Source organism: Paenarthrobacter sp. PPS72 (assembly GCF_048537125.1).
Taxonomy (GTDB): Bacteria; Actinomycetota; Actinomycetes; order Actinomycetales; family Micrococcaceae; genus Arthrobacter; species Arthrobacter nitroguajacolicus_E.
In genome coordinates, this window is sequence record NZ_JBLYIE010000050.1 from 75,027 (window position 1) to 123,181 (window position 48,155).

At 61.4% G+C, this 48,155-nt stretch carries 49 protein-coding genes and 1 riboswitch; of the genes, 22 read left to right on the forward strand and 27 right to left on the reverse strand.

Annotation, left to right across the window (positions count from 1 at the left end; genetic code table 11):
- From ACLRGI_RS18675 to ACLRGI_RS18695, 5 genes are all read right to left on the reverse strand, one after another.
- Positions 1–641 (reverse strand): serine dehydratase beta chain (locus ACLRGI_RS18675; protein ID WP_419203034.1); only part of this gene is annotated, 641 nt, incomplete at its 3' end.
- 411 nt (positions 642–1,052) lie between these two features.
- A complete protein-coding gene (gcvH, locus tag ACLRGI_RS18680) occupies positions 1,053–1,439 on the reverse strand; it encodes a glycine cleavage system protein GcvH (RefSeq protein WP_419203035.1) in 387 nt (128 codons plus the stop codon).
- A gap of 35 nt (positions 1,440–1,474) precedes the next feature.
- A complete protein-coding gene (gene gcvT / locus ACLRGI_RS18685; RefSeq protein WP_419203036.1) occupies positions 1,475–2,608 on the reverse strand; it encodes a glycine cleavage system aminomethyltransferase GcvT in 1,134 nt (377 codons plus the stop codon).
- 14 nt (positions 2,609–2,622) lie between these two features.
- Complete coding sequence (gcvP, locus tag ACLRGI_RS18690; protein WP_419203037.1) at positions 2,623–5,469, reverse strand: aminomethyl-transferring glycine dehydrogenase; 2,847 nt, start codon at positions 5,467–5,469, stop codon at positions 2,623–2,625.
- A 180-nt stretch (positions 5,470–5,649) separates the two neighbouring features.
- A riboswitch (glycine riboswitch) is annotated at positions 5,650–5,747 on the reverse strand.
- A 93-nt stretch (positions 5,748–5,840) separates the two neighbouring features.
- A complete protein-coding gene (locus ACLRGI_RS18695; protein WP_419203038.1) occupies positions 5,841–6,380 on the reverse strand; it encodes a TetR/AcrR family transcriptional regulator in 540 nt (179 codons plus the stop codon).
- A gap of 72 nt (positions 6,381–6,452) precedes the next feature.
- Between ACLRGI_RS18695 and ACLRGI_RS18700 the strand changes: the two genes are divergently transcribed.
- Entirely contained in the window at positions 6,453–8,003 is a 1,551-nt protein-coding gene (locus tag ACLRGI_RS18700; protein WP_419203039.1) for an MFS transporter, read from the forward strand.
- Between the two features lie 64 nt (positions 8,004–8,067).
- On the opposite strand, the gene ACLRGI_RS18705 is transcribed toward ACLRGI_RS18700, so the two are convergent.
- Entirely contained in the window at positions 8,068–8,727 is a 660-nt protein-coding gene (locus tag ACLRGI_RS18705; protein ID WP_419203040.1) for a cyclodeaminase/cyclohydrolase family protein, read from the reverse strand.
- A gap of 89 nt (positions 8,728–8,816) precedes the next feature.
- On the opposite strand from ACLRGI_RS18705, the gene ACLRGI_RS18710 reads away from it, so the two are divergent.
- Positions 8,817–10,040, forward strand: a complete 1,224-nt coding sequence (locus ACLRGI_RS18710) for an amidohydrolase (protein ID WP_419203041.1) — start codon at positions 8,817–8,819, stop codon at positions 10,038–10,040.
- Between the two features lie 110 nt (positions 10,041–10,150).
- On the opposite strand, the gene ACLRGI_RS18715 is transcribed toward ACLRGI_RS18710, so the two are convergent.
- Positions 10,151–10,363: a hypothetical protein gene (locus tag ACLRGI_RS18715; RefSeq protein ID WP_419203042.1), complete on the reverse strand. Its 213-nt coding sequence runs from the start codon at positions 10,361–10,363 to the stop codon at positions 10,151–10,153.
- Positions 10,364–10,446: 83 nt separating this feature from the next.
- Positions 10,447–11,451, reverse strand: coding sequence for an NAD(P)/FAD-dependent oxidoreductase (locus ACLRGI_RS18720; RefSeq protein WP_419203043.1), 1,005 nt, complete (start codon positions 11,449–11,451; stop codon positions 10,447–10,449).
- Positions 11,452–11,552: 101 nt separating this feature from the next.
- On the opposite strand from ACLRGI_RS18720, the gene ACLRGI_RS18725 reads away from it, so the two are divergent.
- On the forward strand, positions 11,553–12,134 hold the full coding sequence (locus ACLRGI_RS18725) for a helix-turn-helix domain-containing protein (RefSeq protein ID WP_419203044.1): 582 nt from the start codon (positions 11,553–11,555) through the stop codon (positions 12,132–12,134).
- A gap of 34 nt (positions 12,135–12,168) precedes the next feature.
- Here ACLRGI_RS18725 and ACLRGI_RS18730 read toward each other — a convergent pair whose 3' ends face one another.
- Entirely contained in the window at positions 12,169–12,468 is a 300-nt protein-coding gene (locus ACLRGI_RS18730; RefSeq protein WP_419203045.1) for a helix-turn-helix domain-containing protein, read from the reverse strand.
- Between the two features lie 67 nt (positions 12,469–12,535).
- Here ACLRGI_RS18730 and map point away from each other — a divergent pair, with 67 nt between their 5' ends.
- From map to ACLRGI_RS18745, 3 genes are all read left to right on the forward strand, one after another.
- Positions 12,536–13,309, forward strand: a complete 774-nt coding sequence (map, locus tag ACLRGI_RS18735; protein WP_419203047.1) for a type I methionyl aminopeptidase — start codon at positions 12,536–12,538, stop codon at positions 13,307–13,309.
- Between the two features lie 262 nt (positions 13,310–13,571).
- A complete protein-coding gene (locus tag ACLRGI_RS18740; RefSeq protein ID WP_419203086.1) occupies positions 13,572–14,582 on the forward strand; it encodes an agmatine deiminase family protein in 1,011 nt (336 codons plus the stop codon).
- A 12-nt stretch (positions 14,583–14,594) separates the two neighbouring features.
- Positions 14,595–16,133, forward strand: coding sequence for an APC family permease (locus tag ACLRGI_RS18745; RefSeq protein WP_419203048.1), 1,539 nt, complete (start codon positions 14,595–14,597; stop codon positions 16,131–16,133).
- Between the two features lie 108 nt (positions 16,134–16,241).
- Here ACLRGI_RS18745 and ACLRGI_RS18750 read toward each other — a convergent pair whose 3' ends face one another.
- The 3 genes from ACLRGI_RS18750 to ACLRGI_RS18760 form a co-directional block, all read right to left on the reverse strand.
- Positions 16,242–16,787 carry an AMIN-like domain-containing (lipo)protein gene (locus tag ACLRGI_RS18750; RefSeq protein ID WP_419203049.1) on the reverse strand — a complete coding sequence of 182 codons (546 nt, stop codon included), beginning with the start codon at positions 16,785–16,787 and terminating at the stop codon, positions 16,242–16,244.
- Positions 16,788–17,003: 216 nt separating this feature from the next.
- Positions 17,004–17,306 (reverse strand): DUF4193 domain-containing protein, encoded by a 303-nt coding sequence (locus tag ACLRGI_RS18755; protein WP_017199882.1) that lies wholly within the window; start codon positions 17,304–17,306, stop codon positions 17,004–17,006.
- 126 nt (positions 17,307–17,432) lie between these two features.
- Entirely contained in the window at positions 17,433–17,660 is a 228-nt protein-coding gene (locus ACLRGI_RS18760; RefSeq protein WP_419203050.1) for a hypothetical protein, read from the reverse strand.
- A 78-nt stretch (positions 17,661–17,738) separates the two neighbouring features.
- On the opposite strand from ACLRGI_RS18760, the gene ACLRGI_RS18765 reads away from it, so the two are divergent.
- Entirely contained in the window at positions 17,739–18,512 is a 774-nt protein-coding gene (locus tag ACLRGI_RS18765) for a CPBP family intramembrane glutamic endopeptidase (protein ID WP_419203051.1), read from the forward strand.
- Here the strand turns inward: ACLRGI_RS18765 and lhgD are convergent.
- From lhgD to ACLRGI_RS18810, 9 genes are all read right to left on the reverse strand, one after another.
- Positions 18,509–19,729 carry an L-2-hydroxyglutarate dehydrogenase gene (gene lhgD, locus ACLRGI_RS18770; protein ID WP_419203052.1) on the reverse strand — a complete coding sequence of 407 codons (1,221 nt, stop codon included), beginning with the start codon at positions 19,727–19,729 and terminating at the stop codon, positions 18,509–18,511. The genes ACLRGI_RS18765 and lhgD overlap by 4 nt on opposite strands.
- 154 nt (positions 19,730–19,883) lie before the next feature.
- Positions 19,884–20,381: a DUF805 domain-containing protein gene (locus ACLRGI_RS18775; protein WP_419203053.1), complete on the reverse strand. Its 498-nt coding sequence runs from the start codon at positions 20,379–20,381 to the stop codon at positions 19,884–19,886.
- A gap of 174 nt (positions 20,382–20,555) precedes the next feature.
- Positions 20,556–20,936 (reverse strand): DUF3237 family protein, encoded by a 381-nt coding sequence (locus ACLRGI_RS18780; RefSeq protein ID WP_419203054.1) that lies wholly within the window; start codon positions 20,934–20,936, stop codon positions 20,556–20,558.
- Positions 20,866–22,416: an o-succinylbenzoate--CoA ligase gene (menE, locus tag ACLRGI_RS18785; protein ID WP_419203055.1), complete on the reverse strand. Its 1,551-nt coding sequence runs from the start codon at positions 22,414–22,416 to the stop codon at positions 20,866–20,868. Before menE ends, ACLRGI_RS18780 begins: the two co-directional genes overlap by 71 nt.
- Before the next feature lie 12 nt (positions 22,417–22,428).
- Entirely contained in the window at positions 22,429–23,754 is a 1,326-nt protein-coding gene (locus ACLRGI_RS18790) for an MFS transporter (protein ID WP_419203056.1), read from the reverse strand.
- A gap of 56 nt (positions 23,755–23,810) precedes the next feature.
- Complete coding sequence (locus ACLRGI_RS18795) at positions 23,811–24,266, reverse strand: MaoC family dehydratase (protein ID WP_419203057.1); 456 nt, start codon at positions 24,264–24,266, stop codon at positions 23,811–23,813.
- 32 nt (positions 24,267–24,298) lie between these two features.
- Entirely contained in the window at positions 24,299–25,540 is a 1,242-nt protein-coding gene (locus ACLRGI_RS18800) for an acyl-CoA dehydrogenase family protein (RefSeq protein ID WP_419203058.1), read from the reverse strand.
- Positions 25,541–25,550: 10 nt separating this feature from the next.
- Positions 25,551–26,441 carry an amidohydrolase family protein gene (locus ACLRGI_RS18805; RefSeq protein ID WP_419203059.1) on the reverse strand — a complete coding sequence of 297 codons (891 nt, stop codon included), beginning with the start codon at positions 26,439–26,441 and terminating at the stop codon, positions 25,551–25,553.
- A gap of 2 nt (positions 26,442–26,443) precedes the next feature.
- Positions 26,444–27,397 (reverse strand): SDR family NAD(P)-dependent oxidoreductase, encoded by a 954-nt coding sequence (locus tag ACLRGI_RS18810; protein WP_419203060.1) that lies wholly within the window; start codon positions 27,395–27,397, stop codon positions 26,444–26,446.
- A gap of 139 nt (positions 27,398–27,536) precedes the next feature.
- Here ACLRGI_RS18810 and ACLRGI_RS18815 point away from each other — a divergent pair, with 139 nt between their 5' ends.
- The 5 genes from ACLRGI_RS18815 to ACLRGI_RS18835 all read left to right on the forward strand — a co-directional run bounded on the left by ACLRGI_RS18815 (position 27,537) and on the right by ACLRGI_RS18835 (position 31,167).
- A complete protein-coding gene (locus ACLRGI_RS18815; RefSeq protein WP_419203061.1) occupies positions 27,537–27,995 on the forward strand; it encodes a MarR family winged helix-turn-helix transcriptional regulator in 459 nt (152 codons plus the stop codon).
- Positions 27,996–28,126: 131 nt separating this feature from the next.
- Positions 28,127–28,345: a hypothetical protein gene (locus tag ACLRGI_RS18820; RefSeq protein ID WP_419203062.1), complete on the forward strand. Its 219-nt coding sequence runs from the start codon at positions 28,127–28,129 to the stop codon at positions 28,343–28,345.
- 79 nt (positions 28,346–28,424) lie between these two features.
- Positions 28,425–28,955, forward strand: coding sequence for a hypothetical protein (locus tag ACLRGI_RS18825; protein ID WP_419203063.1), 531 nt, complete (start codon positions 28,425–28,427; stop codon positions 28,953–28,955).
- An 88-nt stretch (positions 28,956–29,043) separates the two neighbouring features.
- The gene (locus ACLRGI_RS18830; protein WP_419203064.1) at positions 29,044–29,808 is read left to right on the forward strand and encodes a DUF6882 domain-containing protein; all 765 of its coding nucleotides are present in this window, start codon (positions 29,044–29,046) and stop codon (positions 29,806–29,808) included.
- A 114-nt stretch (positions 29,809–29,922) separates the two neighbouring features.
- Entirely contained in the window at positions 29,923–31,167 is a 1,245-nt protein-coding gene (locus tag ACLRGI_RS18835) for a MinD/ParA family ATP-binding protein (RefSeq protein WP_419203065.1), read from the forward strand.
- 14 nt (positions 31,168–31,181) lie between these two features.
- On the opposite strand, the gene ACLRGI_RS18840 is transcribed toward ACLRGI_RS18835, so the two are convergent.
- Genes ACLRGI_RS18840 through ACLRGI_RS18865 form a run of 6 tightly spaced genes read right to left on the reverse strand, consistent with a single transcriptional unit; the run spans position 31,182 to position 39,093 of the window.
- Entirely contained in the window at positions 31,182–32,099 is a 918-nt protein-coding gene (locus tag ACLRGI_RS18840; RefSeq protein WP_419203066.1) for a DUF6177 family protein, read from the reverse strand.
- Complete coding sequence (locus tag ACLRGI_RS18845; protein WP_419203068.1) at positions 32,096–32,476, reverse strand: hypothetical protein; 381 nt, start codon at positions 32,474–32,476, stop codon at positions 32,096–32,098. The genes ACLRGI_RS18840 and ACLRGI_RS18845 overlap by 4 nt, the downstream gene beginning before the upstream one ends.
- Positions 32,466–36,440 carry a type VII secretion protein EccCa gene (gene eccCa / locus ACLRGI_RS18850; protein ID WP_419203069.1) on the reverse strand — a complete coding sequence of 1,325 codons (3,975 nt, stop codon included), beginning with the start codon at positions 36,438–36,440 and terminating at the stop codon, positions 32,466–32,468. The genes ACLRGI_RS18845 and eccCa overlap by 11 nt, the downstream gene beginning before the upstream one ends.
- Positions 36,441–36,444: 4 nt before the next feature.
- Positions 36,445–37,491: a CpaE/TadZ family protein gene (locus ACLRGI_RS18855; protein ID WP_419203070.1), complete on the reverse strand. Its 1,047-nt coding sequence runs from the start codon at positions 37,489–37,491 to the stop codon at positions 36,445–36,447.
- Positions 37,484–38,833: an EsaB/YukD family protein gene (locus ACLRGI_RS18860; protein WP_419203071.1), complete on the reverse strand. Its 1,350-nt coding sequence runs from the start codon at positions 38,831–38,833 to the stop codon at positions 37,484–37,486. Before ACLRGI_RS18860 ends, ACLRGI_RS18855 begins: the two co-directional genes overlap by 8 nt.
- Entirely contained in the window at positions 38,830–39,093 is a 264-nt protein-coding gene (locus ACLRGI_RS18865; RefSeq protein ID WP_400407495.1) for a hypothetical protein, read from the reverse strand. Before ACLRGI_RS18865 ends, ACLRGI_RS18860 begins: the two co-directional genes overlap by 4 nt.
- Before the next feature lie 471 nt (positions 39,094–39,564).
- Here ACLRGI_RS18865 and ACLRGI_RS18870 point away from each other — a divergent pair, with 471 nt between their 5' ends.
- The 10 genes from ACLRGI_RS18870 (at position 39,565) to ACLRGI_RS18915 (ending at position 48,002) form a co-directional block, all read left to right on the forward strand.
- Positions 39,565–39,903, forward strand: coding sequence for a hypothetical protein (locus tag ACLRGI_RS18870; RefSeq protein ID WP_209757302.1), 339 nt, complete (start codon positions 39,565–39,567; stop codon positions 39,901–39,903).
- Between the two features lie 4 nt (positions 39,904–39,907).
- Positions 39,908–40,213: a pore-forming ESAT-6 family protein gene (locus ACLRGI_RS18875; RefSeq protein WP_159735232.1), complete on the forward strand. Its 306-nt coding sequence runs from the start codon at positions 39,908–39,910 to the stop codon at positions 40,211–40,213.
- Between the two features lie 18 nt (positions 40,214–40,231).
- The gene (locus tag ACLRGI_RS18880) at positions 40,232–40,603 is read left to right on the forward strand and encodes a DUF6507 family protein (protein WP_419203072.1); all 372 of its coding nucleotides are present in this window, start codon (positions 40,232–40,234) and stop codon (positions 40,601–40,603) included.
- Between the two features lie 4 nt (positions 40,604–40,607).
- Entirely contained in the window at positions 40,608–43,007 is a 2,400-nt protein-coding gene (locus tag ACLRGI_RS18885) for a DNA/RNA non-specific endonuclease (protein WP_419203073.1), read from the forward strand.
- Positions 43,008–43,011: 4 nt separating this feature from the next.
- On the forward strand, positions 43,012–43,662 hold the full coding sequence (locus tag ACLRGI_RS18890; protein ID WP_419203074.1) for a hypothetical protein: 651 nt from the start codon (positions 43,012–43,014) through the stop codon (positions 43,660–43,662).
- Positions 43,663–43,925: 263 nt separating this feature from the next.
- Positions 43,926–44,675: a hypothetical protein gene (locus tag ACLRGI_RS18895; protein WP_419203076.1), complete on the forward strand. Its 750-nt coding sequence runs from the start codon at positions 43,926–43,928 to the stop codon at positions 44,673–44,675.
- Positions 44,676–45,217: 542 nt separating this feature from the next.
- Positions 45,218–45,451 carry a hypothetical protein gene (locus ACLRGI_RS18900; RefSeq protein ID WP_419203077.1) on the forward strand — a complete coding sequence of 78 codons (234 nt, stop codon included), beginning with the start codon at positions 45,218–45,220 and terminating at the stop codon, positions 45,449–45,451.
- Positions 45,452–45,528: 77 nt separating this feature from the next.
- On the forward strand, positions 45,529–46,242 hold the full coding sequence (locus ACLRGI_RS18905) for a hypothetical protein (protein WP_419203078.1): 714 nt from the start codon (positions 45,529–45,531) through the stop codon (positions 46,240–46,242).
- A 130-nt stretch (positions 46,243–46,372) separates the two neighbouring features.
- Positions 46,373–47,149: a hypothetical protein gene (locus ACLRGI_RS18910; RefSeq protein WP_419203079.1), complete on the forward strand. Its 777-nt coding sequence runs from the start codon at positions 46,373–46,375 to the stop codon at positions 47,147–47,149.
- Positions 47,150–47,357: 208 nt separating this feature from the next.
- A complete protein-coding gene (locus ACLRGI_RS18915) occupies positions 47,358–48,002 on the forward strand; it encodes a hypothetical protein (RefSeq protein WP_419203080.1) in 645 nt (214 codons plus the stop codon).
- Positions 48,003–48,155: the final 153 nt, after the last annotated feature.

A 48,155-nucleotide genomic window follows, 5' to 3' on the forward strand; every position in this document is an offset into this window, starting at 1 on the left:
ATCTCCTCCTCCGACCGGGACGCCCGCTCATTGATGAACATGATGTCGCTGATCCCCAACCCCTTGGACGCACACCGGCCCATCAACTCCGCCGCCGTCCTGAACGGCAACGGCAACTCCTTCTTGGACTCCTCCAACTCCTGCTGAGCCGCGTTCTCCTCACCCTCCCGGACAATGAACCCACCACCAACCGAAAAGAACGTCGCCTCCCGCAACACGTTCCCCCCAGCATCAGAAACAGCAAACTTCATCCCGTTCGTATGCCGCGGCAACACCGTCAACGGATGCAGGACCATATCCTCCACCGCATACGGCAGCTCCACGCCGTCCCCGGACGCACCGGCCAGGTTCAACACACCCGTCTCAGCGATCGTCGCCAACCGCTCCTCCACCTCATCAGGCAGAATCTTCTCGGGGTGATACCCCTCCAAGCCCAGCAGCGTAGCCGTCATGGTTCCATGCCCACGACCCGTCGCAGCCAACGAACCATACAGATCAACCCGCAAGCCCGCCACCGAGCCCAGGACACCAGCGTCCTTGAGCTCCCCAGCGAACACCGCAGCGGCACGCATCGGCCCAACAGTATGAGAACTCGAGGGGCCAATACCCACAGTAAACAGATCGAAAACGCCAACAGCCATGGTCGGGATTCCTTAACAAAGCTTGAAAACGGTCCGGCAGATGGTCCTGCCGGAGGGCCGCCCCCGCTTGTGGCGAAGGTCGACCGAAGCACGACGCCGGATGGCCCCCAAAGGCGGCAACCCGGCGTCGCAATTTTATTCAGTTCTACAATCCCACGCTACGCCACAGTGGGCCGGTGGTGGAGGCCAATGGGTTCTGGCCCGTTGGGCCAACGTCCTCCGCGGGCTCGGTCGCAGAAGCGCCCGCTGGGCGGACGCGAAGCTCCCTTGGACGCCCGCTTCCGGACGCCAGCCCAAAGGGGCCCTGGCGAGGGCCATCCCGGCGCCCAATTCGGGGTCTAGCTGCAGAACATGCCGTGCGCACGGCATATCCAGCAGCGAACCCCCGAATCGGACTCGGTCGGGAGGATGTTAGGAGAGGTCTCCGCCATTCTTGGAGGCGTATTCCTCTGCCGAGAGCAGCGGGCCGTCGGACTCGGCTGCCACCTTGAACAACCAGCCGGCGCCGTAGGGGTCGTTGTTGATCAGGGCCGGGTCCGAGACAACGGCGTCGTTGATCTCGGTGACCTCGCCGGTGACCGGAGAGTACAGGTCCGAAACGGACTTGGTGGACTCAACCTCACCACAGGTCTCGCCTGCAGTCACGGAAGAACCGACCTCGGGCAGGTCAACGTACACGATGTCACCCAGAGCGTCGGTGGCAACCTCGGAGATACCAACGGACACTGAGTTACCGTCTCCGCGGGAAACCCACTCGTGTTCGTCGGAGTACTGAAGTTCGGGCGCTACTTTGGGCATTCTGTTTCCTTTACGTGTGCTGATGAAACCGGGAGTTACTTTTGGCGCTTGTAGAACGGCAGTGCGACCACTTCGAACGGCTCGCTCTTGCCCCGAAGGTCGATGTCCAGCGCTGTTCCAAGCTCTGAATATTCGACGTCGACATACGCCAACGCTACCGGGTAGCCGAGGGTCGGGCTGGGCTGACCGGAGGTGACTTCGCCAACCACGGCGCCGTCCTTGAGGACCGGGTAGTGGCCTCGTCCGGCCCGGCGGCCCAGGCCCTTGAGGCCAACGACCTTGCGTCCACTCGTGGAGCCTGCACCATTAGCCTTGAGGGCAGCGAGCGCGTCTTTGCCGACGAAGTCGCCTTCCTTGGACAGCCCCACCACGGGACCGAGCCCCGCTGCGAAGGGGTTGCCTTCGCGGGAGAGTTCGTTGCCGTAAAGAGGCATACCGGCTTCGAGGCGGAGTGAGTCGCGGGAGGCGAGGCCGGCCGGGGTGAGCTCGCCTTCTTCAGCGACGCCAGCGATGGCCTGCCACAAAGCAGCAGCGGACTCGTTGGCTACGAAGATTTCGAAGCCGTCTTCGCCCGTGTACCCGGTGCGGGCCAGCAGCAGTTCCTGCGTGCCGCCGTCGAACGTGAACGGAACGTCAACCGCCGCGTAGTACTTGAGGTCAGTGACCAGTGCGTGCTGTCCCGTGGGCACAAGACGAAGCAGGATCGCTTCAGCGAGCGGCCCCTGAACAGCAATCAGCGAGGTGTCAGCGGAAGCGTCCTCTACGACGACGTCGAAACCGGCTGCGCGCTCCAGCAACGCCGCGGCCACAACTGCAGCGTTGCCGGCGTTAGGAACCACCAGGAACTTCTCATCCCCACGGCGGTACGTGATGAGGTCATCGATGATGCCGCCGTCTTCCTGGCAGATCAGCGAGTACTTGGCTTTGCCGATCGCCATGGCGGAGATTTTGCCCACCAAGGCGTAGTCCAGGAACGCGGCAGCCTGGGGGCCGGTGACCCAGACTTCGCCCATGTGGGAGAGGTCGAACAGGCCTGCGGACTTGCGGACGGCGTGGTGCTCAGCCAACTCCGAGGAGTACTTGAGCGGCATCTGCCAGCCACCGAAGTCGGTGAAGGACGCGCCGAGTTTCTTGTGCTCTTCGTAAAGAGCTGTGTAGTTCTCAGTCATTTTTCCGGAACCCCTTAGTTCTCGAAGTCTTCGATCGGCGGGCAGGAGCAGACCAGGTTTCGGTCTCCGGCTGCGCCGTCGATGCGACCCACCGGCGGGAAGTACTTGTCCTGCTTGAGGTGGTGGACCGGGAAGGCGGCCTGCTCACGCGGGTAGGCGCGGTCCCAATCAGAACTCACGACGGCGGCAGCCGTGTGGGGTGCCTTGCGCAGAGGCGAGTTCTCCACGGCGAAGTCGCCGTGGGCTACCTGGTCGATTTCCTTGCGGATGGTGATCATGGCTTCGATGAAGCGGTCGATTTCCACGAGGTCTTCGGATTCCGTGGGTTCCACCATCAAAGTGCCCGCAACCGGGAAGGCCAGGGTGGGAGCGTGGAAGCCGAAGTCGATCAGGCGCTTGGCAACATCCTCCGCGGTGACGCCGGTCTTGGCCGTTAGTTCGCGGAGGTCCAGGATGCACTCGTGGGCCACGAGCCCGCCTTCACCGGTGTAGAGGACCGGGAAGTGGTCATTGAGTCGCGAAGCGATGTAGTTCGCCGCCAGCAACGCGGACTTGGTTGCTTCGGTGAGGCCCTGGCCACCCATGAGCTTCACGTACGCCCAGGAAATGGGCAGGACGCCGGCGGAACCGAACCGGGATGCCGAAATCGGGACGTCGTTGCCTTCGGTCCAGGAAGCCGCGTCACCCGGCATGAACGGAGCCAGGTGTGCCTTGGCAGCAACCGGGCCAACACCGGGGCCACCACCACCGTGCGGGATGCAGAAGGTCTTGTGCAGGTTCAGGTGTGACACGTCCCCTCCGAACTTGCCCGGCTGTGCAAGGCCTACGAGGGCGTTGAGGTTGGCGCCGTCGATGTAGACCTGACCGCCGGCCTCGTGGATGGCGTCGCAGACTTCGCGGACGTCGGCGTCGTACACACCGTGTGTGGACGGGTAGGTGATCATGATGGCCGAGAGGGCGTCACGGTGGGCTTCGATCTTGTTCTTGAGGTCAACGTGATCGATGGTGCCATCAGGCGCAGTGGCCACAACTACCACCTTCATCCCGGCCAGCACTGCCGAGGCGGCGTTGGTGCCGTGGGCAGATGCGGGAATGAGGCAGACGTTGCGCTGCTCGTCGCCGCGGGACAGGTGGTAGCCGCGGATGGCCAGCAAGCCGGCGAGCTCTCCCTGGGATCCGGCGTTCGGCTGGATGGAGACCTGGTCGTAGCCGGTGATCTCGGTCAGCTGGGCTTCGAGGTCGGTGATGAGTTCACGCCAGCCCTCGGTCTGGGAGTCTGGAGCGAACGGGTGGATGGAGGCGAACTCCGGCCAGGAAATAGCCTCCATTTCGGCGGTGGCGTTGAGCTTCATGGTGCACGAACCCAGCGGGATCATGGTGCGGTCCAGTGCGAGGTCCCGGTCCGAGAGCTTACGGATGTAGCGCAGGAGCTGGGTCTCGGAGCGGTGCGTGTTGAACACCGGGTGCTGCATGAAGTCGCTGGTGCGCTCCACGGAACCTTCAAGCGCGAAGCCTTCAGCGGACTCGGGCACCGAAGCTCCGAAGACCGCCGCGACATCAGCCACAACGCCGGAAGTCGTGGTCTCGTCAACCGAGATACCAACAGTGTTGGCGTCGACGGGACGCAGGTTAATGCCCTTGGCCTCGGCAGCGGCAACGATTTCGGCCGCCTTGCCGGGAACGCGGACGGCGATGGTGTCGAAGAAGGAACCGTGAAGGACCTCGACGCCGGCAGCCTTCAGTGACGCTGCGAGGGTGCGCGCGTGACCATGGGCGGTTTCGGCGATCGCCTTCAAGCCCTCGGGGCCGTGATACACGGCGTACATCGAGGCCACAATCGCCAGCAGTGCCTGGGCAGTACAGATATTGGAGGTGGCCTTCTCGCGGCGGATGTGCTGCTCGCGGGTCTGCAGCGCCAAGCGGTAGGCGGGGACACCGGCGTCGTCCTTGGAAACACCCACCAGACGGCCGGGCATGGAACGCTCCAGGCCCTTCTGGACTGCCATGTAGGCGGCGTGCGGGCCGCCGAAGAACAGCGGAACGCCCAGGCGCTGCGCGGAACCAACGGCAATGTCCGCACCCTGCTCGCCGGGAGGGGTGATGAGCGTGAGGGCCAGGAGATCGGCAGCGACTGTGACCAGTGCACCGCGTTCCTTGGCGTCAGCGATCACGGCCGAGTGATCGAAAACGCGGCCGGAAACACCGGGCTGCTGGAGGACAACGCCATTGATGGCGCCTTCCGGCAGGCCGAGGGTAAGGTCAGCCACCTCAACCTCGAATCCAAGGGCCTCCGCGCGTCCCTTGACGATGGCGATGGTCTGCGGGAGGCAGTCGGCGTCGAGGACGGTCTTCCCGTCCTGGACAGCTTTGTTCTTGTTGGCGCGGCGCATCATGAGGACGGCTTCGGCAACGGCAGTGGCTTCGTCCAGCAAGGATGCATTGGCGATCGGCAGGCCCACCAGGTCCTGGACCATGGTCTGGAAGTTCAGGAGTGCTTCGAGGCGACCCTGGGAAATTTCCGGCTGGTAGGGGGTGTAGGCGGTGTACCAGGCCGGGGACTCAAGGATGTTGCGGCGGATCACCGGCGGCGTCACGGTGTCGTAGTAGCCCTGGCCGATCATCTGGACAGCGGTCTTGTTCTTGGACGCAAGTTTGCGCAGCTCAGTCAGGACTTCTACTTCGCTCAGTGCGTTCTCAAGGGTGAGGGCAACGTCCTGGCGGATGTCGTTCGGGACGGCGGTGTCGACCAGCGAATCAACGGTGTCGTAGCCGACGGACTTGAGCATGGTCTCAATGTCGGCCTGGCGGCGGGCGCCGATATGCCGATCGACGAAGGTGGTGGAGGCAGAACTAACCGTCACGAAGGAACTCCATTACTTGGGCAGCGTTTGGGTACGCCACAGCGGCTGGGTTCCTCCCCGCTCTGTATTGGACCTGAGAGTTTCCGCGCGTTGGGTGAACAACCATCGCTTGCACCGTCGGTGAGCACAGCTCTCAATAACCCTGAGGTTCCTTGAGTACCTGCTGCTTTCCAGAGTTGCCTCGCCGCGGCGGTGCGTGGGCCTGAGAGATTCCTGGGGAGGGTTTGCTCCTACGGCGCCTGCATCACGTGCTTGCAGGACTCTCCCGCCGCAGATCAAAGGCATGTTCAGTTGTGTGTGGGCAAGTTGTTGGGCATGCCACAAGAGTTAATTGTCCTACGCGGCGGGCTCTGCAGCAAATGGGCGAACCGCTAGTTCCGCAGCCGCTCCAGGACTCCCAGCAGGATGTCGACGTCGGCCTCCCGCCCGGCGTTGCCGCCTTCCTGTCCGCCCTCAAAGATCGCATTGAAATAGAGGCCATCGCCCATATAGCTGACGGCCTTGGCAACCTCCGGCCCCACGTCCTCTGCCAGCACATCCAGCCACCGTTGTTGGATCGCGGCGAACCTGCGGCGGGTTTCCTCGTGCGCCACTTCAGCCAGTCTTGTGGCCGCGACGAAGGCCCGGTCCATGGGCGTATCCGCCCAGAGCGAGGAGCGGATGAAGTAGGCGGCCGAACCATCCGGCGACGCCTTCATCAGCTCGGTATCTTCGTCCGCGAGCAGGTCCAAGCGCTCCAGAAGGGCAGTAATCAGCGCTTCCTTATTAGGAAAGTGGTACAGCAACCCGCCCTTGGACACCCCTGCCCGCTTGGCGACGGCGTCGAGCGTGGCAGCACGCTCCCCCACCTCAATAAGGAGGGCTTCGAAGGCATCCAGGACGGCGTCCCGGGCAACTGGTTTTCGTGGCATGTGTCCATCATTCCCTAAAGGCTTAGCGGGTTCTATTTGAAACTGTACCGTCTGGACGGTATAGTAAGTGACATGTTCTCGCCGCCCTCAACCCAAGCACCCCGTTCCGCTCAACCCGCTAAGGTCCAGGCAGCACCGTGGCGCGACTGGACGGCTCTGGCACTCCTGATGTTTCCGGTGCTGCTGGTGGCCGTCGACAACACCGCGCTCACCTTTGCCCTGCCTGAAATCGCCCGCTCCCTGGACGTGGGCGGCGTCCAATTGCTGTGGATTGTCGACGCCTACCCGCTGGTGCTGGCGGCATTGCTGGTATCCATGGGCAACCTGGGCGACAGGATCGGACGACGCCGGCTGCTGCTGATCGGCAGCACGGGCTTCGCGGCGGTTTCGGCTGCTACAGCCTTCGCGCCTTCCGCTGAATGGCTCATCGCGGGCCGCGCAGGCCTCGGCATCTTCGGCGCCATGCTGATGCCCTCAACCCTGTCCCTGATCCGGAACATCTTCACCGATCCCAACCGGCGCCGGCTCGCGATCGCCGTCTGGGCTGCCGGCTTCTCCGGCGGCGCCGCCCTTGGTCCGATCTTCGGTGGTTGGCTGGTGGAGCACTTCTGGTGGGGTGCCGTTTTCCTGGTGGCAGCTTTCCTGCTCCTGCCTTTGCTGGCCTTCGGCCGTGTCCTGATTCCCGAGTCCAAGGACGCCAATCCCGGCCGGGTGGATGTGCCCGGCATTCTTCTGTCCGTGGTTACCATGGCGCCCTTCGTTTACGGCATCAAGGAATTCGCGGTCCACGGCTTCAGTGCCTCCGCTGCAGCATTCATGGGCTTCGGTGTAGTGATGGGCATTTTGTTCGTGCGTCGCCAGCAGAGGATCGAGAACCCCATGCTGGACGTTGCCCTGTTCAAGAACAAGGTGTTCAGCACGGCAATCGTGGCGAACGTCTTATCCTTGTTCTCGATGACTGGCTTCATCTACTTCTTCGCCCAGCAGCTGCAACTTGTTGAAGGCCAGTCCCCCATGGAGGCCGGTATCGCCATGATTCCGGCACTCCTTGCAACGGTCATCGCGGGCCTGCTCGTTGTGCCGCTGGTCAAGCGGGTCCGTCCCGGATTCGTGGTGGCCGCGGGCCTGATGCTCAGCGCCGTGGGCTACCTGATTGTGGTTGTGGGCGATCACGGCAGCGGACCGGTGTTCCTGTTGTCGGCCCTGACGGTGCTGGCCGTTGGTGTGGGTGCTGCCGAGACCATCTCCAACGATCTCATCCTGGCGTCCGTTCCGGCTGACAAGTCCGGCGCAGCCTCGGCCATCTCCGAAACGGGATATGAGCTGGGGTCGCTCTTGGGAACAGCGGTGCTCGGCTCGATCCTTACTGCTTCCTACCAGCACAACGTCGTCATCCCGGACGGCGTATCCGGGCAAGCAGCCGGCAAGTCCACCGAGACGCTCGCCGGCGCCGTCGACGCCGCGGCCGCCCTTCCGGCTCCATTGTCAGAGGCGCTCACAATCGCCGCCCGGACTGCCTTCGAGTCCGGCGTCCACATCACTGCGGCGATTGGGCTGGTACTGATGGCCGGCGCGGCAGTACTCGCCGCCGTCGTGCTTCGGCGTGTGCCCAAGGCGCAGTAGGCACAGCGCCGTTGTGGGGCCTGCTATGCGTGGTTCCGTGGGGATTTAGCACGCAAACCGGGCCTCACAACGCTTCGGTCGGCGCCGCTTTTTTATCGACTCCGGCTGTAAGGTCGTCAATTCTGTCGAGGGCGTTACTGAGCCTGCTGACCGTGTCCCAAAGCTCTGGGTGCTGTTCCCGGACTTCCTCCAACGTGGCGCCTGCGGAGGTCAGGGATGCGAGGTCGAAGCTCACATTCGTTCGGGCTCCGGCTATGGCTGCGCGGAGCGCACCGAAGCCGACCACTACATCGGCGATGAGCGCTGGATTGCCGTTGGAAGCAAGCCAACCCAGATCTTCAATCGCAATGATGGCCCGTTCACCAAGGACCGCTGATGCCTTCGCGGCATCTACCGAGGCTTGATGAATTGCGTCCTCGCGTTCCGGACCGGGATCCAGACGGAAGGCAGCGCCGAAGGCGTTGGAGGCGGAAGCGTCGTCGTCGGCTAGTTGAAGGGCAGCCTGCCGTAGTTCGTGGGCCCGGGAGTGGATGGCGGTGAGCTGTTCGCTCTGCTCCTCCCCTGCCTCGGTATACCCGGCCACCATGGACGTCAGGGAAGCCGCAATGGAGAGCATGACCCCGGTCCCGGCACCTCCGCCTGGCGAACCTGTGGATTCCGCCAAAGCCTTGGTCCATTCCTCAACAGTGGATCGCTGCGTCGTGGCTGATTCAGAATCGTTCATGCCATCCAGTGTGCCGGGGCTTCCCGGTCTTTGCAGCTTCGGGCTGGATACACTGGCCGGACCAGGCATCGACTGAAAAGGGCAGACTCATGACCATTGACATCGAAGAGCTTTACAAGGACCTGCACGCCCATCCAGAGTTGTCCTTCCAGGAGACGCGGACAGCAGGGATCGCCGCCGGATATCTCGAAGAACTTGGCTTCACCGTTCATCGCAATATTGGAAAGACCGGGGTGGTTGGTGTCCTGGAGAATGGTCCCGGGCCGGTGGTGATGCTCAGGGCGGACATGGACGCGCTGCCGGTCAAGGAAGCAACGGGTCTGGACTACGCAAGCACGGCCAGGGGTGTTGATCATGAGGGCAAGGAAATGCCGGTCATGCACGCCTGCGGCCACGACGTGCATGTGAGTTGTCTTGTTGGTGCGGTGGAAATCCTGGCTGCGGAGCGTGATGAGTGGCAGGGCACGCTGATCGCCCTGTTCCAGCCAGCCGAAGAATGGGGCGGCGGGGCAGAAACCATGGTTGCCGATGGCCTGTACGACGCAGTGCCGAAACCCGATGTCGTCCTGGGCCAGCATGTGGCCCCCTTCCCCGCCGGATGGTTCGGTATCCGTCCCGGCGTCACCATGGCATCCGCCGATTCCCTGAACATCACCTTGCATGGCCGGGGAGGCCATGGATCACGTCCGGAGACCACTATTGACCCGGTCCTGATGGCTGCTGCAACCACTGTCCGGTTGCAGGGCATTGTGTCGCGTGAACTCGCCCCGAATGATTCCGCAGTGGTCACTGTGGGGCAAATTCACTCCGGAACCAAGAACAACATCATTCCCGAAACGGCAACCTTGGGCCTCAGCGTCCGAACATTCAGTGATGCCACCAGGGACAAAATCCTCGGGTCCATTGAGCGTATTGCCAACGGCGAATCCACAGCTTCAGGTGCGCCCAAGGACCCGGAGATTCACTTCGAAGAGCACTTCCCGCTGACCGTCAACGACCAAGCTGCCACCGAGAGGGTGTCTGCGGCTTTCAAGGCAAAGTTTGGCGAGACTCAAATCATTGACCCCGGCCCCGTATCCGGAAGCGAAGACGTAGGAGCCTTGGCGAAGGCCGCCGGCGCTCCCCTGGTTTTCTGGTTCCTGGGAGGTGCCGAGCCTGCCTTGTTCAAGGAATTCGCCACAACGGGTCGTCTTCCGGAGGACATACCGTCGAATCACTCGCCGTACTTTGCCCCGGTTATTCAACCGACACTGGCACGCGGAACGGAAGCGCTGGTGACAGCTGCCCGGGAGTTCCTGGCCACCAAGTCCTAGGCCGCTGATCTTTCTCCCGCCTCAAAGGAAAGGCGCTGCGAGCGCAGCGCCTTTCCTTGTGATTACTTTGTTTGATCCGGTCCAGCTTCTTCGATCAAGTCCGGGAATTCCTAGACTTTCTCACGGATGCGGTCGATCTTCGGTTCCGTAACCTCGGATTCCCTGCGACGACGGGCCAGGAAAGTCCACAGCGTTCCTTCCGTCCGCGGACGGCTCTGTACTGGTTCCTGGTCCTTGGGTGTCTCTGATGTGCGTGCTTCAGGCTTGCGCGCGGAGTCCTTCTTCGTGCGCCGCTCGAAGTCGTCGTAGTACGCGTAGCACATACCAACCTCCTTCAACGGCTGTCCTTTAATCGTCCTCGGACAGGGTCTTCACGTCGATGGTTTTGTGCGTTGTGATCATCTGGCTAGCGGATGAGTGCTGACCGGCGTGCTTCCTCTACAGCCAGCCGGGTCTCCTCCATCATCAGATCGGCATTGATTGCAGCGCCTGCCATGACACCTGCGGCTGCGGAGGCCATCACCTGGCCGGTCAGGTCCGTGACGTTTCCGGCGGCCCACACTCCGGGCACGGACGTGGCCCCTCCGAGGGGGTTGACTTCTACATGGTTTCCTACGCCCATGGGGTGCTCCACTATGGGGACGCCCAGGGATTCCAGGACTCCGGACCTCGCCTCCAGCCGCGGTCCGGTGACTACAGCGTCCGCGGGAATGATGGTTCCCGATGCCAGGACGACACCAGTCAAAGCGTCGTCAGCTACTTGCAAGGCCTGAACCTTTCCGTCCACCACGGTGATGGACCGGGCAGCCAGTTGTTCCCACTGTTCTTCTGTGGGTTCCACAACATCGTTGAGGAACAAGGTGATGTTGGGGCTCCACTGGCGGAACAGCAATGCCTGATGCAAAGCCATTGGCACTGACCCCAGGATCCCGATCGCTTTGTTCCGGACCTCCCAGCCGTGGCAGTAGGGGCAGTGCAGGACGTCACGTCCCCAGCGTTCACGGATGCCGTCGATCTCAGGCAGGATGTCCGTCAGACCGGTTGTCACCAGCAGGCGGCGTGCTGTGATCGTTCGGCCGTCTGCCAGGTCCACCTCGAAGGCGAGCTCGGAAGCGTTCGCCGGGTCCGTCGTCGAGCGTGCCCCCACAGCGACGCCGGACACGACGTCCGCCCCGTACTGAAGCGCCTCCGCTCGCCCTAGTTCCAGTAGCTCCCGGGGATTGATGCCGTCCCGCGACAGGAATCCATGCACCCCGGCCGCGGGCGCATTCCGCGGCTCGCCGGCGTCGACGACAAGGACGGACCGCAAGGCCCTGCCCAGGGTCACCGCCGCACTTAACCCAGCTGCGCCACCTCCCACCACAACGGCGTCGTACTCCTCCGCGTGGCTGTTCTCAGTTTCCGTATTCACACATGCCTCCATAGATCCGGCGGCCCTGCGCCGCTTCTTCCATGGTTTATCAGGGCGATCGGGAACAGCAAGGAAGTTTGCCAATATGGCAAACTGAAGGCATGACTACGGAATTCAATTCAATGCTCGACGCCGTCGGCCCCCGCCTGCGCGCCATGCGGACCCAACGCAATGTGACCCTCGCGGAAGCTTCGGAAGGTACAGGCATTTCAGTCAGCACGCTCTCGCGACTGGAATCGGGTCAACGTAAACCGACCCTGGAGCTTCTTCTCCCCATAGCGCGGCTGTATCAGGTGCCGCTGGAAGAACTCATTGACGCCCCGGAAACGGGCGACCCACGGATTCACCTCAAGCCCCACGTTCACGAATGGGGAACGGCCGTTCCCCTAACGCGTCGCCCCGGCGGCATTCAGGCCTTCAAGATGGTGCTGAAGAGTGGAACCGGCAAAGAGATCCCCCAGCCCCAGTCACATGAGGGGTATGACTGGATGTATATTCTCAACGGCAAGCTCCGGTTGGTGCTGGGCGAGAACGACTTTGTTCTAAAACCGGGCGAGGTGGCGGAATTCGATACCCGCACCCCGCACTGGTTTGCCAGCGCTACCAAAGAACCGGTTGAGCTGCTAACCCTCTTCGGCCAGCAGGGCGAACGGCTTCACGTGCGGGCGCGACCCAAACGTTGAGTGCCTAAAACGCTGAGGTTGCCAACGGCTGCGGCTACGACGCCAACCATTCACGTGCACTCTGTCGCGAGCCGGACTCAACCCTACTCTCCCGCTGATTAATCTCCGCCCACACTTCATCCAGGGAGAGCCCCAGGACATCGGCGATGGCAGCCACAGTGGGGAACGCAGGCGTTGCCACCCGGCCTGATTCGATCTTTCGGAGTGTTTCGGGCGAGACGCGGGCTTCCAGAGCCGTCTCCAGCATGGAGCGATCACCCCGGGCGCGACGCAAAAGAGCACCGAGGCGCTGTCCACGCTCGGCCTCCGCGGGTGTAAGCGGCAATCTGACCATGGCTCCAATTGTAATACCGGGATAATATGGCCGGGATAGTTATTGGTATCCACACGAGAGGGCCCCCATGATTGAGATCCTGAGCCACACCGAACTAGGCCGCGCCAAGGAGGCCGGCACCCTGGTGGCCAACATTCTGCACACACTGAAGGGCCGCGCGACCGTGGGCACAAATCTTCTGGACATTGATCAGTGGGCCAAAAGCATGATCCTCGAGGCCAGGGGCGTCTCCTGCTATGTGGACTACGCTCCTTCCTTTGGTCGCGGACCGTTCGGCCACTACATCTGCACCGGCGTCAACGACGCCGTTCTGCACGGTTTGCCCACGGACTACCAACTGGCGGACGGCGACCTTCTGACGCTGGATCTGGCGGTTTTGAAGGACGGAATCGCAGCAGACTCCGCCATCAGCTTCATCGTGGGTGAAACCAAGCCGGCTGAGAGTGTCGCCATGATCGAAGCCACGGAACGTGCCCTCCGCGCCGGCATAGAGGCCGCCCGGCCCGGCGCCCGCATCGGCGACCTCTCCTACGCCATCGGCTCGGTCCTCAGCGAGGCGGGATACCCCGTCAACACCGAGTTCGGAGGCCACGGCATTGGCTCCACCATGCACCAGGAGCCGCACGTACCGAACATGGGCCGGCCTGGCCGCGGGTACAAGCTGCGCCCGGGACTGCTGCTTGCCCTGGAGCCGTGGGTCATGGCCGACACCGCCCAGCTTGTCACCGACGCAGACGGCTGGACATTGCGCAGCTCGACCGGTTGCCGCACTGCCCACAGCGAGCACACCATCGCCATCACCAACGACGGAGCCGAGATCCTGACCCTCCCTACGCTCTGAGCTGGACGCCGGGCGCGTCACAAAAAAGCCGCCTTGCGCTCAAGGGTGACTCCCGTCATACTAAATGAACGCTATTCATTTAGTGACAGTCGTCTCACGGAGTAACCCCCATGATTGAAATCAGACACTCGGAAGCCTTCGCTTCCCTGACCACCGGTCCGGCAACCTGCCGGCCCCCGGCCCAAGCGGGGCACCCCAACGCCCCGCTCGGCATAGCAAAAACGCAGCAAACTCAGGCAGTTACCGCGTGAGCGCGTGGCGTATGCCATCGGAAACCGCTCCCCAGGACCGGGTCTGGATGGCATTCCCCACCGGCGGCTACACCCTTGGTGACACAGAAGAGGAGGCCCACGCAGCACGTTCCACGTGGGCGGCAGTTGCCAACGTAATCCTTGAGTTCGAGCCCGTCACCATGGTGGTAACGCCCGACGACGTCCACACGGCCGCCCGTTATTTGGACCCACGCGTTGAGGTAATTAGCGCTGAGCTCAACGATGCCTGGATGCGGGACATCGGTCCGTCCTTCGTCCTGGATTCCAACCGGCAGCTGGGGGCCGTGGACTGGATCTTCAACGGCTGGGGCGGCCAGGACTGGGCCGCCTGGGACAAGGATTCGTTCATTGCCGAGGACATCAGCGGCCGCGCCGACGCCCGGCACATCCCCTCGGGGATCGTCAACGAGGGCGGTGGCATTCAAGTTGACGGTGAAGGCACAGTCCTGGTCACCGAGACCGTCCAGCTGGATCAGGGCCGTAACCCCGGGCTGACGAAAGCGGACATCGAGCAGGAACTGGCCCGTACCATCGGCGCCACCCACGTGGTGTGGCTTCCTCGAGGCCTCACCCGTGACTCGGAGAAGTTCGGAACCAGCGGACACGTGGACATCGTGGCCGCCATTCCCAGCCCGGGCACGTTGCTGGTCCACTCCCAGCAGAACCCTAAACACCCGGACTACACGGTCTCCCGCGAGATCATCGACTTCCTGCGCACCACCCATGACGCAGCGGGCCGGGAATGGAACATCATGGAAGTTCCCGCCCCGGAGATTCTTACCGACGACGAGGGGTTTGTGGACTACAGCTACATCAATCACCTTGTGGTCAACGGCGGAGTTATCGCCTGCACATTCAACGACCCCATGGACGAGAAAGCCCTCCGCATTCTCGCCGACGCTTACCCCGGACGCCGCGTGATCGGTGTTGACGCGCGCGAGCTTTTCGCCCGGGGCGGCGGTATCCACTGCATTACGCAGCAGCAACCTTCGGCCATCTAGAAAGGGCCTCACATGAGCCAGACAATCCGCCGCAGCGGCAATGAAGCTGCAGAGGCGCACGAGATCAGCGGCAAGGGACTGAAGACGGGGCAGTTGGGGCTCCTCGCCGTCGTCGTTCTTGGCATTTCAACTATTGCGCCGGCGTACACCCTCACCGGTGCGCTCGGTCCAACCGTCAATGAAGTCGGGCTGCAGTTGCCCGTCATCTTCCTCATCGGGTTCATCCCGATGATCCTGGTATCGCTTGCCTACAGGGAACTCAACGCAGACTCCCCGGACAGTGGCACCACCTTCACATGGGTCACCAAGGCCTTCGGACCGTGGGTGGGCTGGATGGGTGGCTGGGGCTTGCTCGCAGCCAACATCATCGTCCTGTCAAACCTGGCCGGCGTCGCCGTGGACTTCTTCTACCTGTTCCTCGCACAGGCCACGGGTTCACCCGAGCTCGCGGACCTCGCCTCGAACAAGTTGCTCAACGTTGCCACCTGCTTCGTCTTCGTGGCGCTTGCTGTCTGGGTGAGCTACCGAGGCCTGCACACCACCAAGATTGTCCAGTACGGCCTGGTTGGTTTCCAGTTGTTGGTCCTCGGCTTGTTCGTCGCCATGGCGTTCGCCAACTGGTCCACGTCCGAAACTGCTGTTCCGTTCAGCTGGGACTGGTTCGACGTCACCAAGATCGAGACCTTCGGCCAGATCGCTGCCGGTATCTCGTTGTCGATCTTCGTCTACTGGGGCTGGGACGTCTGCCTCACGGTGAACGAAGAAACGGCCAACGGCAAGAAAACCGCCGGTCTCGCCGGCACCCTGACCGCCGTGATCGTCCTGGGCATCTACCTCCTGATCACCATCGCGACGCTGATGTTCGCAGGCGTTGGTGACACCGGCATCGGCCTGAACAACGAGGAAAACCACGCCAACGTCTTCACCGCACTCGCATCACCGGTGATGGGTCCGTTCGCAATCCTCATGTCCCTCGCCGTGCTCTCCAGCTCCGCAGCATCCCTGCAGTCCACGTTCACATCGCCTTCGCGCAGCCTGTTGGCCATGGCGCACTACGGTGCCCTTCCGGAACGCTTCAGCCACATGAGCAAGAAGTTCTCGACGCCGGGCTTCGCCACCATTGCGGCTGGTGTCCTGTCCGCGGGCTTCTACGCGGTGATGCACGTGATCAGCGAAAACGTTCTGAACGACACCATCCTGGCCCTCGGCCTGATGATCTGCTTCTACTACGGGCTCACGGCGATCGCATGCGTCTGGTACTTCCGTAACAGCGTGTTCTCCAGCGCCAGGAACTTCTTCCTGCGGCTCGTATGCCCGCTGTTCGGCGGCGTGGGCCTGTTCGTGGTGTTCCTGCAGACCGCCGTGGATAGCTGGGCTCCCGAGTTTGGCAGCGGCTCGGAGATCTTCGGAGTGGGGCTCGTGTTCGTCCTCGGCATCGGGATCCTGGCCCTGGGTGCAGTGGTCATGGTGATCATGTCCCGTGTCCGCCCCGGATTCTTCCGTGGCGAGACCATCCGGAAAGACACCCCGGCGCTGGTGGTACCGGAGTAACCGCCGCAAGTTCGCCTTCCACCAAGTTCGTGGGAAAGCGGCCGGTTCGCAGGGAAGTTTCCAGCGAACTGGCCGCTTTCCCGTGTTTTAGGCGAGTAGCGGAAGTCCCTACCAGCGGTGTGCCACGTCCACCACCAGGCGCGAACCGCCGTCGGGCCCGTCCAAGGTGAAGACCCGGAACGGAAGCCGCGCCCGGACCCCCAGACCTATACTCGTGGTCCCCTCAAAACTTCCCGCGAAAACAACCTGGCGGAACGTCTGGTACCCGGAGACGTTGGACAGTTCCGCCTTGGCTGCCGGCTCGTAGGTCGGCTGGCTGTACTGGTTGTACGACGGCGCCGTCACCATCACTTGCAGATCAGCATCACCCAGCACCGGAATGGGGTAGCCAGTGGCATCCTGGGTCACCACCGGAACGTACTGAACCACGAAACCGGCCACTTTGCCGGTCATGTCAATCACCAAGCGGTCGTAGCAGGCCTGTTGCCCCGTGCGAACGTTGGTGACGTTGGCGGCGCTCCAGTCGAGGTCGGCCTTGGCCATGGAACCCCACGAGATACCGCAATATGTTGCTGCCGAGGCTGGGCCCGGTGCCACCAGACCGAGTCCGGCGGCTGCCAGAACCGCTGTCAGACCCGCTCCAAATTTCCTCATTTTTTGTGCCCCCTTCAGGCGAAGTTGATACTTCAACAGTAGGGGCGCGTCGGAGGCTTTGGGTGGGTTGTGGCCGCTTCGGGGCGCAACCGTTAAACGGGCGAAGTTGTGGTCACAAGAGGGTCATTAACGGGCAGTTCCACAGCTGATTAGAGGCCGCTGAAGGGCTCTTTGAGCCCATGTCCGTAACCCAAGATAACGAGACCGGGGCGTTACTTAGCCTTCACAGTCCTTGCAGTACTTAAGACCGTTCTTTTCCAGCGCAATCTGGGACCTGTGGCGGACAAGGAAACAGGATCCACACGTGAATTCGTCGGACTGCTCCGGGACCACAATGACGGTCAGTTCTTCACCGGAAAGATCGGCGCCGGGAAGGTCGATTCCTTCGGCGGTATCGTTTTCCTCGACGTCGATGACCGCAGTCTGCGCAGTGTTCCCACGGGATGCTTGGAGGGCCTCAAGCGACTCGGCGGGAGACTCTTCTTCTGTCTTGCGCGGGGCATCGTAATCAGTAGCCATTGAGGGTTCGCTTTCGTTGCTGCATAGTGCCTATTCCGGCACCTCAGTGAAGCAGTTTAGGGCATGTTACACGCGATAAACGAATGGTGTGCCCAACGCGACATCCTGCAGCTTTTCGAGCGGCTCCTAGGACTCCATATTCGTCCTCGCGGCGTGCGATTGGATGGCCTGCGCACTGGCTACTGTGACTCCGCTGAGGGCCGGGAGCCAGGCCAAGTCACTCATTGTTCCTTGCCCGTCTGCACGGGTTTCCTCCGCTGACGGGCCAGTGCAATCCAGGACGTAGGCCGCCTCGATCCAGGCCGCTATGGCGGTCCCGACTGAACTGGCAAGCGAGACTAGTGATCCGATCATGCGGCAACGGTATCCAGCCCGGGTTTGGAAACAGTTTCCGGTTGGTCACGGGCTTGTTAACTACTCGGCTAGGCTCGCATGATGAACACCCGGGGGATGCTTTTGCCGACTGACTCTATTGACCGCTTTGGGACACCTTCCCAGCCGCCCGCGGCAATATCGCTGAAGCAGGCCTGGTGGGCCCTTATGTGGATTGCTGTGTACGTTGCCGCAGTTTGTCTGGCGGTGGTTGGAGCGGGATTGTCGGGCCTGGTCCACTTCACTGAAGAAATCGCAGTTCCAGTCATCCTCGGAGGGGCAACAGCAGCCGCGTTGCTGGCAACATACGTACATCTGATTCGCAGGAACCGCCTCACTCCAAGAATGCTCGGCTTCCGGCGCTTTGACGCTCGCATGCTGCACTTACTCTGGCAGATTCCGGCAGCTATCCTGGCTTCCGCCTGCGCGCAGGGACTCTTCCTGGGACTTCTCAGCCTCTTGGGCGTGGATGGCGCTGCCGCCAGTTCCCCCAACGGCGCCCTCAGCCGCGTCGCCGCCCTTCCGGCGCCGCTGATCGGCCTGGCTGTACTCATCGTTGCCGTGTTGACTCCTCTTTGGGAAGAAGTCCTCTTCCGGGGGGCTTTCCTGAGCGGATTGACTCAACGCCTCAGGCCCTTTGCAGCGGTGGCAATATCAGCGGCAATCTTTGCCGCTGTTCACTTGGTCCTGTTGACCTTCGTTTATCTCTTTATGCTCGGTGTCGCCTTAGCGCTTCTGAAAAGATTCCACCACAACCTCTGGGCACCCGTACTCCTGCATTCGGTCAACAACGCTTTGGTGCTGCTTATCATCTTGTCGGCCGGGCAAAACTAGCTACTCTGCAAAGCCTGCTCCACGATGTACTCCGCTATCGCCATGGACGAAGTAGCCCCCGGCGACGGCGCGTTGCGCACCAAAACCGTGTCCCGGCGTCGTGCGATCACAAAGTCGTCCACCAGTGAACCGTCACCGTTCATGGCCTGGGCGCGCACCCCGCGGGTGCCGGGAAGAATGGTGGCGCCTTCCAGCGAGGGGACAAAGCGCATGGCCTCGCGAATGAATTTCTTCTTGCTCACCACGGTCTGGAATTCACGAACGGCGGATGGCACATTTTGCCGGGCGAAATTCCAGAACCCTGGAAAAAGCGCATAGCTCAGGACGTCGCGCACATTCACTTCGTTCCACGCGTAGGACTCCCGGCCGAAGGAGATGAACGCATTCGGCCCGAGCATCATTTCGCCGTCGATGCGTTTTGTCAGGTGCACGCCGAGGAACGGGTGCTTGGGGTCCGGCACAGGGTAAATGAGGCCGCGCACTTGTTCCCGGGCTTCCTCGCCCAGGAGGAAGTACTGCCCGAAGAACGGCACGATCCTTGGGGTAGCCGGTTCACCGGTCGACTCGGCCACGCGGTCCGATTGGAGACCCGCGCAGGCCACCACGAGGTCGTAGTGTTCACCTCCGTCCTGAGTACTGACCACCACCCCGCTATCCCGCTGCTCAATCGCGATAACCTCCTGCCCTAGGCGGATGGTCCCGCCGGAGCTGCGGACGTCGTCGGCGAGCGCGTTGGTGATGGCCGTGTAGTCAACGATCGCCGTTTCCGGTGAGTGCAATGCGGAAAGCCCGACGGCGTTCGGCTCCACCTCGCTTATCTGCTCGCCTTGCAGCATCCGTGCGCCCGGGACTCCGTTGGCTGTGGCGCGGGCGAAGATGTTGTCCAGGCGATCTGATTCCTCGGGTGTCTGGGCGATGACCAGCTTGCCGCAGGCTTCATAGGGAAGGTTCTTCATGGCGCAGAATTCCTGCAGGAGCTCCACTCCCCTGCGGCACAGTTTTGCCTTCAGCCCGCCGGGTTCGTAGTAGAGGCCCGCGTGAACCACACCCGAGTTGTGCCCGGTCTGGTGTGCGGCGAGCCGGTCTTCTTTTTCGTAGACGGTGACCTGGACGTCGTCGAGCTTGTTCGCCAGTTCCCGCGCCACGGCGACGCCGATGATCCCGCCACCAACCACGGCGCAACGCTTGATGGTCCTCATCTGTGGAGGGTTGGGCATGGAACTCCTCGTCGTTGGGGTCGAATCCGTGTCAGTCACAGCATTTCACGGTGTTGGTTACGGAGCACGAAATGGACACCAAAAGGGCACGAAAAAGGGCGGCACGCGAAGTGCCGCCCTTTTACTTGGAACGAATTACTTGGTGCGTTGTTGACTATGCAGTCGGCTGGTCAAAACGCTGGCCGGCCGGGTTGGACGGCAGGAGCGCGAAGACCAGAATGGCAAGGCCACCCACAAACGGGATAAGTCCGAGCAGTGCCAGCCAGCCACTGAAGTTGCCGTCGTGCAGACGACGAACCAGCAGTGCGATGGACGGGATAAGGACCGCCAGGTAGAAGGCGAAAATCAGGATGAGGCCGACGACGGCCCCGGGGCCCGGAACCGTGGTGGTTCCATCGGCGCTGACGGTTGCTCCTGCGGCACCAAGAATACCGGTGAGGATCTGCAGGACGATCCCGATGACGCCCAGTGCAAGGGCGACCCACCAGTATTCGCTGCGGCTGGCGCGGCCACTGAACGCTGTGTACTTCTTGAAGAAACGCTTGACAGCGGCGCCAATCGGAGCGCCGTAGTACGGAGCCCACAGCGGCGGCTCGCCGGCCTGTGCACCGTACTGCTCGGTCTGTTGCGGTTGTTGCGGGTAAGTGCTCATTGGTATATCCCCCGGGTTAGGTGTGAGTCGATGATGCGTCTTGCTCAGAGTGAGTCGTGCTTATCGTAATGCCCCGGCAGCGAATTAGGCAGTTCGATGGAGGAAATTAACCCGGATTTAGCTTGATAACGGAATATTTCGTGCCTGAGAGCTCCTGAAACAGCGTCCGAACCGCTAGGCCACAGCGAAGACGTCGATTTCCACCGATCCGGGCCGGCGGCGTCCCACTCCAACCATGATGGTGTGGTTGAGCCAAGCCCACTCCGGCGCGGCCGTGGAAAACCGTGGGCTGCACCGGAAGTAAATCAGCGCAGGGTCCACGTCCTCTCCCTTGTTCAACCTGGCGATATCCTCCGCTGCCCCAAACCGGAGGGCCACGTTGTGCACATAGACCACCTCTCCGCCATACAATTCCACGGCGTACCTGGCATCCAGCTCCGTCAGCTCGGCGCTCCGGAAAATTTGGTAATCAGCCCCCGCCGGTTCATTGTGCGTAGTGCTTTCGAAGGTCCATCTTCCGGATTTTCCCGCTGGCGGTTCGCGGCATTTCCTCAACGAATACCACTGACTTGGGTATCTTGTACCGCGCCAGCCTGCCCTCCAGATGCGAACGCAGTTGCTCCTCCGTCAGGGATTCGCCATCACGCAGGGTGACGATAGCCCGGGGCACTTCTCCCCATTTCGGGTCATCGATTCCGATCACGGCCACGCTCCCCACGGCAGGCAGTTGCGCAATGGCGGCCTCCACCTCGGCGGGGTAGATGTTCTCGCCGCCGGAAATGATCATGTCCTTGATACGGTCCGAGACGAACAGGAAGCCCTCGCCGTCCTGATAGCCAATGTCGCCTGAGCGGAACCACGTCGAATCTGAATAGCTTTCGACGGTGGCTTCGGGCCGGTTCCAGTACTCCTTGATGACATTGGGGCCGGAGATTTGGATCTCACCCACCTCACCAAGTGCAGCAACGCCGCCCAGTGGATCGGCAATCCGCACGTCCGTAAAGAAGTGCGGCAGCCCGGCGGAGCCTGCCTTTTCCTTGGACCTCGCCGCAGGCAACATGGTGGCCCCGGGCGAAGTTTCGGTCATGCCGTAGCAACTGGTGAAACCAATGCCACGCGCTTCATAGGCCTCCAGGACCCGGTTCGGAACCGCTGAACCTCCGCAGGTGAGCTTGTCCAGGGACGTGAGATCCGCCGTCGACCATCCGGGGTGGTCGCAGAGCATCTGGAAGGTGGTGGGGACGCCGTTGAGCGTAGTGACTTCATGCTGCCCCACCAACTCCAGTACTCGGCCGGCGTCAAACTTGGCTTCGAGCACCACAGTGGCACCCTTGAGCAGCATGGGAAGCAGGCCCATATCCAAAGACGCAACGTGAAACAGCGGCGAGATCATGAGTGCTACATCGTTGCGGTTCAGGTCCATGTCCACCACCGTGTTGATGGAGTTCCAGGTGATGTTGCCGTGCGTCAACAACGCGCCCTTGGGTTTGCCGGTGGTGCCGGACGTGTAGAGGATCATGGCGGCGTCGTCCAGTGTCACCGCTTCATCCAGGGGCGCAGCGGTTGCCGCCTCGAGCACCTCGCCATAGTGCTCGACGCCGGATGGCAGCTTAACAACGGAACCGTCACTGCCGCCGTCGGGCGCCACAACAAGACGGTGGGTTACGTCGGTGTCCACGCAGGATGAGGCGGCGACTGTCTCCAACGACGCGGCGCTGATGAGGAGTCGTGCGCCTGAGTCTCGCAGTTGAAACCGTAGCTCCGGAGCCGCCAGGCGGGTGTTCAACGGGACGAAGATGGCGCCCAGCAGTCCGCAGGCGAAGAACGTCTCCACGAAAGACGGGTGATTCTCACCGAGGTAGGCCACTCTGTCTCCCTTGGTGACTCCCCTGTCCTTGAGGGCGTTGGCCAAGCGGTCGGTCCGGTCTGCGAGGTCCGCGTAACTCAGGGTTTCATCACCGGATATAAGGGCCGTTTTGCTCCCGGACTTGATCCGGCGCCGGTGCAGCCAGGATCCAACTCCGTTGTTGTCCATGGTGCGTTGCTCCTAACTGACCGTAGAGAGGTCGTTGTTCTTAGACTCCCGCGTCAGCAGGATGAAGACAATCGATATCAGCGACATGACGGACAGGAACACCACCACGGGGACGATGCTCTGGCCGGCGTCCTTGTAGAGTCCGGCAACGATTCCCGGGGTGAAGCCCGCGCCGATCAAGGTTGCCAGCTGATAGCCAACGGCGGCGCCGGTATAGCGGTTAGTGGTTCCGAACTGCTCGGAAACGAACGCCGCAAGCGGTCCGTAGAGGGACGAGTGCAGAACCAGCGCCACGGTGAAGGCCAGGAAGACCAAGGCGATGTTGCCGGAGCTGAGCATCCCGAACATGGGGAACAGGTACAGGATGAACAAGGCCAGGCCGGTGACCATGACCGGACGGCGGCCGAAACGATCCGAGAGCCTGCCGCCTAAGAGGACGAACAGGATGGAGATGGCCGAGGCGCCTGCGAAAGCATAGAGCACGCCCTGCTGTGGTGCGCCCTTGGATACGGCATAGGTTACGGAGAACGTGGGGAGCACTACCTGGAGACCGAATCCGGCAGCACCGGCAAACATGATCATGATCAGTGCTTTGGGACGCTTCAGCACTTCCAGCAACGGAATCTTGCGTTTGCTGCCTTGGGCGCTTTCCTTGGCGACAGCTTCGGCGAAGATCGGGCTCTCGGAAACCCGTAGCCTCACGAACATGCCCACGATCAACAGCACGAAGGACAACAGGAACGGCACACGCCAACCCCAGGCCAGGAAGGCGTCCTGCGGAAGGGCGGAGAAGATACCCATGACCACGGTGCCGAGAACTGCGCCCGTCGGGGCACCCGCGTTCACGAATGACGCCGCAAATCCGCGCCGCTTGGGATCCGAATGCTCCAAGGCCATGAGTGCAGCCCCGCCCCATTCGCCGCCGACGGCGATTCCCTGGCAGACGCGTAAGACCACCAGGATCACTGCGCCCCAAGGACCAATGACGTTGGCTCCAGGAATCAAGCCAATCAAGGTCGATGCAATACCCATCATTGCCATGGAGACGATCAGCATGCCCTTGCGGCCGATTCTGTCGCCGAAGTGCCCGAAGATGATGCCGCCCAGGGGACGGGCAACGTAGCCGGCGGCGAACGTGGCATATGCGGCCACGACGCCCACCCACTCGTCAGTACCGGCGAAGAACACTTTGGGGAACGCTACCGCTGCGGCCGTTGCGTACAGCAGGAAGTCGTAGAACTCGATGGTGCTGCCCAGATAGCTGGACATGATGACCGTACGCGCTTCTTTGCGCTTGGCGGCCGTGCTCACTGGTGCGAGCGCAGTGTGTCCTGACATGGCTGTTCCTTGGGAGAGGAGGGAGGTTGATGGGGAGGTTTACTTGTCCAAGCGGCTTACTTGTAGAAGCGGGCGAGGAATTCAGCGACGACGGCGGGGCGTTCCTGGCCTTCGATTTCGATGGTGGCGTTGACCTTGATTTGGGCGCCGCCTTTGACTTCGGTGACCTCGGCGATGCTGCCGTTCATACGGACTTTGGCACCGACCTTGACCGGGGAGGTGAAGCGGACTTTGTCCAGGCCGTAGTTGACCTTGGTGGTGACCCCCTCCACGTCGAACAGTTCGCCCCAGAACGGGATGATCAGGGACAGGGTGAGAAAGCCGTGCGCGATCGGGGCTCCGAAGGGGCCGTCCTTGGCGCGTTCGGGATCAGTGTGGATCCACTGCTGATCGTCCGTCGCATCGGCGAACAGATTGATCTGCTGTTGGGTGATTTCGCGGTAGTCGGTGGTGCCAAGGTCCTTGCCGGACATGGTGAGCAGGGTGTCGAAATCGACAACGAGATTGGGCATCTTTGCCTCCTGTGTTGTTTTTTTGAAGAGATTTAGCTTGTAAAAGCACTGGCGCCGGTGAGGGCCCGGCCGATGATGAGGGCGTTGATCTCGTGCGTGCCTTCGTAGGAATAGACGGCTTCGGCGTCGGCATGGAAACGCGCGACGTCGGCGGCCAGGGTGATGCCGTTTCCGCCCACCACTTCGCGGGCGAGGGCGACGGTTTCGCGCATCATCAGGGACGTCTGCATCTTGGCCAGCGCCGAGTCCTGGTCCCGGTAGATCCCCCAGCCCTGCTGCTCGGTCAGCCGCACCACCAACGACAAACACGCGGTGATGTTGCCGAGCATCCGTGCCAGCTTTTCCTGGACCAACTGGAACGACCCTAAGGACCTGCCGAACTGTTGGCGCTCCTTCACATAGGCCAAGGCCGCTTCGAACGCGCCGGCCTGGATGCCGGTGGCGATCCAGGCAACGTCCGAGCGCATCGCTCGCAGCATCGCGGCGACGTCCTTGAAGGAGTTCACGTTATGCAGGCGCATGGCCTCCGGAACCCGGACGTTGTCCAGGATGATGTCGGCGTTCTGCATCATCCGCAGCGAAGTCTTCCCGTGGATCTTCTCCAGTTCTACTCCGTCCGCGACACGGTCCACCAGGAACGCTTTGACCTGTCCGTCGGCGACGTCCCGGGCGAACACGCACAACACATCCGCCGTGGAGGCGCCCCCGATCCACCGTTTCGCACCGTCCAGAACCCAGCTGCCGCCGTCGGAGTCTGTGCCGCCGTCGGAGTCTGTCCCGGCGCCTGGTTCGAAGCGCGCGGTCGTAGACAGTCCCCCGGCGATGTCCGAACCGTGCTCGGGTTCGGTCAGGGAAAAGACGCCCTTGAGGGAGAAATCGATGACCTTGGGCATCCACTCCTTCTGCTGCTCCTCGGAAGCGCCAACCCGGATCGCGGTCCTGAACAGCCCTGCCTGGGCGGTGTACCAGGTGGCCAAGGACGCGTCGGTTCGGGCAAGTTCGAAGATCCGGAAGCCGTGGAAGATCCCCCGTGCCGGGGTATCAACGGTAAGGTCCGCCGGTTCCATCAGGTCAAGGTCAATCAAGGGCCGCGCCAGTTGCTCGGGGAATTCGCCGCGTTCCCAGTACTCGGCCAGCAAGGGCTTGGCTTTGGCATCCAGGAAGGTCCGCAACCGGCCCAGCACTTGCCGTTCTTCGGTGCTGAGCAGCGCTTCGGCGTCGTACCAATCCGCCACGGAATACAGCCGCTCATCCGTCTCTGTCACTGCCGTCATCGCGCGCATCTCAGCCGCCCAGCCCCAGGAGCCTGACCGCGTTATCCTTGAGGATCTTCGGCCGGATTTCGTCTTTCAGCGGCAGGTCAGCGAACGCCCCCAACCACTTCTGCGGGGTGATCAGCGGGAAGTCCGTGCCGAAGAGGACCTTGTCCTGAAGCACCGAGTTGGAGGCCTTCACCAGCGATTCCGGGAAGTACTTGGGCGACCAACCGGAGAGGTCGATGAACACGTTGGACTTGTGAGTAGCGATCGAATTCGCCTCGTCCTGCCACGGCACCGAGGGGTGGGCCATGATGATCTGCAACCCCGGGAAATCAGCAGCCACCGCGTCCAACAACAGAGGGTTCGAGTACGCCAACTTGATCCCGTAACCGCCCGGAAGGCCCGCGCCCATCCCGTTCTGGCCGGTGTGGAAAATACACGGCAAGCCCAACTCCTGAAGGATCTCCCAGAGTGGGTAGAACGTCTCGTTGGACGGATCGAAACCCTGCAGTGAGGGATGGAACTTGAACCCCCGGGCACCCAGCTCAACGGCCTGATGCTTCGCCCCGGCAATGGCGTCCTCCCCCGTCCTGGGGTCCACGCTGCCGAACGGAATCAGCACATCATTGTTCCGGGCAGCCCCGGCAATCAGTTCCGGAATGTTGTTCGGCTCATGCTTGAGCTGCGTCCGGGCGTCCACGGTGAAAACGACGGCGGCCATGTTCAGATCGCGATACAGCTCAGCGATCCTGTCCAGCGACGGACTCCGGTCCTCTGACTTGAAGTACTTAGCCGACGCCTCCGTCAACACTTCCGGCAACGATGCGTGGCCGCAACTGTCCACTTCGAGGTGGACGTGCATATCAATTGCATCCAACGCCGAAGCGTCGATGCCCAGCTCGTAACGATCGGCCATGATCAGCGCGCCTGTGCGGGTTCAGACGTAACGGTTTCGGGCTGCAGCTCCGTGGGCAGCGGCAGGAATTCTTCACCGAAACTCTGCAGCGCCTCCGCACCGAACAACGAGCCGGCCTGTTCCTGCAGCGCTTCGTAGCTCCAGCCGCCCTCGCGGAACTCGGTGCTCGCCGCCGTCGGGTGCGTCCAAACTTGCAGCCGGTCACCACCGGCGCCGATCGCCTGGCCGGTAATTCCGGCAGCCGCATCAGAGGCGAGGAAGGCAATCAGCCCGGCGACGTCGTCGGCCGTTCCAAAACCGAGGTCATGGCGGAAGAAGGACGGCATGGCCTCGCCACGCTCCTCCGCTTCCACAGCTTTCCGGAAATACGGGACCGTCTTGGTCATCGCCGTCGCCGCCACCGGGATCACGGAGTTCACCGTCACCCCGGCCTTCTTCATCTCCAAGGCCCAGGTACGGACCATGCCTACGATCCCGGCTTTTGCTGCCGCGTAGTTTGTCTGCCCGAAATTGCCGCGCTGCCCTGTCGGCGAACCGATGGTGATGATCCTGCCGGCGATGTTGTTTTCCTTGAAGTACGCGAACGCCTCACGGACACACGTGAACGTGCCTTTCAGATGGACGTTGATGACCAGGTCAAAATCCTCGTCCGTCATTTTCAGGAGGCTCTTGTCGCGCAGGATCCCGGCGTTCGTCACCATGATGTCCAGGCGGCCGAACGCCTCAACAGCGCCCGTTACCAAAGCCTTCGCGGCATCAGTGGAACCAACCGGAACCACCACCGCGACGCCCCGGCCGCCGTCGGCCTCAATCTGCGCAACAGCCTCCGCAGCGGTCTGCGCGTTTACGTCATTGATCACGACGGCGGCACCGTGGCGGGCGAGTTCCCTCGCGTATGCAAGTCCAAGACCCTGTCCACTCCCGGTGACGATTGCAACCTTGCCGTTCAAGCTCATGGCGTGCTCCTTCGCATGCAGTAACCGGCTGGAGCCGGTGAGGCCGATCCCACTGCATCGTGAGATCCTTGTCATGATCAATGAGAATACGGATCATTGAAAAAGTCAACGATTGTTTTTCATTACTATTGGAGTTGTCATGGGCCCGCAAAGCACCGAAGTGGAAACCCCGCGCCTGGCCGCAGCAAAAATCGGCAGCGACGTGGGCCTGTTGCTGGCCAAACTGCATGCCACAGGCTCACTCCTGAACAACAAAGCACTGGCCGACTACGGCCTCCGGGAACGATCCTTCTCTGTGCTGACACTCGCGTGCAGCGGGCTGGAACCTACACAACGGGAGCTCGCCGATTTCCTCAGCCTGGATCCGAGTCAGGTGGTCAGCCTCGTAGACGACCTGGAGCACCGCGGGCTGGTCAAACGAGCCCAAGGCAAGCAGGACAGGCGTGCCAAGATCATCGTCTCCACCGCAGAGGGCCGGCGGATCCATAACAAGGCGCGGGCAGCACTGGAAGTGTGCGAGCAGACCCAGCTCGCGGCGCTCAGCGAGGAAGAGAACGTACAGCTGAGGGCGCTGCTGAAAAAGGCGTTGTGGGGCTAGGTTCGGCACCGCCGGCCCGAAGGCTGCCAGCCCGAACCTAGGCAATAGATGGACATCTGCACAGCGGCCCCCGGCCGCCGTATGCACCTGTCCATATCGGCATCGAGGCGCTTCTGGCAGGATCGGAAACTATGGACTTCCCTCTCTTTCATGATCCCCTGCAGGGCGCCGTCACCGTTGACGCACCTGTTCGTGATCCTCAAATCCACCGACAAACCCGCACCACCAATCGGCCGGCCCTGCAGGCAACGCACGGATCAACGCCTGCGCGAAGCTCGAGGCAGCGCGAGGTGGCCAAGGTTGCCGAAGACCTCCAGGCCTTGATGGCGAGGACCACCGGGCGGCACTAGCTAGCCTTCAGTCCCCGTAAGTCGCTGCGCAGGTTGGGTAGTATCCAGACGAGTAGTCGACTTCTTGAGGGGCTGAACCGTGAGCTTGCACATCTGGTACCTGGTGGATCTTTCTGCTTCTTCAGCGGAAGCGGAGAGTGCCGTCCATCGGATTCAGGAATGGCTGGTAACCACAGGATGGGCCGGTGCCGAACGGGAGTCCGATTGGGTTGAGGGCCTCTGCCTGACACCCGGACCGCGAGCCCTTGAGCGAGGGCTCGCAAAGTCAGGCAGCAATTTGACCCTGATTCATGACCGGGATTACTACTCCATGGGAGAGAATTTCGGCCCTCCCCCCTGCCCTGCCTGTGGGGCGACGCTGGATGAAGACATCCTGTTTGACGCCTATAGCGACTGGGCCGACACCGACTGGACACTTGAGACGCAACCGAGCGTCTCCTGCGACGCATGCGGGGTAGAGAAACCCGTGGTGGACTTCGCTGATGAAAATTCCCGCGTTGCGCACGGCAACCTCGCCATTGCCCTGCATGCCTGGGAGCACGAAGAGCTTTTTGCGGCGGTCGAGGAAAACTTTCCCGGACATTGGCGCACGATTTACAGCCACACGTAACTTTCAGCAGCAGCGACAAATGGCACTTATCAACAACCGGCCTTCTTGACTTGCTTCACTGTCTGGCCCCATGTCTAGGCTGGGTCCCATGACTGAGCTGACCTTCCAAAACATCGTCGACGACGGTGCCATCCTTTTCCTCGAAACCCATCACATGCAGGACGATCGTTTTGAGGAATGGGGCTACGAGCGTTGGCACACTGCCGATCAGTTCGCCAGTGTGGAATTCCACTTTCCCGGGAGAAGTTCAAAGCATTTGCAGACTGCTTTTGTGGGAACGTCCGGCCCTGGTCCCAAAAGTTTCCTGTGGGGATGGGCGAATCCGAATGTTGCGGCCACGCCTGCCCAAAAGGAAGTCTTTGACCAAGTAGTCGCATTCGGCCGGCACTACGGCATTGAGGAACTGACCAATGGTGAGGTTCCCTTCACCAGCATCGTCCCAGCATTTGCGGATGAAGAAGTCAGGCTCAGCGCTGAAAAGGCAGGATCAACCTTGGTGGCCTTCAAGATTGCCACCGCAGTGAAAATGATTACCGGCCGGGCGAACCACTTCATATCCGACATCGGCCGGGGCTCCATGGCCGTGGTCGCTTATAACCACGGCAGCCTGGAGCTGGGGCCGCCATCAGCCCTCACCTTCCAGATGCGCCTCATGGAGGCGGTGGCCGCAGGCATGATCATGGACCACCGCCGAGCCGTGGAAAGCTACGCCCGCTTCAGGCTTCAGAAACCGGTCACCGAACCGTCTCCGGGCACCTTGGAACTAACGTTCGACGACGGTCAGGCCACGATCGTGTTGGACGAGAACAACAGGCTGACCACCATGAATGGATCATTGACCGGTTCCCAATAACAGGTTGGCTGGACCGGCGCAGGACACGTGACATGACCCGCCATGCCTACCCCGGCTAGTATCACTGGTTGGAGCGTCGCCAAGATGCATAGCGGAATATCGAAGGGTACAGCGATGGAACTGGGGGCCACACGCGTCGAAGTGTCTGCCGACGGCAGGGTAACGGTTGGCGGAGAGGCCATCTCACCGCCCGAGGGGATTGATCCTTACTCGGCCGCAATTGCGGTACTGGCCGACTATGCCAAGTCGTCCGGAACTCCGGTTCTGGCGGACGCGATAGACCATGTCAAGGGGCAAGAGGGCCGGTTCCACGTGCACCCGGACGGTCGTGCAGAAGCGGTGACAGGATTCCCGGGTGCCGTGGACGCCTCCGCTGCGGAATCAGCTCAAGCCCCCGAAGGGTCCGCAGGGACTCCCCCGGCAAAACCAAGCTACGGTTCCGCGCATCTTGAGACCCAGTTCGTCAGGCCGGACAGGCCACGCCCCACCACTGGAATCCGCGGCGCTCTGTATTCGGCTACGGGAGGTTTCGTCAACCTGGGCCCCAGCGCCAAGGACCAAGACGAGGCCGAACTGGAGCGCCGGATCGCCCGTCCCCTGTCCGGCAGCTTCAACACAGCGATCCTCAGCCTCAAGGGCGGCATCGGCAAAACATCCACCACCGTGGGTGTAGGAATGATCCTTGCCGAATACCGCGGTGACCACCCCTGCGCGATCGACGCCAACCCTGACAGCGGGGACCTGGCCGAGCGTGCACTCGGTGAAATGCTTTACCAAAAGGTCAAGCCGCGCACCATTACGGACATCGTCCGGGACATCGACCAGATCACGTCCCTGACCATGCTCACCGATTACATGCATCACGCCAACAGGCTGCACCTTGTGGCAGGCGAGCAGGATCCCGCGTTGTCCGATGCCCTCACGGCCGCTGAGTATCTGAAGATCAAGCACTTGGTTTCGCAGTACTACTCAGTGACTCTCACTGACTGCGGCACAGGCGTGTCACACCCGGCCATGGCCGGAGTGCTCCCTGAAGCAACCAACTTGGTCATCGCCTCCGGCTACGCAGTGAGCGGTGCCAAGCGTGCCCGCAATACGCTCCAATGGCTGGCCGACCATGGGTATGAGAATCTGGCAGGAAACGCCATTGTGGTGGTCACGGACAAGGACCAGGTATCCAGCCGAGTCAACAAACGTGCCATTGAAGAGCACCTTGCCGGATTCTGCCGTCAGCTCATCACTGTGCCTCACGACCGCGGCGTCGCAGACGGCGATCGCATCTCTTTGGACAAGATTTCGGGCGGGACCCGGCGTGCTTACAAGGAGATCGCCGCAGCGATCGTGGACGGCTACGTCTAGCCGGCAACAAGCCCCTACGGGCTACCCTGTGCCACCGCGTGTGCCGCACCGAGTATCTGTTGCTGGGTGCGGCCTGCAACGCCACCATCCCAGGCGGATGCCGCCGGGTAGCGGATGGCCAGATGCTGGAAGGGCGCGTGACCCAAGACCTCGGCGGAGATCCCGGCGGACTCCTTCAAGAGGGGTTCAGGTACTCCCGGGTGCAACTGCGGCCCCAGTACCAGCAATTGCGGCACCCTCAGGAAATCCTGCCCCACGCGGACGCTGAGCCCTGAGGCCCCAACGTGAAGTTCCATGCCGAATTCCTGCACGTTGGCCCCCAGCGCTGCGGCCTCAAGGGCAGCGGGATCGGCAAGAGCATCGATGCCGCGAGCGGTGATCAGCACGTCGAATGCCTCCACCACACCTGCCTCCGTACGGTACGCAGTCACTGCACCGGCGAATCCTTGCCCGGAAAGCAGCCGGATTCCCAACGGCATGTCATCCCGAAGCCCTGCAGTCAGCACAGCAAGGTCCCATGGTTCCTGAAGAGGCTCTGCGGGACCCATGTACTCCGGAGTGCACCCTGCAGCAGCCAACATCTCGGACGTGAAGGCTCCCAGCGTCAGGTCGCCCGAGGCAGCGTGCAGCACACTGCCGAACATCACGACGGCGGGGCTCACCTCTGGCGCGCCGGTGGCGGCAGAGACATCGGTGACAACCAGGGCATCACGTACCTCTCGGTCGGGTCCTTCCACCACCCAAAGAATTCTTGCGGCTTTGAGAAATGCCAGCAGCGGGTAACTGACGGTCGCTTCAGCAAGTGTCTGCAGTGCGGTGATGCCATTCCCCGCCGAAGCAGCGGCAGCCCCCTGAAGGTCCCTGCGCAGCGTCCTGCTAAGCCATGGACGGCCCGCAGGAGTGGGAACGGGCACCAACGGTATTGAACTCATGCTCCCCATTCCGCGTTGATGACCTCGTTGGACTGCGGATCAATGAGAAGTCCTTTGGTGCCGATCACCGTGATCATGAGGAAGGCGCGCACGGCCTCAGCAGTGTCTTTGTCATAAGGGCAGTTGGCCTCAGAGACCCAGGCGTCACCGGCAAGCTGGTGGGCCACCTCCTCACCAAAGACCCGGCGCACTTCAGAATTCGGCACGTTCAGGGGAACGCTGATGAGCCCCAGATCTGCCCCCGCGAGATTCACCACAAGGTTCTCGGAGCCCTCCACGGCGTTGACAAAGAACTTGTTTTCGAACTCGCCGCAGGCATAGGCGAACCGGCCTTCGCGAGGATCCTCATCGCAAATCAGGTGAAAGTCATAGCTCATGGTGAACAACCTCGTGATCCTGGTAGAAGGTCTGGACCGTCACTGGTGAGCGGCTGGTACGAAGAATTCTTGCCCTACCAACAGGTAGAGGAACAGGGCGCTCCCCGTTGGCGATCACTCCTTCTGAGCGGTCTCCGGAGAACATGATCACGGGAGCGCCAGCGGCCCGGAGACCGGCAATGAAGTGATCGTGCATCATCATGCCGCTACCCGTGGTCCTGCTGGTGACCATGGCGAAAAGACCAACGTCGGCCCCTGAGGGAAGGTAACTTGCAAGGGCCCGCAGCGGCTGGTTTCCCGTGGCCGCCAAAATGTCATAGTCGTCCACCAAGAGCACGATCTTGGGGCTACGGATGGGTGCGCTGCTTCCATCGCCTAAGCGGTCCCGCGCCTGGCCTGCAACGAATTCCGCCAGCTGGGATGCCTTTTGTGCGTTGGACGCGTATTCACCCAGATACTCATCAGGGATGAAGTCCTGCAGCTGCTGTCGAGGATCGAACACCGCAAAGGCCAGCTCACCCGGTTGGTGCGAGGCCATCAGCTGAGAGGCTGCCGTCCGCAGCAGGTTGGTCCGGCCGGTTTCAGGGTCCCCAACAACCACGGCTCCCCTGTCCGCACCCAACAAATCAAGGTTCTCAGTGCCGGCGTCGTGCTCCCGGACGCCCAACGCAATGCTGCCGCGGACAGGACGGTGGTCCTGTCCGAGCCGCGTGATGGCGGGCAGGATGCGCACCGGAGGAGCGGTCAAAGCACTGTACTGGTGCAGGACCGCACCCAGTTCAGCCAGTTCCTGCCCGGCATTGTCCAGATCCGGGGTTGGGGACAGCGATGGAAGGGCGAAGTGCCCAATGGTCTTGCCCATTGTGAGGGCACGTCCTGGCCGGTTTGCCCCAAGAGTTGTTGCCAGGCGGCGGTCCAGTGAATCCGCGGGATCAGCAAGGTGCAGCTCAATCCTTGTTCCCAGGAGCGACTGCCTGGACATCCGGACGTCGGACCAATTCCGCAGGCTGACCACCACGTGAATGCCCAAGGTGCTGCCGCGTGTCATGACGTCATGTACTGCTTCCTCCAGTTCGGGGAATTCGGAGGTCAGGCTTCCGAAGCCGTCGATGAAAAGGAAGGCATCGGTGCATGCCAGCTCTCCGAGTCCGCCCCTGGATCGGAGAGCACGCATGGCTTGCAGCGAATCCAGTTTGTGCTGGTCAAACACCGATTGCCGGACGTTCAGCAGTCCTTGGACCTCTTCAATGGTTCTCCGGAGCAGTTCCCGGTTGCCGCGGCCGGCCACCCCGCTGCAGTGCGGAAGCCCCGCCAGTCCTGCGAGCGCATTTCCAAGCAGGTCCACCGCGTAGATATTGATGTCATCCACCCCGTGGCTCAAGGCCAACGATGCCGCGATGGTTCGCAGCGCAGTGGATTTTCCGCTCTGCGGGGCGCCGATGATCGCGAGGTTGCCGCCGCGGGCGGTGAGATCCAGGTGCCATGGCCCTTGCCACTGCCGGGCGGGGTCGTCCAGGATCCCGACGGCGGGGCTGAGGTATTGGGGTTGGGCGAGCCTGGGCCCTATGGAGGTGAGGTCCAGTGAGGCACCGGTTCCCGCCAGGGACCCGGCAACCGGCAAAGGCGGAAGCCATACGGGTTGGGTTAGGCGCGGCTGTTCGGCGGCGAAACCCACGACGGCGGAGAGGATGGTTGCGCTTTCTGTCTCTGCCGGGGAGCGCTTGCCTTCTACGGAACCGCCCCTCATCATCGTGCTGCTCATCAAGGCGTCATCAGAGACCTCGGTGATCGAATCTTCTGCCAGGCGGAAGGACTGCACGGGGACGGACTCCGCAACTGTATCTACGGCGTCGTCCTCCGGTAAGGGCAACGCACCGGAGACGTATGCCGCACGGAATCGTTTGAACACGGTGGTGTCCACCTTGAGGATGCCGTGGCCAGGGGTACTTGGCAGGTGGTAGGCATCGGGGACATCAATGATGGTCCGGCTTTCGCTTTCCGAATTGGTGTGGAGTGCTATCCGGTAGGCCAAATAGGTATCCAGACCGCGGAGCATGCCTTGCTCCACTTTCTGGGATGCCAAAAGCAGGTGAATGCCGATTGAGCGGCCGATCCTGCCGATGGACAGCAGAAGGTCAATGAAGTCTGCACGGGCGGTCAGCAACTCCCCGAACTCGTCAATGCACACGAACAAGTAGGGCAAGGGCTCAGCAAGTGCCGGGTTATCGGGGTTCCTGCTGCGGGCGCTCCGGTAATCGTTGATGTGGGCAAAGTCGCCGCCGTTCTTCAGCAACTCCTGCCTGCGTTTAACCTCTCCCGCAAGGCTGGAGTAGATTCTGTCCACCAAACTGGCATCGCTGACCAGGTTGGTCACCAAACCTGAAACATGCGGGGCGGCTTCGAAGGGGGCGAACGTCGCGCCGCCCTTGTAGTCCACCAGGACCATGCTGAGGTCCTCGGGATAATGGGTGGCGATCAACGACAGGACTATTGTTCGCAAGAGCTCGGACTTGCCTGAGCCAGTTGCGCCCACACATAGTCCGTGCGGTCCCATTCCTTGCTGGGCCGGTTCTTTCAGGTCGAGGTGAACCGGTGTTCCGTCCTCGTCTTCTCCGATGGCAACCCTCAAGAAGTCCGAGCCTCGTTGGCTCTTCCATAGCCGGAGCATGGCCTCGGCTGTGTAGTCGGTCAGACCCAATGCCTCGGCGTAGCTGCGCGAAGACTTGTGCTCCCCGAATTCGTGGGACAACTCCGAAAGACGCAGCGGAGCCAACGCCCTGGCTACGGATTCGGCAACCACCGGAGGCACGTCATCAGCAACGCCTTGCATGGTTTGGCCGGTGGCGGTAGCTTCCAAACTCAGTGCGTCAGAAGAGACCATCAGACGGAGATCAACGCGTTCCGGCTCATGTTGCTGTTCGGCCAGAAGATGGATCCGCGTTACCGCGAGCCGGGTCAACGGGAGGTCAGTGGGAACCCCGGGGAGCGCGGCAGCGTTTTGCCCCGGGAGGTCCGTGATAATAATCAGTCGCGGAAGGGCATCCGCGGGGACTTGTTGGAAGTTTCGAGCGGCGCTGTTGACGGCTGTGAGCCGCGCGCCCAAGGAGTTTTCCAACAGGCCGGCCAGTTCGGTCAAGGAACCAGCCCTGCGAAGTGTTCCGCGGTCCTGAAGATGCGGCAGCCATTTGGTCCACTCCCAGTTCTCCAGCTCGGCTTCACCAACAACGATCGCCAGCTCCACGTCCTCGGGAGACTGCGCCGACGTGAGCTGACAGATCAAGCTACGGCACACCATCAGTGCCGGCTCCCGGTCTCCCACTATGGATACGTCGGACACTGCACCCAGCGGCAGCGTCAGAGGCATATCAGGATTGCTGCCAAAACGATGGCGAAGCTGTTCGGCTTCAGAGAGCATGAAAGCATCCGGCCGTTCAACAGCATCCCCGCTGTCCTGAATGGTGATGGGCCTGCGCGGAACACTGCCGGTGCCGAATCGGGTAACCAGGAAGTCAGGGCTTGTCCGGCGGCGTTCCCAGAGCCGGTGGGGATCGTTGACTACGCTCTGCACCAAGCGGTTCACCGGCGGATGGGCCGCATTTGCGCCAGCCCGCGCACGTTGTTCTTCTGCCTCAAAGTCTGAGCGGCGGCGCCTGAGATAGTCCATATACAGGCGGCGTTTGGTCGCCCTCTGTCGCGTAGCCTTGCCGCGCTGGGAGAACATGAGCACAACCGAAGCCAAGACGGTGGCCACCATCATGATCGCGCCGATGCCGGCCAGGGATGACCCCCGGAAGAGCATCATGACCGTTACCGATGTAGCCGCTCCCAGCATGGGCACCAGGGCAAGGAGGTTCATCCCGCCGGCGCCCCCGGCCAGCTGCGGCGGGGCGTCCAGCTGTGCAGCTTGGGGTGTCTTTTCGGGAAGTGTGGTCCGGGCAGGACGATGGACTATCCGTGTTGTCATGCGGCTAGGCCCTGTTTGCGGCCATCAAGGCCTTGCCGGTGAGTTCCGTAGCCGCGATCCTGGTTCGGGAGCCCAGCCGGCTGAGCTGAAGGCTGCTGCCACTGGCCAAATGCCGATCATAGGGCAACACACCATCGCTCAGTGCTGCCTCATGATTCTGGCGGGACCGTACCACCACTGCCACTTGGTGAACGTCCGGGAATGAAGTGCCCAGCGACTCCTGGAGTGACGCGAGTTTGGCCGCCTCCGGGTTTCCGGGCGGTGAAACCAGGACCACGGCGTGCGCGGTTCCCAGCAGCGCGGCCGCATGCCGGGACAAAGGTGAGGCACCGCCGTCGACGACTGTTACCGCCATAAAGCGCGACAACGTGGATGAAACGTCTGTCCACTCCTGCAAACCGATCGGCGCGTCCGCCAAGGCGGGAACGTCAGCCCTCCCCGCCGCGAAGACGTGGTTGCCGCAGGCGGCAGCGTTCTTGACGGAATCGGGCAACGTACGGACCGGTTGTGTACGGAACTGCTGCATAAGGTCAGTTAATAGGGCGGTTTGCGAGGCTCCAAGGTAGCGCAGGAGGTTGCCGCTGAGATCAGTGGCATCCACGGCTATGACTGGCTCCTGGCGGATGCCGCCCAGCAACTTGGCCATCAGCGCTGCAACGGTAGTAGAGGCCGCGCCGCCTGCCGTCCCCAAAATTACGATCCGCCGACCGGTGGTGATGGGGGCTTCAACCGCTGAGCTCGCCCTGATGAGGCGCTCGGAAAGGGACCCGGAAGTCACGGCGTCGGTCACCTCGAAGCGGACACGTTCCCACCAGGTGTCACCACTTTTACGGCGTGATACAGCACCGCTTGTGGCGTGTGGCGCAGGGACGGAAGGGCTCGACGGCGGCACCTCAACTGGCGCTGTCTTCGGCTCCTCGGTAGGGGCCGCCGCCATGGTGGCATCTGAAGCGGCTGGGGCTGGTGTCGCAGTGCCGCCCATACCCGGAAAGCCGCCCACCGGCGTCGTCGGCTGGCCTATGGGAAATCCTGAACGCGTTGTCTCAGCCAAAAGTCTGTCCTAGCTGTGTGTAGGCCCCGGAAAGCCCGAGTACCAAGGGAATCGTGGCCAGGACGCACAAGAGCTCCAGCCGTGAGGCGATCACTCGGAGCCTGGCGGCAGTCTGTTCCCTGACCGTGACCACACAGGCAAGCAGCACCAAGACAGCAAACGCTGCTGCCACAGCAAGCCAGAGAGGCTGTTTAGTGGCCAAGGCAAAGACCTGGGCGGCACCCCAGCAAGCGCCCGCTGCTGCCACATAAACCCCGGCACGCTGTGCGAGCAACGGCAGCGCCAGCCCCCTGAACGTCAAGGCACCCAACAACGCCACCGCAAGCAGCACCGCCCAAACAGGCCGGTTCTTCGCCGTCGCAACCACCACCACCGCAGTACCGGCCACCAAAGCTGCGATGAGCGTCCAGCCCGTCAGTGTGGCGTGTGCTGCATGGACGGCGTCCAGCGTTGTGCTGCGAGTGATCCGTTTGCCTTGGCGTTGGTCGTCGTCCAAACCACTAAGGCCGGTCAGTACTGTAGCCAGCCGGGGCGCAACACCCAGCGCAAAGATGGCCACGATGCCTGTGATTCCTGCCGATAGTGGCTGGTCCCGCGTGCTGAAGCCCAGCACTGCCCACGTTCCCTCCAGAACCAGGAGCAGCCCGGCACTTGAAAGGAACGGTATGTACTTGCCGGTTGCCACGCCGGACGCAACCGCGGCGAGGACCAAAGCGCCGGACAAGAGCAAAGCTCCAGTCGCAAAAGGCGTCACTATGAAAGCTGTGGCACCGGCAGTGGCCAGCCCGGCGGCTACGAACGCCAGTCCACCCGGGACGGTGCGAACGCGTCCGGCTATGGCACCGAGCAACATCAAGGTGGCAGCGATCGTGATGCCGATGAAGGCTGCATCCCTGTTTCCGGTTCCACGCAGAACCACCACGAACGACGAACAGGCAGCAGCCATCAACAAACCGGCAACGGTCGCGAGGCCTACGGTCCTCAGCGGCCCGGCCCACAGAGCCGGGAGTCGCTCTGTTGATTCGGCCGCGAAGGAGGGGACATCGTAAACGTCAGGCGCTGCCGGGACATCGCGTTCCTCGCGGAGATAGAGCATGGAGCCATCAGGGATGCCTGCCTGACGCAGCGTCAGTGAACTTTCCAACGTGATGCCTACGCTGGTGGTCAGCACCGATGTAGTAAGGAGCGCGGTGGTGGCACCGGCGGATGTCCTGGCGCTGGGCTCGTTCATCAGACTCAGGATCTGCGGCATCAGCGATGCAATGGGTTCATCGGAAGGGAGCCTCACATCGAGGTGCCGGTGCGCCGCGATGACGGTGACCCGGCTCAAGGCCATGCTCATGGGGTTCCTTCGATGAGAGTTGCTGATGCTGACGTCACGGCCTGTTTGGCCGCCTGTTCACTGAGCAGATGCTGGACAAAACTGAAACCAACACAGATGGCGGCGATGAGCGCTGCGATCAGTAGTGACTGCATGAGCCGCGTAGTTGCCGTCTTGTAGTTTCGTTCCTGCGGGTTCTGCCCGAACAGCAGTGAATCGTCGAGTCTATGCTTCCTTACCCGGGCGGACTCAAGCAGCCGGGAATCATAATCTTCAGCCATGTGCGGCCTCCCCCATCAGGCTCCTGTACGGCGTCATAGTGCCATCAACCCTATTCCATGGGCCGGTTTCAATACGGTCCAGACCCTAGCATCTGCCCGTGACAATGTTTGCTCCAGGGCTCCGTGTGCGGGGGTCGCGCCATTCAGTTGCGTGAACGCAAGGTTCCTTGTCGTTGACACCGGAGCACTTAGGTGGTGGTGGGGAGCGCTCATTTTGGGTGTTTTCAGTACCTAGAGGGCCCTGAAACGGCACCTAGAGGGTGCTTTTCGTCCCTGAGTGTCCCCTGCGGTGGTGCAGGGTGAACTGCGTGGGGCTTCGTTCCGTAACCGTTTTTGGTTTGTGACTAAGCCGTCACAGGAGACCTTGTTTCTTGTTAGTGCATCGACTGGACATAACAAGCCGTGTTCAGCATGCTGTTAAAGTACTCAGGCACCACCGACCACCGCACTACCTACTTTTTGGGGGAACCAATGGCCATCTTTGACATGGGCGCCGAAACGCTCGGGCACCTGAGCAAACAAACCGACGCGTCCCACCAGGACCTCGGCGCCCTCGTCCGGCGCTTCGTAGACGCCGTCACCCCGCTCGAAGGCAAATTCAGCGGCGCCGGCAAAGCCGCGTTCGACTCCTTCAAAAACCGCTCCGACCTCGTCGCCTCCGAACTGAACACCGCCCTGGCCGGCATCGTGACCGGCCAATCCGGCATGAACACCGCCTTCACCCAAGGCGACCAGACCGCCTCGGATAACGCACGCCGCTCAGAAGGAGCCGCGAACTTCGACGCCGCACGATTCCAAGGACGGGCATAACACCATGACCACCAACCGCATCGCCTACGACACCAACGTCTCCGCCCAAGTCCAATCCGACATCCAAGCCCTCGCCGCGCACCTCGAAACCCTCATCGCCGCCCGCCAAGCCGACGTCAACCAGGCCATGGCAGACTTCCGCGCCGACGGCGTCGACACCGAATACCAGGCAGTCGAAACCCGCTGGACCGCCGCAGCCGACGAAGTCAAAGCCATCATCGCCCTGGTCCGCACCACCCTGGCCACCAACGACGACACCGCCACCACCGCCGCGACCTCTGCCCGCAACGCCGTGCAGAGCATCGGCTAACCCGGCAGCCTCTCACTCATGGCTGTGTGGAACATAGACGTGGCCGCCGCGTCTTCCACCATCAAAGCAACTGCGGCACAAATTGAGGGCGTCCAGCCCTCCCTTGAAGGCATGGGCAAGGCCTTGCAAGAAGCCGCTGCCGCACTTCCTGGAGACGCGGCCGTGGTCCTCGCTGCACTCAATGACGTAGTGGTTCTCGGACTTACGCCGCCGGCCACTGAGGTGGTGAGCCGCTCGGAAAACGTCATCACGTCCACTGCTCAGGCGCTGAACTTCTACCAGCAAGGTGACCTGACCATGGCCACTGCGGCACAGCGTAGCGCAGGCCAGGTAGATCAACACGCCGCGGCTGCGCCGCATGGCGGCCCTGCGAAAATCTTAAGGGACTAAGAACATGTCGAATAGTTCGGACGTTGGCCCCTGCGGGTTGAATCCCGCCGGCGGGTTCGCGCTGCCCGACGTTGATGCTCTGGACGCTGCGGCAAAGTCGCTGAGGCAGCACGCCGATGAGTTCCTCTCCGGCGTAGCGACCTCGACGGCGATCTGGCGCGGCCTCTCGGGCTCCTACTCCTCGGATGAGTCCCCCACTGTGCTCGCCGCGTTCGGCACCGTCATGCCCTCAGCACAGCGCGTCCAGGGAACAGCGGTGTCCACCTCCGCGGCCATGGCAACTTTCTCGTCAACATGCCGAGACCTGAAGCTGCGCCTTGAGGCTTACGGCCGGAAGGTTCATGCACTAAACGCTGACATCGGCGCTTTTCCGACGTCAGTGGAGAAGGTCACAGTCGTCAAGGACCAAGTGATCACCAAACGTGTGGATCAGCATTGGTCCGGGGAAGCCGATCTGACCGCCCGACATGACACGCTCGCCGCCGAAGTCAAAGCGATTCATGACGACTACCTCGCGGCACAGAACGCCTGCGCAGGTGCACTGTCGTCCGTCTCCGGCGGGGAAACATACTCCGCCTCCCGCCCCTCCGGCCCAGACGTGAAATCCGGCCACTGGCTGGACGACGCCCTGTGGAACGCCGGGACATTTGCAGGCGTAGAACACCCTCAAGAGGAGTACCCTTGGGGCAAAGCAACGGTTCCCTACCGCCCGAATGGGACGTTGGGACTGCTGCAGGGTTTCGGGGCCGGAGCCATCGAACTCGTCGACGGCGTCCTGACAATCTCCGGCTTGAGCGGCAACGACCTCAAGGAACAACAAGCATGGGCCGGTATGCGTGCCACCGTGGGAGCGCTCGGCACACTGGCCATGACGCCCCTGTCCCTCTGGGACGAGCCCCGCAAACAACGCGAAGCCGCCGACGTCAAGAAAGCCCAAGACCTACTCGGCTCTGCGGGACCAGCCTTCATACACGCCGATGAAGCGGACACCAACGCCAACTGGGCAGCCGGCGCGACGAGCTTCAACATCGCCAGCATTGTTGGAACCTACGGTGTTGGAGCAGCCATCAAATCCGGGGTTGTCACCAGCAAGCTGGCCTCAGTAGCCGAACATTTCAGCGTTGCCACAGTGCAGAGCACACGCCTCGGGAACCTCTCGGCCCTGCTCGGGACCACCGCGAATGCGCTCAACACCACCTCAGTGTTTCTGGCCAAACCCGGCTCGCTCACCCTAAAGATCTCTGACATCCTCATGCCAAACACCACGGCCAAGGTGCAGGACGCAATGACCAAGGCCAGCGCGGCCACCTGGTCTGCGATCACCGTTGCAACAAACACCACCGTGGAGGCAGCCGGCGGCGTCAATCGGGTTATGGCCAGCGGGCTCGAGCGCGTGGCCGACGGTTTCCGGTCGGTCGAATCCGGCATCCCTGCTGTTATCACGCCAGATCCCAGCGGTGTCATGACCCGTAGCAGCATGGACACCGGCTTCCCCGACCGGCTCGACAACAAGGCCGCCACCATCCGCGAGAACAACCCTCCGGCATTTGTGCCGCCTAAGGCCGCTAGCACAGACGTGCCCACCCATCCGGCCGAACCCTCCGTCGTGCCCGACCACTTCGTCCTCGCCACAAAAGTCGAAAACACGGTAGTCGTCAAACACGGAGACTTGCTCTTCCCCGTCAGCCGTAGAGACAACTTCGCCGCCAAAACCGGACTGCAGCCCAACACCGAGTACATCGTCGACCACCGCACCAAAATGAAGGACGCTGACGGGGGCCACAACGCCAATACCCTGGAGAAGTTCTATACCGACGAGAACGGCACGGTGACCATCGTGAACACCTACGCCGGAGTCAGAGGTGCCTGGTCCGTGGAACTGAACAAGCCCATGCCCAACGTCACCTACAACGTCGTCGCCCAAGTTGACGGCGGACTGCAAAACACCTTCACGATTAAGATGGACAGCAACGGGCACCTCGAATCAGCCAAGGGCCACATCGTCTCAACCCTGGCCAGCGACATAAACCGAAACGGCTATCAGCAACGCAAGGCCGGCTGGCTTGGCGGCCCCGGCTACGACGGCGGACATGCTGCCCCGTCCTTCTTCGGATTCATAGGTGAGCGCGGCGGGGTCTTCCCCCAGCACGAATGGCAGAACCGCAAGGCGGGGACACCCAACGAAATCGACGAGGCAAACAACTTCCACGACACTGAGACGGAAGTCATCGCCAGAGTAAAACGAGACATTTTGGCGGGCAAACACATCGACCTCAGCTGGGAGATCGATCTCGTGCCCGGAGAAAAGATAGGCTTGCCAAGCTCTCTACAACTTGAATACAAATTTGGAGCTGAACGTACGCGTAGGTTTGAATATAGCAACCTTGAGCTGAGGGACCCTTGAGACAATGACTACATATGACCTGCATCGTCACCCCTTGGTAATGGCGGGCCTTGAACGACTCCAAGATGAAGCCTTTGGTCATAACGGCTTTGCGCAAACAATGGACGAAGTTGTCGAAATCGTTGTGAGCCGGCCTTCGTCGCTGTACCTCCGGGGGCACATGGTTTCGGGGACGACTGTACTGGATCGCGACCGCGGCGCAAGATTCACTCGCGAGGCGTTGAACGGGTGGCTTGATGAATGCCGACTTGCAGCCTATGTGCCTGGCAGAGGCACTTGGACCACAGCAGAGGTCCACGTCTTTCCGAACATTCCTGGAAGACTCGATCTCTACGATGAGGAACTTCTTGACCGAACACCCGACGGCGAATGGTACCCGGGAGCCAAGCCATCTGGAGCCGCAACCTGGGCACAGCAGTTGCTGAGATTCCCACGGACTGTCGACAACATCCCCCCTTGGTTATGGGAAGTTTTCCGGGCCGAGGACTTGGCCCCGCCGATTTATAACCCTGAGTTCAAGTCTGTTGATTGGAAGAACCGGCGCCGACCGGTTACTGACCGAGGAACTGACTTTTCGATTGAGCCAACTGTTATCGATCCCTCGCTAGAGCCTGGTGTCTTCGCCAAAATCAGCAAGAGGCTGTTCGGAGCGTAGACGACCGAGACCGGTCAGCGGTGCTAGGCCATTAGAGCCAGTCGGAAGTCTTGCCACCTTCCAGGCGCTGCCCGCCGCCGTCGAACCTTAGATCCTGAGGAAGATGAAGGTCATCACCGGGGCTAGGCAACGCCTAGCGGCAGGGAAAGGTTTTGATCTGGACGAGGAGATTTCGTTGATGCCTGGACGGATGCAGACACTCACAGTGGACGTTAATGTCGCACCGAAGGAGGCTAGTTTTGATTCACGACAGGGGGCCCGACGTGGCAGGCGCCATTTCAAGGGATCTTTTCGATTCTGCGTTGGACGATATTGATCTCGACTTGCAGTTGGGCGGGCGGGAAGCGGCACCTGGGGATGTGGCGGCGAGGATTCTAGCGACGCTTCCGATTCTTGAACGTCTGGATACACGCCCGATGGAGTGGGTTGGAATTCCCCAAACTGCTGGGCAGATCGCGGGATCCGACACTATAGGACGCACCGTCGAGGAGCTCGTCGAACTTGTTGTAGCCGGTGCCCGAAAGGACGATGCCGGGAGCTTTCACCCAAGTTGGGGTTATTTCGTGCAGCTCGTCTCATACGTCAAAGGGACGGAACGAGGTACAAGCCCCTTTCGCGCTGCCATCAGCGATGGAGCACACGACGGATCTTCCAGCGATTCGTTCTCATTGACCTTTGAGAAAGCGCAGGTGGAGGGTAAAGACGCCATCGTCGACACCTTTGCGTCATTGGTGGAGGTCTGGAGACCTACACACGGCGGCATCTTCGGCTACGAAATCAGCCGACGAAGACGCGGGGAACAAATCTGGTACCCGCCAGTCGGCGCACTGACGTACTCAGCGGCAGACAGCCGCTACGTGCTACCCGACAACGAACTCGTTGAGTTGCGCCTTCTGCCACAGGGGGTGCTGGCCGTGCTCAAGGAGTGGTCCTTGGATGCCGTCCTCGCGTACGGCGAGGCCTTCAGGGCTGTCAACGACGGTATCCCCCGCAGAGCTGCCGGGACCGGGTAGAAGTATGCCCCTACCAGGGAGACTGTCTAAAGGAGGGCGCAACGGTGCCGGGAGACTGCCACACAATCTTTGATCCAGCTTTGGGTACGCTGAGTCTCAGGCTCCAATTGGGTGTAAGGGCCGAGACGGCACATGAGATTGCTGCGACAATCCTTGCCACCGTTTCGGTACTGAAGCGGCTCGATCCAAGGCCTATGGAATGGATCACGGTCACCAGAGCCGCTCCGGCCACCGCGGGAGGCGACTTCCTACCCCGAAACATTGACGAAGCAACGTCACTAGTGGAATCCGGGGCTCGCAAGGATGATGCCGGCAAGTTCTATGAAGGCTCTGGATACTTCGTTCAGTTAGTCTCTTTTCTAAACGGGACCGACCGCAGTGTGAGCCCCTTTCATGCATCGATTGCTGACGGAGCGAGTGACACCCCTTCCCACAACTCCCTCAAGCTCACCCTCAAGCAGGCGATGATTCCGAGTCGGGAAACCTTCGTAGCCTGCTTGGTTGAGCTCTTCGATCTATGGCTCCCTGAGAGGGGTGGCCTCTTGAGCTCCGCAATAACCAGGAAAAACCGAGACCAGCCCATCTGGTACCCACCAGTTGGGGTTGTCACCTATTTCGCTAACGACAGCGGCTACGTCCTCCCGGAAGACCCGCTAGTCGACCTGCACCCGCTGCGGAGGGGCACTCTGGCAGTCCTCGAAAACTGGACCTTGGACGCTGCCCAAAAATACGAAGCCGCATTCCGAGCAGTCAACAACAACCAGCCTGCCAACTGAGTTCCCTTGGGTGATATTAGGCAGATTGCGCAGTGCTCGGCTCTTATAAGTAGACGACACGAACGAACAGGTTGTTGATGAACCGGACAGATACATATGCACGACCCGTAATCTTCGGACGGTGGCCGTCGCGAGCCGAAGCCCAACGGGATATAGCCGAAAGAATTCTGAAGACTCTCAGCGGTGTCGAGTCAGCGTTGGGCCTAAGTTTGGAGTGGTCTGTTGACGTTGGTGGGGAGGCAGAATTTGAATTCCTGCCGTTTCCTACAGATAAGGAACCGGAGAGCGTCAATCTCGAACCTTTTGCCAAATTAGACGACGCCAATAAAGTGTGGATGAAAGGCGGTCTCGCCCTACTCCTCTACGGCAGGAAGGATGGACTCCCAGAGGGAGGCCTTGTTTCCGTGACTGGCACGGTAGGTGCAACCACCCGCAGGGGCAACTCTCTCAAGATAGCCTTCCTAGCAGACGATGCCAGCAAGTTACCGGCAAGCGCGAGTCTGACCGCGCTTGTTGAAGCTGTTGGCGAGATTTGGAACGCTGACTGGATTGCTGCTCTGAGTGACGAGATAGTCGAAAAGGTAGATCGGCGTGCTGATGAAGCTGGCATCGGGCTTGTAACTTACTGGGCCGATAGCATGCAACCGCCATTGCCGTCGTTAGACGAAGTATCAGTTCGAAAGACGGCGACAGGAACGCTCGCAGTGGTTCGTGATTTAGACAGTGAGCGAGCAGTTGCATACGCCCGCAAGGTCTATTCAGCAAGAAGTTGGAGCCACAGGCAGTCATAGGAGCAAACGTCCGGCAACAAGCCGCTCTGGTACAGAGTGCATTCCGGCATGAGCTGCACTCGCCACACAGCGGCGCACCATCGGAAACGGGGACGGTCTCGATTCACATCAACTACTTGCCACCAGGACGATGACACAGGTGTATGCCGAAGAGGACGACGTGATAGGTACTGTTGCAGCTGAATTGTTCGATCCCGCCTTAAAGCGTATTTCGCTTCGACTGCAGTTGGGTGGGCGCAAGGCGGGTCCGGAGGACATTGCGACGAAAGTTCTGTCGACTGTCAACGTTCTGGAGGGCCTGGATACCCGACCCATGGAGTGGCTCCACGTTAACTACGCAGACCAGCGAATAGGCCACGACAATCGGCTCCCGCGAACCCACCGGGAAATGGCACTTAGCGTGGAGGACGGCGCCCGAAAAGATGACGTGGGGACCTTCTACCCGAGCTGGGGCTACTACGTCTCCATACTCGGATTCCTCGCTGGAAGTGATCGCCGGGTATGCCCCTTCGAAATCTCCGCGGCGGACGGTGACCAAGATGAGCGATCCAGTGATTCCTTCAACCTCAACTTCTCCGAAGCGTTGGTCCCCGGACGCGGCGCGTTCGTTGACTGCGTCGCTTCCCTCGTTGATCTTTGGGAGCCCACCCGGGGTGGGATCTTCAGCTCCGCAATAACCAGGAAAAACCGTGACCAGCCGATCTGGTATCCACCAGTCGGGGTGGTTAGCTATTTCGCTAACGACAGCGGCTATGTCCTGCCGGGTGACCCGCTAGTCGAACTGCGCCCGCTACCGAAGGGCACCCTGGCGGTCCTCAAGGACTGGACCTTGGACGCTGTCCAAAAATACGAAGCCGCATTCAGAGCCGTCAACAATGGGATCCCGAACGGCCGTTCCGCGAGCTAGGTTACTTTCGTTGATATTGGCTAGCCCACGCGGTGCGCAGCTCTCATTATCGAAATCTGGACAGAATCCATCCAGCTCGGAGCTGAACGGCCCAGCCGCTAGAAGAAGTCCAAGTCGTGGAACGGAACCAACTCACTCACTGGTTCGACTCCGGAGAAAATAGTTCAGAATATTTCTCCAACTTTCCGCTTTCTGAGGAGGCATTCGAATGATGACAGGAACGCAGATTTCTGGGGTCGAAGTGGATAACGGTCTCCAAAGGCTGCGGATTGAGGCCTTCGCCCAAGGCGGTCTGGGGTTCGGAGCAGAAGCAATCATCAGCCATGTCATCATGCATCAAGCCTGGAGCCGACGAACAGAGGATATCCTCCAGGACGGTGTCTGGGGGTTCATCCATAGTTTCCAAGATTTCTCTGTCGAATCCATGGACTACTGGCTCAAAGATGTCCGTCGTAGCTCATATGTCCCAGGCATTGGAACATGGACGAGCTGCAAGGTATATCTCTATCCAGATTCGGCTGGAAGACTTGAGGTCTTCGACACTGAGCTTCTCAGACCCGCTCATGAAACATCTATCCCTGATCGTCCGGCGGACGCACTGACGCTGTTCCAGGATCTCAAAGCGTTCCCGAGAACGCTGGACAACATACCGCAGTGGATGTGGACGGTGTTCCGAGCCGAAAGCGTCACACCGCCCGTCTACAACCCCCAACTGAAAACAGTCGAGTGGGCCAACAAACGCCTCCCCGTCACCGAAAATGGCACCGATTTCTCCGTCGAACCTGAAATCATTGACCCATCCAAGGAACCGGGCGTCTTCGCGAAGATCGGCAAGAAACTCTTCGGCGGATAAGCAGAACCAACTCAGGACGGAGCGCCTGTACTAACACCCGTTTCGCGGGGTCCTTAGCCTGGCGGATTATTAGACGGAGCCCATACCCTACGTGTCAGGCTGGAACGGTACCAGGGGCTCATAGCAAGTCCGTTTAATCGCGTGGGGCGAGAG

What these genes read in the sequence shown, in the direction of transcription:
- gcvH (WP_419203035.1), bottom strand. Translation starts at nt 1,439, where the DNA reads ATGCCCAAAGTAGCGCCCGAACTTCAGTACTCCGACGAACACGAGTGG.
- gcvT (WP_419203036.1), bottom strand. Translation starts at nt 2,608, where the DNA reads ATGACTGAGAACTACACAGCTCTTTACGAAGAGCACAAGAAACTCGGC.
- ACLRGI_RS18695 (WP_419203038.1), bottom strand. Translation starts at nt 6,380, where the DNA reads ATGCCACGAAAACCAGTTGCCCGGGACGCCGTCCTGGATGCCTTCGAA.
- ACLRGI_RS18700 (WP_419203039.1), top strand. Translation starts at nt 6,453, where the DNA reads ATGTTCTCGCCGCCCTCAACCCAAGCACCCCGTTCCGCTCAACCCGCT.
- ACLRGI_RS18705 (WP_419203040.1), bottom strand. Translation starts at nt 8,727, where the DNA reads ATGAACGATTCTGAATCAGCCACGACGCAGCGATCCACTGTTGAGGAA.
- ACLRGI_RS18710 (WP_419203041.1), top strand. Translation starts at nt 8,817, where the DNA reads ATGACCATTGACATCGAAGAGCTTTACAAGGACCTGCACGCCCATCCA.
- ACLRGI_RS18715 (WP_419203042.1), bottom strand. Translation starts at nt 10,363, where the DNA reads ATGTGCTACGCGTACTACGACGACTTCGAGCGGCGCACGAAGAAGGAC.
- ACLRGI_RS18725 (WP_419203044.1), top strand. Translation starts at nt 11,553, where the DNA reads ATGACTACGGAATTCAATTCAATGCTCGACGCCGTCGGCCCCCGCCTG.
- ACLRGI_RS18730 (WP_419203045.1), bottom strand. Translation starts at nt 12,468, where the DNA reads ATGGTCAGATTGCCGCTTACACCCGCGGAGGCCGAGCGTGGACAGCGC.
- map (WP_419203047.1), top strand. Translation starts at nt 12,536, where the DNA reads ATGATTGAGATCCTGAGCCACACCGAACTAGGCCGCGCCAAGGAGGCC.
- ACLRGI_RS18740 (WP_419203086.1), top strand. Translation starts at nt 13,572, where the DNA reads ATGCCATCGGAAACCGCTCCCCAGGACCGGGTCTGGATGGCATTCCCC.
- ACLRGI_RS18745 (WP_419203048.1), top strand. Translation starts at nt 14,595, where the DNA reads ATGAGCCAGACAATCCGCCGCAGCGGCAATGAAGCTGCAGAGGCGCAC.
- ACLRGI_RS18750 (WP_419203049.1), bottom strand. Translation starts at nt 16,787, where the DNA reads ATGAGGAAATTTGGAGCGGGTCTGACAGCGGTTCTGGCAGCCGCCGGA.
- ACLRGI_RS18755 (WP_017199882.1), bottom strand. Translation starts at nt 17,306, where the DNA reads ATGGCTACTGATTACGATGCCCCGCGCAAGACAGAAGAAGAGTCTCCC.
- ACLRGI_RS18760 (WP_419203050.1), bottom strand. Translation starts at nt 17,660, where the DNA reads ATGATCGGATCACTAGTCTCGCTTGCCAGTTCAGTCGGGACCGCCATA.
- ACLRGI_RS18765 (WP_419203051.1), top strand. Translation starts at nt 17,739, where the DNA reads ATGATGAACACCCGGGGGATGCTTTTGCCGACTGACTCTATTGACCGC.
- lhgD (WP_419203052.1), bottom strand. Translation starts at nt 19,729, where the DNA reads ATGCCCAACCCTCCACAGATGAGGACCATCAAGCGTTGCGCCGTGGTT.
- ACLRGI_RS18775 (WP_419203053.1), bottom strand. Translation starts at nt 20,381, where the DNA reads ATGAGCACTTACCCGCAACAACCGCAACAGACCGAGCAGTACGGTGCA.
- menE (WP_419203055.1), bottom strand. Translation starts at nt 22,416, where the DNA reads ATGGACAACAACGGAGTTGGATCCTGGCTGCACCGGCGCCGGATCAAG.
- ACLRGI_RS18790 (WP_419203056.1), bottom strand. Translation starts at nt 23,754, where the DNA reads ATGTCAGGACACACTGCGCTCGCACCAGTGAGCACGGCCGCCAAGCGC.
- ACLRGI_RS18795 (WP_419203057.1), bottom strand. Translation starts at nt 24,266, where the DNA reads ATGCCCAATCTCGTTGTCGATTTCGACACCCTGCTCACCATGTCCGGC.
- ACLRGI_RS18800 (WP_419203058.1), bottom strand. Translation starts at nt 25,540, where the DNA reads ATGACGGCAGTGACAGAGACGGATGAGCGGCTGTATTCCGTGGCGGAT.
- ACLRGI_RS18805 (WP_419203059.1), bottom strand. Translation starts at nt 26,441, where the DNA reads ATGGCCGATCGTTACGAGCTGGGCATCGACGCTTCGGCGTTGGATGCA.
- ACLRGI_RS18810 (WP_419203060.1), bottom strand. Translation starts at nt 27,397, where the DNA reads ATGAGCTTGAACGGCAAGGTTGCAATCGTCACCGGGAGTGGACAGGGT.
- ACLRGI_RS18815 (WP_419203061.1), top strand. Translation starts at nt 27,537, where the DNA reads ATGGGCCCGCAAAGCACCGAAGTGGAAACCCCGCGCCTGGCCGCAGCA.
- ACLRGI_RS18820 (WP_419203062.1), top strand. Translation starts at nt 28,127, where the DNA reads ATGGACTTCCCTCTCTTTCATGATCCCCTGCAGGGCGCCGTCACCGTT.
- ACLRGI_RS18830 (WP_419203064.1), top strand. Translation starts at nt 29,044, where the DNA reads ATGACTGAGCTGACCTTCCAAAACATCGTCGACGACGGTGCCATCCTT.
- ACLRGI_RS18835 (WP_419203065.1), top strand. Translation starts at nt 29,923, where the DNA reads ATGGAACTGGGGGCCACACGCGTCGAAGTGTCTGCCGACGGCAGGGTA.
- ACLRGI_RS18840 (WP_419203066.1), bottom strand. Translation starts at nt 32,099, where the DNA reads ATGAGTTCAATACCGTTGGTGCCCGTTCCCACTCCTGCGGGCCGTCCA.
- ACLRGI_RS18845 (WP_419203068.1), bottom strand. Translation starts at nt 32,476, where the DNA reads ATGAGCTATGACTTTCACCTGATTTGCGATGAGGATCCTCGCGAAGGC.
- eccCa (WP_419203069.1), bottom strand. Translation starts at nt 36,440, where the DNA reads ATGACAACACGGATAGTCCATCGTCCTGCCCGGACCACACTTCCCGAA.
- ACLRGI_RS18860 (WP_419203071.1), bottom strand. Translation starts at nt 38,833, where the DNA reads ATGAGCATGGCCTTGAGCCGGGTCACCGTCATCGCGGCGCACCGGCAC.
- ACLRGI_RS18865 (WP_400407495.1), bottom strand. Translation starts at nt 39,093, where the DNA reads ATGGCTGAAGATTATGATTCCCGGCTGCTTGAGTCCGCCCGGGTAAGG.
- ACLRGI_RS18870 (WP_209757302.1), top strand. Translation starts at nt 39,565, where the DNA reads ATGGCCATCTTTGACATGGGCGCCGAAACGCTCGGGCACCTGAGCAAA.
- ACLRGI_RS18875 (WP_159735232.1), top strand. Translation starts at nt 39,908, where the DNA reads ATGACCACCAACCGCATCGCCTACGACACCAACGTCTCCGCCCAAGTC.
- ACLRGI_RS18880 (WP_419203072.1), top strand. Translation starts at nt 40,232, where the DNA reads ATGGCTGTGTGGAACATAGACGTGGCCGCCGCGTCTTCCACCATCAAA.
- ACLRGI_RS18885 (WP_419203073.1), top strand. Translation starts at nt 40,608, where the DNA reads ATGTCGAATAGTTCGGACGTTGGCCCCTGCGGGTTGAATCCCGCCGGC.
- ACLRGI_RS18890 (WP_419203074.1), top strand. Translation starts at nt 43,012, where the DNA reads ATGACTACATATGACCTGCATCGTCACCCCTTGGTAATGGCGGGCCTT.
- ACLRGI_RS18905 (WP_419203078.1), top strand. Translation starts at nt 45,529, where the DNA reads ATGAACCGGACAGATACATATGCACGACCCGTAATCTTCGGACGGTGG.
- ACLRGI_RS18910 (WP_419203079.1), top strand. Translation starts at nt 46,373, where the DNA reads ATGACACAGGTGTATGCCGAAGAGGACGACGTGATAGGTACTGTTGCA.
- ACLRGI_RS18915 (WP_419203080.1), top strand. Translation starts at nt 47,358, where the DNA reads ATGATGACAGGAACGCAGATTTCTGGGGTCGAAGTGGATAACGGTCTC.